This window comes from Micromonospora sp. LA-10 (genome assembly GCF_051853095.1).
In the GTDB taxonomy this organism is placed as follows: Bacteria; Actinomycetota; Actinomycetes; order Mycobacteriales; family Micromonosporaceae; genus Micromonospora; species Micromonospora echinospora_A.
Genome location: NZ_CP195710.1, coordinates 4668430 through 4723848, shown reverse-complemented (window position 1 = coordinate 4723848; position 55419 = coordinate 4668430). Strand labels below are relative to the sequence as shown.

Sequence of the window (55419 nt, the reverse complement as noted above, 5' to 3'; positions counted from 1 at the left end):
GGGCACCTCGACCCGCGCTCCACGCAGGGCTCGGGCGACGTGAAGTACCACCTCGGGCAGAACGGCAAGTTCACCACCCCGGACGGCGAGCACGCGGTCAAGGTGTCGGTGGTGGCGAACCCGTCGCACCTGGAGGCCGTCGACCCGGTGCTGGAGGGCATAGTCCGGGCCAAGCAGGACCGGATCGACCTCAAGCTGGAGGGCTACACCGTGCTGCCGCTGGCGGTGCACGGTGACGCCGCCTTCGCCGGCCAGGGCGTGGTCGCCGAGACGCTCAACCTGTCCCAGCTGCGCGGCTACCGCACCGGCGGCACCGTGCACGTGGTGGTCAACAACCAGGTCGGCTTCACCACCGCCCCGGAGTACAGCCGGTCCAGCCTCTACAGCACCGACGTGGCCCGGATGATCCAGGCGCCGATCTTCCACGTGAACGGCGACGACCCGGAGGCAGTGGTCCGGGTGGCCCGGCTCGCGTTCGAGTACCGGCAGGCGTTCAACAAGGACGTCGTGATCGACATGGTCTGCTACCGCCGGCGCGGGCACAACGAGGGCGACGACCCGTCGATGTCCAACCCGGAGATGTACAAGATCATCGACTCGAAGCGGTCGGTCCGGAAGCTCTACACCGAGGAGCTGATCGGCCGCGGCGACATCACCGTGGAGGACGCGGAGGAGCTGCTGCGCGACTACCAGGGGCAGCTGGAGCGGGTCTTCAAGGCCACCCGGGACGCCGCGACCACGCCGCGCCAGCTCAGCCGCCCGGCGCGGGAGGACGAGCCGGAGCCGCAGGTCGACACCGCCACCGACGCCGCGGTGGTCAAGGCCATCGGCGAGGCGCACGTCAACCTGCCGGAGGGCTTCACCCCGCACAAGCGGATCCAGCAGCTGCTGGAGCGGCGCCGCAAGATGTCCGTCGAGGGCGGCATCGACTGGGGCTTCGCCGAGATCATCGCGTTCGGCACGCTGCTGCACGACGGGGTCACGGTCCGGCTCGCCGGGCAGGACTCGCGCCGCGGCACGTTCGTCCAGCGGCACGCCTCGGTGGTCGACGCCAAGACCGGCGAGGACTACCTGCCGCTGATGTCGCTCACCGCCGACGGCGAGCGGTCGCGCTTCTTCGTCCACGACTCGCTGCTCTCCGAGTACGCGGCCATGGGCTTCGAGTACGGCTACTCGGTGGAGAACATCAACGCGCTGGTGGCCTGGGAGGCCCAGTTCGGTGACTTCGTCAACGGCGCCCAGTCGGTGATCGACGAGTTCATCTCCTCCGGCGAGGTGAAGTGGGGTCAGCGCTCCGCGGTGACGCTGCTGCTGCCGCACGGCCACGAGGGCCAGGGCCCGGACCACACCTCCGGCCGCCCGGAGCGGTTCCTGCAGCTCTGCGCCGAGGACAACATGCGGGTGGCCATCCCGACCACCCCGGCGAACTACTTCCACCTGCTGCGCCGCCAGGCCCTGTCGCCCAAGCGCAAGCCGCTCGTGGTGTTCACGCCGAAGTCGCTGCTGCGGCACAAGCTCTGCGTGTCGCCGGTGGAGGACTTCACCACCGGGACGTTCCAGCCGGTGCTGGCCGACACCGCGGCTCCGGCGCCGGAGCAGGTCAAGCGGGTGCTGCTCTGCTCGGGCAAGGTCTACTACGACCTGTTCCAGGCCCGGCAGGAGCGGGGCGTGACCGACACCGCGATCATCCGGATGGAGCAGCTCTACCCGCTGCCCGTCGAGGAGGTCCGGGCCGCGCTGGCGCAGTACCCGAACGCCGAGGACTTCGCCTGGGTCCAGGAGGAGCCGGCCAACCAGGGCGCCTGGTCGTTCGTCGCGCTCAACCTGCTGGAGCACCTGCCCGAGGTCCGGCTGCGCCGCATCTCCCGGCCCGCCGCCGCCGCTCCGGCGGTCGGCTCGGCGAAGATGCACGAGGTCGAGCAGAACGCGCTGATCGAGGCGGCTCTCCCCCGCCCGTGACACCACCGGCAGCGGCCCGTCCCGACCCGGGGCGGGCCGTTGCCGTACGACGACGAGAGGAACACCGTGTACTTCACCGACCGTGGCATCGAGGAGCTGGTCGAGCGCCGGGGCGACGAGCAGGTGAGCCTGGAGTGGCTGGGCGAGCGGCTGCGTGACTTCGTCGACCTGAACCCGGAGTTCGAGACCCCGATCGAGCGGTTCGCCACCTGGCTGGCCCGCCTCGACGACCCGGACGACGACTGACCGGCGCGGCCGGGCGCGACCTCAGCCGGTCGCGCCCCGCCCGGCGACCTGGAGATTCCCGGTACGGCGCAGCTTCTGCCAGCCCAGCCGGCCCCCGGTCAGCGCGGTGCCGACGGCCTGGAGCAGCACCAGGTACATGACCTGCCGGTAGACGAACTGCTGCAACGGCAGCACCCAGAGCACGCCGAGCTTCTCCCGGTCCAGCCGGAAGGCCAGCACCGCGGTGACGAACTGGAGCGCGAGCATCGCCAGCCAGGCCACCACCGTGTCGCTGCGGTCCAGGAAGATCAGCCCGTAGATCGCGAGCAGGTCGATCACCGGGGCGGCCAGCGGCAGCAGCACGCCGAACAGCGTCAGGAACGACAGGCACCGGCGGCCGAACCGGCCGGACGGACCGCTCTCGATCACCGAGCGCCGGTGCTTCCACATCGCCTGCAGGGTGCCGTAGCTCCACCGGTAGCGCTGCTTCCACAACTGGCCGATGGTGGTCGGCGCCTCGGTCCAGGCGCGTGCGCTCTCCTCGTACACGATGTGCCAGCCGGCCCGGCCGACGGCGATGGTGACGTCGGTGTCCTCGGCCAGCGTGTCGTCGGTCATGCCGCCCACCTGCTCCAGCGCCTGCCGCCGGAACGCGCCGATCGCGCCGGGGACGGTGGGCATGCAGCGCAGCGTCTCGTAGAGGCGGCGGTCGAGGTTGAAGCCGATGACGTACTCGATGTGCTGCCACTTGGCGATCAGGCCGCGGCGGTTGCCGACCTTGACGTTGCCGGCGACGACGCCGACCCGGGGGTCGGCGAAGGGCTGGACCAGCCGGCGGACCGAGTCCGGCTCGAAGATCGTGTCGCCGTCGACCATGACGATCAGGTCGTGCCGGGCCAGCGCGACGCCGGTGTTGAGCGCGCTCGGCTTGCCGCCGTTGGGCTTGCGGACGACCCGCACGTTCGGCAGGCCCAGCGCCGCGACGATGTCGGCGGTGCCGTCGGTCGAGCCGTCGTCGACCACCACCACCTCGATGCCGCCGGGGTGGTCGCCGCAGGCCAGCGAGCGGACGGCCGCGGCGATGCCCTCCCGCTCGTTGTACGCCGGCACGATCACCGAGACCGGTTCGGTGACCGGCGGACCCCACGACCAGTCGCGGCGACGGCGGCGGCGAGCGTGCCGTGTGGCGAGGACGAACAGCAGCAGCGACCGGCCGACGGTGAGCACCCCGACGAGCACGAAGAAGGCGCCGAGCACCCCGAACATGCCGTCGGCCACCCGTACCGCGCCGACCAGCACGTGCCCCCGCCACCGCTCGTCGAGCGGAGCGGCCGCCTGACCGCCCACCGGGCCTGATACGCCGGCCGCCGCGAGCGTCTGGTTCAGGCCCTCGCTGACGGTGGTGAAGCGGTACCCGCGTTCCAGCATCATCGGGATGTAGCGGTCCAGCGCGGCCACCGTGCCGGACCGGTCGCCGCCCGCGTCGTGCCAGAGCGCGATGGTGCCGGCCGTACCGTCCGGCGTGGCGTTCGCCACCATCTCCTCGACCGGGGGCAGCTCCCAGTCCCGGCTGTCGACGTCGTTGACCACAGTGAGGTAGCCCAGCTCGCCGGCGTGCCGCAGCATCGGCCAGTCGCGGTCGGTGTACGCGTCCGCCCGGGACGAGTACGGGAAGCGCAGCAGTGACGGGCGGACGCCTGTGGTGCTGGCGATGGCGAGCTGCGTCTGCGCGTACTCCAGCTCCCGCCGCCATTCCGGCAACGTGGCCAGGTCGGGGTGGGTGAACGTGTGCACGCCCAGCTCGTGTCCGTCGGCCACCAGCCGGCGGGTCACCTCCGGGTTGCGGACGACCTGCGAGCCGATGACGAAGAAGGTGCCCTTCACCTGGTACTTGTCCAGGACGCGCAGCACCTCCGGCGTCCACCGCGGGTCGGGTCCGTCGTCGAAGGTGAGCGCGATGGTGCGCGGCGGCAGGCGGTGCGACTGGGTGCGGCCCTCCGCGCCGACGTTGACGATCGGGCCGCCCCCGATCACCGAGCTGGGGACCTCCCGCTGGCTACCGTGCGTCACCCGGTTGTCGGGGACGAACGCGGCGTTCGTGTACGCCTCGACGACCAGCAGGCCGCCCAGGACGACCACGACCATGGCGACCAGGGCCCAGCTCGGCCGGGGCAGGAGACGCCGGCCACGGGACCGGCGCGAGCCGGGGATCTGCGGCGCTGCGGGGATCTGCCGGACGTCCAGCACGACTGTGGGTGCGTCGTCCGGCTGCCGCCCGGCGCGGTGCCGGCGGGCGGCCTGCACCCGGCGGGGGTCCAGCGCGACTGTGGGCGGCTCACTCGTGGGCGGGTTCGGACGGGCGGGTGCCTGGTCACTCATCGGCGGGAGCGGCGGGCGCAGCGGGTTCGGCGGGCGGGTCGACGGCGGGCGGCGGGTCGACCACGGGCGGCGGCACCTCGGCGGTGGGCGCGGTGGGCGGCGCGGTGGTGGCCGGCGTCTGGACGGGCCGGGGCGCGGTCGGGGCGGTCCGGGTCGGCCGTTGATGCCGAGGGCTCGGCGGGACCGTGGCGGCAGGGGTGACGGCGGTGGCCGGCGCCCGGGCCGGAGCGGTACGGATGTCGGTTGGTGTGTCCGCCGCGGGACGGGTGACTGCCGGCGCGGGCGTGTCCGCCGGGTTCGGCGACGGCAGCCGCTGCTCGGTGGTCGGCTCGACGAACGGGATGACGCTGTCCGGGGTGATCGGCCCGCCGGCGAAGCTGACTCCGACCATGACCGTGTAGATCACCCCCGCCGCGCCAGCGCAGTAGGCGAGACGACGCAGCCGCCGGCGTCGCCGCCCGCTCGGGTCGACGAAGACGGGGGGCGATTCCGGTACGACAGGAATCAGTGCGGTCGGGCCTTCCACAAACCAAGTGTAGATGCGAGAAAATCCCACCTTCTCCCCCGGCTAGCCGTCCTGACCAGGCAGAACGGGCAGCACCGACCTCGATCTTGTAGGTTGGGTGCCGTGGCGCGCAGCGTGTACCTCACCGGCGTTGGTTCGGGCGGCGGAAAATCGACAGTGGCGCTCGGGCTGGCCGAGTTGTTGTCCCGGCAGGTGGAACGGATCGGCGCGTTCCGGCCGCTCGTCGCCGGTGACGGCACCGACCCGATCCTGGCCCTGCTCACCGAGCGCTACCGGATGGAACTGCCGGTCGGCGAGCTGCACGGCGCCACCTACGCCGAGGCGAGCGCGCTCGTCGCGGACGGCCGCCGGGAAGAGCTGATCTCCCGCATCGTCACCCGCTACCGGGAGGTCGAACGCCGCTGCCCGGCGATAGTGGTGGTCGGCAGCGACTTCGCCTACGGCGACGGCACCGGCCCCCGTGAGCTGGCCTTCAACGCCCGGCTCGCGACCGAGTTCGGCAGCGTCGTGGTGCCCGTGGTGGACGGGTTCGCGCAGGAGCCGGAGGCGATCGCGGCGGCGCTGCGCGGCGCGTACCACGATCTGGTCGACCTCGGCGCGACCGTGATCGCGGCGCTGGCCAACCGCGTGCCGGAGCCGATGACGCTGCCCGAGCTGCCGGTGCCCGCGTACGCGATCCCGGAGGTGCCGACCGTGTCGGCGCCGACGGTGGCCGAGGTGGCCGCGGCGCTGCGCGGCACGGTGCTCACCGGCGACGAGACCGCGCTCGACCGCGACGTGCTCGACTACGTGGTCGGCGCAGCGCACGTGCCGACGCTGCTGGACCACCTCACCGACGGGGCGCTGGTGATCACCCCGGGCGACCGCGCCGACCTGCTGGTGGCCGCCGGCGCCGCACACGTCGCCGGGCAGGTGTCGCTGGCCGGGCTGGTGCTCACGCTCGGCGAACAGCCCGACCCACGCGCCATGCGCCTGGTCGAACGGATGAACACCGGGCTCCCGGTGCTGTCGGTGCCCAGCGACAGCTACGACACGGTGTCCGCGTCCAGCCGCATCGAGGGCCGCCCCAGCACCGCCAACCCGCGCAAGGTCGAGGCCGCGCTCGGCGCGTTCGAACGCTGCGTGGACACCGACGACCTGGCCCGCCGGCTGCGCGTCAGCCGCTCCGCACGCGTCACCCCGCTGATGTTCGAGAACGACCTGATCGACCGGGCCCGCGCCCAGCGCCGCCGGCTCGTGCTGCCCGAAGGCGCCGACGAGCGGATCCTGCGCGCGACCGAGGTGCTGCTGCGCCGGAGCGTCGCCGAGATCACCCTCCTCGGCCGCCCGGACGAGATCGCCCGCCGCACCCGGGAACTCGGCGTGGACCTCGGCGACGCCCAGGTGGTCGACCCGGCGACCAGCCCGTTGCGGGACGAGTTCGCGCAGGCGTACGCGCAGTTGCGCGCCCACCGCGGCGTCACCGTGGAGCTGGCGCACGACATCGTCGCGCAGCCCAACTACTTCGGCACGATGATGGTGCAGACCGGCCACGCCGACGGCATGGTCTCCGGCGCCACCCACACCACAGCCGCCACCATCCGGCCCGCGTTCGAGATCATCCGGACCGTGCCCGGCGTCTCCGTCGCCTCCAGCGTCTTCTTCATGCTGCTCGCCGACCGGGTGCTTGTGTACGGCGACTGCGCCGTCAACCCCGACCCGGACGCCGACCAACTCGCCGACATCGCCATCTCGTCGGCCGACACCGCGGCCCGGTTCGGCATCGAACCGCGGGTGGCGATGCTGTCGTACTCCACCGGCAGCTCCGGCGCCGGCGCCGACGTGGAGAAGGTCGCCGCGGCCACCAAGCTGGTCCGGGAACGCCGGCCCGACCTGCTGGTCGAGGGCCCCATCCAGTACGACGCGGCGATCGACCCGCAGGTGGCGGCCACCAAGCTGCCGGACAGCCCGGTCGCCGGGCAGGCCACCGTGTTCATCTTCCCGGACCTGAACACCGGCAACAACACGTACAAGGCGGTGCAGCGCTCGGCCGGAGCGGTGGCGGTCGGGCCGGTCATGCAGGGCCTGCGGCGGCCGGTCAACGACCTGTCCCGGGGCGCCACCGTGCCGGACATCGTCAACACGGTGGCGATCACCGCCATCCAGGCCGCCGCGGAGGCTTCGGAATGAGCCGCATCCTGGTCCTCAACAGCGGGTCCTCGTCCGTCAAGTACCGGCTGTACGACGGCGACGACGTCCTGGACAAGGGCACCGTCGAACGGATCGGCGAACCCGGCGGCGGCCCGGCCGACCACGAGAGCGCGGTCCGGGAGATCATCGGCCGCCTCGACCTGACCGGCCTGGCCGGCGTCGGCCACCGGGTGGTGCACGGCGGGCGGAAGTTCAGCGAGCCGGTACGCATCGACGACGCGGTCGTCGCCGCCATCGAGGACCTGGTGCCGCTCGCCCCGCTGCACAACCCGGCCAACCTCGCCGGCATCCGGGTCGCGCTGGAGGCGCTGCCGGACACCCCGCAGGTGGCGGTCTTCGACACCGCGTTCCACCACACGCTGCCCGAGGCCGCCGCCACGTACGCGATCGACAAGACCACAGCCGAGCGCTACGGCGTCCGGCGGTACGGCTTCCACGGCACCTCGCACGCGTACGTCTCGCGTCGCGTCGCCGACCTGCTCGACCGCCCGTACGACCGGCTCAACACCATCACGCTGCACCTGGGCAACGGGGCGAGCGCCTGCGCGGTCCAGGGCGGGCGCAGCGTGGCCACCTCGATGGGCATGTCACCGCTGGAGGGCCTGGTGATGGGCACCCGCAGCGGCGACCTCGACCCGACAGTCATCTTCCACCTGCGCCGCGAGGGCGGCATGGGCGTCGACGACATCGACGACCTGCTCAACCACCGCAGCGGCCTGCTCGGGCTGACCGGCGCCAACGACATGCGCGAGGTGCTGGCCCGGCGCGCCGCCGGTGACCCGGACGCGACGCTGGCGTTCGACGTCTACTGCCGGCGGATCACCGGCTATGTGGGCGCGTACTACGCGCTGCTCGGCCGGGTCGACGCGATCGCGTTCACCGCCGGGGTCGGCGAGCACGCCGCGCCGGTACGTTCCGCGTCGCTTGCCGGGCTGGACCGGCTCGGCATCGCCGTCGACCCGGCGCGCAACGACGGCCACGGCGACCGGATCGTCTCCCCGGACGGCGCGGAGGTGGCGGTGCTTGTGGTCGGCACCGACGAGGAGCGGGAGATCGCCCGCGAGACCCGCGAGGTGCTCGGCGTCTGACCGCGGTCTGGGGGACAGTGCCGCCGGTGCCACCACTTCGGGGAGGTGGCGTGGTCCGGTGCGCCCGATACCGCTACCTCGGCGAACTGGCGTGACCCGGTGCTTGAGGTGCCACCACTTCGGGGAAGTGGCGCGGTCCCGGTGCCTCCGATACCGCCACCACGGCGAACTGGCGTGACCGCGGTGCCTCCGATGTAGCTCCTACCGCTGCCGGTGACCGGCGTGCGGGTCAGCCCAGGGCGATCCAGGCGACCAGGGCGACCACCACGACGACGGCGACGGCCACACCGGCGATCAGCGGTACCCGGGACGGCGCCGCCGCCGACGCGGCCGGCTCGGGCGAATCGACGAACGCGCGGAACTGCGCTGTGTTGCCACTCGGGTCGGTGTAGTTCTCAGCCATGCGGGTGACCCTAGCGAAGCCGGCCGGCCCCGGCCGCCCCGCCAGGCCGTAGGCCGGCATCCGGCTCATCCGGCCCGCGCAAACCCGCCCGGCCGGTTGAGGTGTCGCCCGGCCGGGTGGTGGTGGCAGCCGATCCGGACGGCGGGCGCGGGCCGACCGCTCGGCTGCCTACCGTGCAGGTGTGAGGGGGCAGCGGCTGGTGGCCGCGCTGATGACGGCGCTGCTGGCCGGCTGCGGCCCGGCCGTCGCCACGACCGATCCCGTCCCGGCCGGTGTGCGGCCCGCGCCCGAACGCCAGTACGCGGTGGGGATGCGGCAGTTCACGCTCGATCCGGACGGCGCCCGGCCGCTGCCGGTCACCGTCTGGTACCCGGCCGACCTGCCCACTCCAGCCGCTCCGTCCGCGTCCACGGGTCCCGCCGGACCGGCTCGCGTCAACACACGGCCCGTCACCACGGATCCCGTCGGGCCCGCACGCGCCACCGCACGGCCCCTCCCCACCACGGACCTCGCCGGACCCGCACACGCCACCGCACAGAAGCTCGCCTCCCCGCCCGACCGGACCACCGCGCCCGGCTCCCCCGCGCCACTCGGCTCCGCCACCGCACGTGACGCTGCTCCCGGACGTGACGCCGCCACCTCGCCAGGCCACACCGCCAGGCCGGCCGGCGCAGGCACCGCGACGCCGGACGGGCCGCGCGTCCGGCCGGGCGCGCCGTTCGCGGCGGGCCGGTTCCCGGTGGTCCTCTACAGCCACGGGCTGCGCAGCCTGCCCGCGCTGCACGCCGCGCTGACCAGCCGCTGGGCGGCCGCCGGGTTCGTGGTGGTCGCACCCACCTACCCGCGTACGAACCTGCGCGCCCGCCACTACACCCGCGACGACGTACGCAACCAGCCGGCCGACGCCTGGCGGCTGGTCCGTCACCTGGTCCGCCTGGGCGCCCGCCCCGGCGACCCGCTCGGCGCGCACCTGGCAGTGGACCGGTTCGCCGCCGCCGGGCACTCGGCCGGCGGTCACACCAGCCTCGGGATGTTCGCCTCCGGGCAACCGTCACCGTTACGGGCCGGAATTGTGATCGCCGGTGGCCGGATGGTCGCCGGCTTCTCCCGTCCGCTCGCGCCGATGCTGTTCGTGCACGGCAGCGCTGACCGGATCGTGCCGGAGTCGATCGGCCGGGCCGCGTACGCCCGCTGTCTCGGCCCGGCCGCCTTCCTGAGCCTGCGTGGTCAGGGTCACGGCGAGTACCTGACGCCGGGTCGGTCCGGTTTCGCCCAGGTGCTCGCCGCCACCACCGACTTCCTGCGCTGGACGCTCTACGCCGACCGGGCGGCGCTGCGCCGCCTCCCCGCCGACGCGACAGCCCCCGGCACCACCTTCACGACCCGTTCCCTCCCCGCCTGACCGTCGGAGGACCGGCCGCCGGAGATCTTGGAGGATTTCGGCTCCTATGAGGGCCATTTCGTTCCAAGATCTCTCCGAGCGGACACGGCGGGCGCGGCCGGGCCGCCACGATCGCGAGGCACAATCGAGTTCATGCGCCGTCGTCCCGTCGCCCTCGTCACCGCCGCCGTACTCGGCGCCGCCCTCGCCGGCTGCTCGGAGCAGCCTGCCGCCCCGGCCGGGCGGCCCGCTCCCGACACCTCACCGACCAGCGCCACGCCGACCCCGCGCGTACCCGCCGGCAAGGCCCCCACGGAGAGCTTCGCGGTCGGCGTACGCCAGGTGAAGCTGAACCGCGACGGCAACCGGCCGTTGCCGGTGACGCTCTGGTACCCGGCGGCCGGCGCGGCCGGTGGCGCGGTCGAGCGCTCCGCCCCGGCGGCGGCCGGGCGGTTCCCGGTGGTGATGTTCAGCCACGGGCTGACCGCCCGGCCGGAGGACTACCAGGTGCTGCTCACGCGCTGGGCGGCGGCCGGTTTCGTGGTCGCCGCGCCACGTTTCCCGCACACCTCGCGGGGCACCGACGGCAACGCGTTGGACGTGCTCAACCAGCCGGCCGACGTGTCGTACGTGCTGACCCGGGTGCTCGCGCTCGGTGAGAAGGCGGGCGATCCGCTGCGCGGCCGGCTGGACCCGGAGCGGGTGGCCGCGACTGGGCACAGCGCCGGTGGCGTGACCACGATCGGCCTGTTCACCGCGGGCCGGGACGCGCGGCTGGACGCGGGCATCGTCTTCGCCGGCACCGCGCTCGGCGTGGGTACCGCGTTCGCCGGCACCGTCGCGCCGCAGTTGTTCGTGCACGGCGAAGCCGACGAGGTGGTGTCGTACGCCGCCGGCAAGGCCGTCTTCGACGCGGTGCCGTGGCCGAAGGCGATGCTCAGCCTGCCGAAGGGCGACCACGGCCGGGCCCTGCTCGGCGACGGCAAGGCGCTGGGCGTGGTCGCGGACACGACTGTGGAGTTCCTCCGCTGGACGCTCTACGGCGACCCGGCGGCGAAGGAGCGCCTCCCCGCCGACGCCGCCAAGGGCGGCGTGGCCACGCTCGACGACCGGCTGTAAGGAAGGGCCCCTTCTTAACGCCTCCGGTAGAGAAGGGGCCCCTTCTTAACACGCCACCCACGCCGCACGCCGCACGCGCCGCCAGCGCCGCACGCGCGATCCAATCCGCCCGCGCCGTAAGCCTCAGGCGGTGTGGTCGACGACCACCTTGCCGAAGACGTCGCCGGAGTGCAGCCGCGCGAACGCCTCGGTGATCTCGCTGAACGGCACCACCCGGTCGATGACCGGCCGCACCTCGTGCTCGGCGCAGAACGCGAGCAGCTCGGTCAGCTCGTCCGGGGTGCCCATCGAGGTGCCGAGGATCTCCAGCTGCATGGCGAAGACGCGGCGCAGGTTGACCTTCGGCTCGTGGCCGGAGGTGGCGCCGGAGACCACGATCCGGGCCATCGGGGCGGCCGACTTCAGCGAGTGGTCGAAGGTGGCAGCGCCGACCGTCTCGATCACCACGTCGACCCGTTCCGGCAGCCGGGCGCCGGGCTCCAGCGCGGTCGCGCCCAGCTCGGCGATCCGTTCCCGCTTGGCGGCGTCGCGGCTGGTCGCGTACACCCGCTTGCCGAGCGCGACGCCGAGCGCGACGGCCGCGGTGGCCACGCCCCCGCCGGCGCCCTGGACCAGCACCGACTCGCCGTCGGCGACCCGGCCCTTGGTCGTCAGCATCCGCCAGGCGGTGAGCCAGGCCGTGGGCAGGCACGCCGCGTCGGTGGCCGACAGGCCGTCGGGCAGCGGCAGCAGATTCACCCGGGGTACGGCGACCAGCTCGGCGAACGTGCCCTGGTAGTGCTCGGAGAGGATGGAGACCCCGCGGGGGTCGCCCGGAGTGGGCACCACCGGGTAGATGACGACCTCGTTGCCGTCCGGGTCGGTGCCGACCGCGTCACAGCCGAGGATCATCGGGAGCTGGTCGGCGGTCAGGCCCACGCCACGCAGCGACCAGAGGTCGTGGTGGTTGAGCGAGCTGGCCCGGACCCGCACGGTGACCCAGTCGTCCTGTGGGTGGGTCGGCTCGGGACGGTCGCCGACGGCGAGCGCGGCAAGCGGGTTGTCGGTGTCGAAGGCCGAGGCGAAGGCAGCACGCATGATCGGCACGGTAACAAGCTGAGCAGCAGTTAAGAAGGGGCCCTTCCTCTACCGGAGGCGTTAAGAAGGGCCCCTTCCTTACATCTCAGCGGCGGGCGACGCCGTCGCGGCGAGCGGCCTCGGCGACCGCTTCGGCCACCGCCGGCGCGACCCGCGGGTCCAGCGGCGACGGCACGATCGCGTCGGCGGTCAGCGACTCGGCCACCACGCCGGCGATGGCGTCGGCGGCGGCCACCTTCATCGAGTCGGTGATCCGGGTGGCGCCGGCGTCCAGCGCGCCCCGGAACACGCCCGGGAACGCGAGCACGTTGTTGATCTGGTTCGGGTAGTCGCTGCGTCCGGTCGCGACGACCGCCACGTGCCGGGCGGCCACCTCGGGGTGCACCTCCGGGGTGGGGTTTGCGAGCGCGAACACGATGCCGCCGGACGCCATGCCGGCCACCGCCGCCTCGGGGATCTGGCCGCCGGAGACGCCGATGAGCACGTCCGCGCCGCGCAGCGCCTCGGTGATGTCGCCCTGCCGGCCCTCGGCGTTTGTGAGTTCGGCCAGCTCGGCCTTGGTGCCGGTCAGCTCGCGGTGCCGGCCGATGATGCCGCGCGAGTCGCACACCACCACCCGGGCCGGGTCGACGCCGCCAGCGATCAGCATCTTGGTCACCGCGACGCCGGCCGCGCCCGCGCCGCTGACGGCCACCCGCAGGTCACCGAGCTTGCGGTTGAGCAGCGTCGCGGCGTTGCGCAGCGCGGCGAGCACCACGATCGCGGTGCCGTGCTGGTCGTCGTGGAAGACCGGGATGTCCAGCGCCTCGTCAAGCCGCCGCTCCACCTCGAAGCAGCGCGGCGCGCTGATGTCCTCCAGGTTGATCCCGCCGAACGAGGGCGCGAGCGCCTTGACCGTCGCAACGATCTCGTCCACGTCCTGCGTGTCCAGGCAGACCGGTACCGCGTCGACGCCGGCGAACTGCTTGAACAGCACCGCCTTGCCCTCCATCACGGGCAGCGCGGCGCGCGGGCCGATGTTGCCCAGACCGAGTACGGCGGAGCCGTCGGTGACGACCGCGACGGTGTGCGACACCCAGGTGTAGGTGTCGACGAGCGCGGGGTCGGCGGCGATCGCCTCACACACCCGGGCAACCCCCGGGGTGTACGCGAGGGAGAGGTCCTCGCGGCTGGTCAGCGGCACGGTGGAGGTAACTGCCATCTTGCCGCCGACGTGCAGGCGGAAGACGGGATCGGCGGGGTCCGGGGTGGACGAAGACATGGTGACTCCAGGATCTGTCGAGCAGACGGACCGGCCGGCGCGGTCAGCGGTGGTCAGCGACCGGCGGCGTGGCGGTGCGGGGGTCACCCGGGCACTTTCCGAGCATAGTCACGCTCCGGCTCGCAGGATGTGAGCGGGGTCATATCGGCCCCTCACCTACCTGCGCCTTACCCGTCCGGGTCGTGGCCACCAGCGGGCCACCACCCGGCCCCGGACGTCGGCCACGCCGTACGCCCGGGAGTCGTCGGTGACGAACTCGTTGTCGCCGCGCAACCACCAGCCGCCGTCGCGCGGCTCCACCGCCCGCTTGACGACGAGCAGGTCGGGGCGGCTGCGGAAGACCGCGACGACCACGTCCCCGGGGCGCACCGCCCGGCCGCCGGTGCGGACCAGCACCGCGTCGCCGTGACGCAGCGTCGGGGCCATGGACGGGCCGGTCACCAGCACCGGCGTCAGCGGACCGCGCAGGGCCGGAGGTTCGCCGGTGGGCGCCATGTCACCTCCCAGCCCCCGAGGGCGTCTCCAGGAGTAATGTCGTCTTGGATCATCGCAAACAACCCATGGAGGACCCTGATGCGCCTTCCCCGCATCCTCACGCCCCGGGTGACGGCCAGCGCTCACTGCGACCTGCCCTGCGGCGTATACGACCCGGCCCAGGCCCGGATCGAGGCCGAGTCGGTCAAAATGATCTGTGAGAAGTACCAGGCCAACACCGACCCGGAGTTCCGCACCCGCGCCATCCTGATCAAGGAGCAGCGGGCGGAGCTGGTCAAGCACCACCTGTGGGTGCTCTGGACCGACTACTTCAAGGCGCCGCACTTCGAGAAGTACCCGCACCTGCACCAGCTGTTCAACGAGGCCACCAAGCTGGCCGGCGCAGCCGGCGCGAAGGGCGGCACCGACCCGGCCAAGGCGGACGAGCTGCTGGCGAAGATCGACGAGATCTCGAAGATCTTCTGGGAGACCAAGCAGGCGTGACGTCGCCCGACGACACGTTGACGATCCGGCCGGTACGTCCTGGGGACGTACCGGCCGTCGTCGCCATGGTGCACGAACTCGCCGAGTACGAGCGCGCGCCGGAGCAGTGCCACCTCACCACCGAGCAACTCGACGCGGCCCTGTTCGGGGCGTCGCCGGCGCTCTTCGGTCACGTGGCCGTCGACGCGGCGGACCAGCCGGTCGGGTTCGCGCTCTGGTTCCTCAACTTCTCCACCTGGGCCGGCGTGCACGGCATCTACCTGGAGGACCTGTACGTCCGCCCGGCCGCCCGGGGCACCGGCGCGGGCCGGATGCTGCTCGCCACGCTGGCCGCGATCTGCGTCGAGCGCGGCTACCAGCGGCTGGAGTGGTGGATGATCAACTGGAACCCGGCGGCCCGCTTCTACGCCGCGATCGGCGCCACGCCGATGGACGAGTGGACCCCGTATCGCCTGGCCGGGCCGGCGTTGCACGAGCTCGCCGCGCGGGCGACGGCCGCGCCCACGCGGTCGGCCCCCTGACCGGGTAGAGTCCCGCACCGGGGGGAGGAGCCGTGACTCAACTGACCGGGCACCCGACGACCGACGACGACGTCGTCCATCTCACCGTGCCCGCCGACGGTGGTTACCTCGGCGTGCTCCGCACCGCCACGGCCGGCCTCGCGGCCCGGCTCCAGTTCGCCCTCGACGAGATCGAGGATCTGCGTATCGCTGTCGACGAGGCGTGCGCCATGCTGCTCGCCATCGCCACCCGCGACGCCGAGCTGGAGTGCCGCTTCGCGGTCACCGAGGACGCGCTCAGCGTCGAGGTGACGGTGCCGACGGTCCGGGGTGCGACGCTGCCGTCGGAGTCGTCGTTCGCCTGGAAGGTGCTCACCGCGCTGACCACCGGGGCCAACGCGCACGCGACGGACGGCCGGGCCACCATCTCGCTGCTGACCCGCCGCGCCGGCGGCTACTGACCGGTCGCGGTCACCGGTTCGCGGCGTCCGGCGCTCAGCGCTCCGGGTCGCCGAAGCCGAGCGCGCGGTTGGTCGGGCCGCTCACCAGCAACCCGACCATGCCGATGCCGAACGCCATGAGCGGCAGCCCGAGCCAGCCCATCCCTCCCTCGATCATGAACCAGCCGACCGGCAGCAGCATGAGCTGAAGCACGATCGCGGGCGCGCGCGCCCCGGCGCGACGGCGGGACAACGCGCCGCCGAGCGCCCAGAGCGCCACCGCGCCGCCGATGGCGAACGCGGTCACCCACAGCGCCGAGATCAGGTCCGTCGTTTCAGCGGTGAGGTCGGACCAGATGAGCCACACCGCGATCAGCCCGAGCGCCACCGCCTCCGCGCGTAGCAGGAGCACCGCGGCGCGCAGCGTGCCGGGGACCGGGTCGGAGTCGATCGTCACGGGCGCCACGATACCGGTGGGTAGTCGCGGTACAGTGCCGCCCATGCGGGCCGTCCTGGTGGTCAATCCGAAGGCCACCACCACCAGCGAGCGCAGCCGGGACGTGCTGGTCCGGGCGTTGCGCAGTGAAGTCGACCTGTCGGTGCGCTACACGCGCCGGCGGGGCCATGCCATGGACCTGGCCCGGGAGGCCGCCCAGGAGGGCGTCGACCTGGTCGTCACGCTCGGTGGCGACGGCACCGTCAACGAGGTGGTCAACGGCCTGATGGCGGCGGAGCCGCCGACGTTCCGGACCGGGCAGACCTCGGCCGAGCGGCTGCCCGCGCTGGCCACCGTGCCCGGCGGCTCGACGAACGTCTTCGCCCGCGCGCTCGGGCTGCCCCGGGAGTGGCCGGACGGCACCAGCATGATCCTGGAAGGACTGCGGCTGGGCCGGTCCCGCACGATCGGGCTGGGCCGGGCGGACGACCGCTACTTCACGTTCTGCGCCGGCTTCGGGCTGGACGCGGCGGTCATCCGCCGGGTGGAGCAGTCCCGCAAGAAGGGGCGCGTCTCCACTCCGGCGCTCTACTTCCGCTCCACCGCGAGCCAGTACTTCGTCGGCTCGGACCGCCGCCACCCGTCGATCACGCTGGAGCGTCCGGGTGAGGCGCCGGACACGGAGCTGGCCACGGCGATCATCCAGAACACCGCGCCGTGGACGTACCTGGGCGACCGGGAGATCAACCCGAACCCGGAGGCGTCGTTCGACCTCGGGCTCGACGTGCTGGCGCTGCGGCGGCTGCGGGTGGCCAGCACGGCCCGTACGGCGGCGCAGTTCTTCTCCCGGAAGCCGGATCCGCACGGCAAGCAGGTGCTGCGTCTGCACGACCTGGCGGAGTTCACCCTGCGCTCGGAGCGCCCACTGCCGTTCCAGATGGACGGGGACTACCTCGGCGAGCGGGAGAAAGTCCGATTCACCTCCGTGCCGGCGGCACTGAGAGTAATCTGCTAGGTCTCGGGTACTCCACTCGGTTGACGCGGATCCCCCCGCCGCGCGGGCGCGGTGGCCGCCACGCCGAGGAAGGGTGCCGGAAATGTCAGCAACGTCACGCAGACCGTACTACATTGATTATCGACTGTGGCACGCCGGGTAACCAGGACCCTGGTAAACCCGGACAAATGGGTGGTGAGCCCGCTCACTGTTCGGAGTTTTTCCGAGCGGCACCCTTGACATCGCTGTAGTTCGTGAAAGTATTCACAAGCGAACTCGTGTTGCCGGGACATTGCCTGGATATGCTCGTTCGGTTGAGCTGTTCCAGCAGGTCCAGGCACCCCACAGCCTGCTCACGCTGCGCCGAATTGATGGATGCTGACTGTCACCCTTCGGCAATGCGGACGCATATAGGAATAGCAACGAAGCGTTTACTGGCCACCCACTAAGAATGAGGAGTGTTGCCGCCATGGACTGGCGCCACGATTCGGTCTGCCGCGACGAGGACCCGGAGCTGTTCTTCCCGATCGGGACGTCCGGCCCGGCCCTCCTTCAGGTGGAGCAGGCGAAGGCCGTCTGCCGGCGCTGCCCCGTGACCGACCAGTGCCTGCAGTGGGCGCTGGAGTCCGGTCAGGACGCCGGCGTCTGGGGCGGGATGAGCGAGGAAGAGCGCCGCGCGGTGAAGCGCCGCGGCGGTCTCCGGGTGCTGCGCGCTCACTCCGCCTGACCCGTACCACTCGCGACGCCCCGGCCGGGATTCCGGCCGGGGCGTCGCGCTGTGCGCGGTCAGACCACCACCGTGTCCACGCGCCGCCGGACCAGGTCCGCCAACTCCGGCAGATCGGTCAGCGGCTCCGCCACCGCCACCGCGCCGGCCGACCGGGCCGCAGCGCGTACCCCGTCGTGGAACCGGCCCGGCGCCAGGAAATAGGCCGCCACCGCGACCCGGCGGGCCCCCGCCGCGCGCAGTCGCGCCACCGCGCCGCCGACCTCCGGCGGCGCCGCCGAGGCGTACGAGACGCGGCACGGCACGCCCAGCCCGGCGCCGAACGCCGCCGCGACCCGACCCACCGAGGCACGCGCCGCCGGATCCCGGGTACCCGCCGCCGCCAGCACCACCGCGTCCAGCCCGCCCGGCTCGTCGCCGGTCGCCTCCGCCAGGCGGCGGCGCAACCCGTCCAGCAGCCCGCCGTCCACGCCGGCGCCGGCCGGACCCAGCACGTCGGTCACCCGTACCTCGATGTCCGCGCCGGCCGCCGCGACCGCCGCCGGGATGTCGACCTTCCGGTGGTACGCGGCGGTCAGCAGCAGCGGCACCAGAACCGCCCGGGAGTGGCCGGCGGCGGCCAGCCCGCGCAGCACCTCCGCCGGACCGGGATCGGTGTGGTCGAGCCAGCTCGGCAGCACCGGACGACCCGGCCAGGTGTCCGCCACGGCCCGGGCCAGCGCCCGGGTCGCCTCGGCCGCCCGAGGGTCACGGCTCCCGTGCGCCACCAGCACCACTGGTGGCCCGGCCCTCAGGTGTGCAGGCCGCACTCGGTCTTCTCGAACATCGCCCAGCGACCGGACCGCGGGTCCTCCCCCGCCTTCGTCCGCCGGGTGCACGGCCAGCAGCCGATCGAGCCGTAGCCGCGGGCGAACAGCTCGTTGACCGGGATGTCGTACCGGGCCACGTACGCGTCCACCTCCCGCTGCGTCCAGGCCGCGATCGGGTTGACCTTGACCTTGCCGCGCCGCGCGTCGAAGCCCACCACCGGCGTGTTGGCCCGGGTCGGCGACTCGTCCCGGCGCAGCCCGGCAGCCCACGCGTCGTACCCGGACAGCGCCCGCTCCAGCGGCTCCACCTTGCGCAGCTGGCAGCAGTCGTCCGGGGACCTGTTGAACAGGCGCGGACCGTACTGGCCGTCCTGCTGACCGACTGTCATCCGGGGACGGATCGAGCGCACCCGCACCGGCATCCGGCGGGCCACCTCGTCGCGGACCTTCAGCGTCTCCGGGAAGTGCAGCCCGGTGTCCAGGAACACCACGTCGACGCCGGGGGCGACCCGGGAGACCAGGTGCGCCACCACCCCGTCGGCCATCGAGCTGGTCACGCAGAACCGTTCGCCGAACGTCTCCGCCGCCCACCGGGCGATCTCGATCGCGGGCGCGTCCGCCAACTCCCGGCCGGCCTCCTCGGCCAGCGCGCGCAGCTCCTCCGGGTCGCGGCGGGCCGGCTCGGCCGAGCCGATCAGGCCGAGGCCGGCGGCGGAGACGAGGCCGCTCACCGGGTCACCGCCCGGCTCAGCAGGCCGCTGAACTTCACCGAGAAGACCCGCGCGCAGGCGTGGCACTCCCAGGCGCCGTGCCCGGCCTCGTGCGGTCGCAGGTCCTCCTCACCGCAGTACGGGCAGTAGAGAGGCGCAGATCGGGCGTCGCTCATCGCGCCACCTCGCTTCGCTCGGCGGCGCGATGAGGCCCTGCCGCGCTGAGCCGGATGATTCGCTCGCTTCGCTCGCTCATCGGAGCTCCTCCTCGTCGACTCTGATCACCCAGTTGGCGAACGTCTCACCCTCGGTCCGGCCGGCCAGGTAGCGGCGGGCCAGCCGTTCCACGTACTCCGGAAGCTCCTCGGCGGTGGTCTTCAGGCCGCGCAGCTTGCGGCCGAAACCGGCGGTCTGGCCCTGGGCCATGCCGAGGCCGCCGCCGAGATGCACCTGGAAGCCCTCGACCTGACGGCCGTCCGGGCCGACCACGAGCTGGCCCTTGAGCCCGATGTCCGCGACCTGGGTGCGGGCGCAGGCGTTCGGGCAGCCGTTGAGGTGGATGGAGATGTCCGCGTCGAAGTCGCGCAGCCGCTCCTCCATGCGCGCGACCAGTTCCTCGCCGCGCCGCTTGGTCTCGACGATGGCGAGCTTGCAGAATTCGATGCCGGTGCAGGCCATCGTGCCGCGCCGCCACGCCGACGGCCGGGCCTCCAGGCCGATCCCGCGCAGCGCGGTGACCAGCGAGTCGGTCCGCTCCGGCGCCACGTCCAGCACGAGCAGCTTCTGGTACGGAGTGAGCCGCACCCGGCCGCTGCCGTGCGCCTCGACCACGTCGGCGAGCTGGGCGAGCTGGGTGCCGGAGACCCGGCCCACCACCGGGGCCGCGCCGACGTAGTTGGCGCCGTCACGCTGGGCGTGCACGCCGATGTGGTCCACCGGCTTCGCCGGCAGGTCCGCGGCCGGGCCGTCCAGCAGCGTGCGGCCCAGGTACTCCTTCTCCAGCACCTCCCGGAACCGCTCCACGCCCCAGTCGGCGACCAGGAACTTCAGCCGGGCCCGGTTGCGCAGGCGGCGGTAGCCGTAGTCGCGGAAGATGCCGACCACGCCGGCCCACACGTCCGGCACCTCGTTCAGCGGCACCCAGACGCCGAGCCGCTTGGCGAGCATCGGGTTGGTGGAGAGCCCGCCGCCCACCCAGACGTCGAAGCCGGGACCGTGCTCCGGGTGCTCCACGCCGAGGAACGAGATGTCGTTCGCCTCGTACGGGGTGTCGACCAGCCAGGAGATCGAGGTCTTGAACTTGCGGGGCAGGTTGGAGTACGCCTTGTCGCCGACGTACCGGCGGACGATCTCGTCGATCGCCGGGGTCGGGTCGAGCACCTCGTCCCGGGCCACCCCGGCCACCGGGCTGCCGAGCACGATCCGGGGGCAGTCGCCGCACGCCTCGGTGGTCTGCAGGCCGACCGCCTCCAGCCGGCGCCAGATCTCCGGCATGTCCTCGACCCGGATCCAGTGGTACTGGATGTTCTGCCGGTCGGTGATGTCGGCGGTGTCGCGGGCGAACTCGCGGGAGATGTCCGCGATCACGCGGAGCTGGGCCAGGTTGAGCTGGCCGCCGTCCACCCGGACCCGGAGCATGAAGAACTCGTCCTCCAGCTCGTGCGGCTCCAGCACGGCGGTGCGCCCGCCGTCGATGCCGGCCTTGCGCTGGGTGTAGAGGCCCCACCAGCGGAACCGGCCGCGCAGGTCCTGCGGGTCGATCGAGGCGAAACCGCGGTGGGCGTAGATGTTCTCGATCCGGTCCCGCACGTTCAGCGGGTCGTCGTCCTTCTTGATCCGCTCGTTGGGGTTGAGCGGCTCTCGGTGCCCGAGCGCCCACTGGCCCTCGCCGCGTGGCCGGCGGGGCGCACGGGCGGCGGGCGCCGGGGAGTCGGGACGGGTCGGGGTGCTGCTGACCGCCATCGCGGCGTCCTCCATTGCTTGCTGCGGTGCCTGCGAGCGCGGACGCGACGGCCGGCCCGAGAGTGGGCCGTGGACGGCGATGTCGATGACGGCCGGCGCGAGTGCGCGCCCGAGACGGATGGGTCGGGCGTCGTCAGTAGGCCGGACAGATCGCGCTGCGCACGCGGCCGTAATCGACGTGGCGGCGAGCCACGAAGCGGCGGACGACAGCGGCGGTCATGTGCCTCATGCTGCCACACCACGCCCTGCACGACCACAGCTCCGCACTGTGATCCCACATCACGGGCCCCGACCGAGATCGACTCCCATCCACGTCCCCGCCCACCGCCTCGTTGATCATGAGGTTAGCGGGGACAAAAGGGACGGTGGATGCCGTCAACTTCATGATCGACGGGCTCCGGGTGGGGTCGGGTGGGTGGGAATTGGTGGAGCGGGCGGGTGGGAGGGAGCGGACGTGTGACGCTGCGGGGGTGAGGAGGTTCGCGTCCGCGTCTGTTCGCGCCCTTCCCGGCTGGGTGGTGTGGGTGGCGCCGGGGCTGCTCACGCTCGTGGTGACGCTGGTGGGCATCGGGCACGCCCAGCCGTGGCGGGACGAGCTGGCCACCTGGAGCGCCGCCACCCGGCCGCTGTCCGACCTGGTCCGGATGACCCGCACCATCGACGCCGCCACCGGGCCGTACTACCTGCTCATGCACGGCTGGACCGCACTCGCCGGCACGTCGCCCACGGCGCTGCGGCTGCCCTCCGCGCTCGCCATGGCCGTCGCCGCCGCGCTCACCGCCCGGCTCGGGGCGCGCCTGGCCGGTGACCGGGCCGGCCTGCTGGCCGGGCTGCTGTTCGCGGTCCTGCCGGCCACCTCCCGGTACGGGCAGGAGGCCCGCCCGTACGCCCTCGCGACGCTGCTCGCCGTGCTGGCCACGCTGCTGCTGGTCGAGGCGCTGCGCTTGCCGGGACGATGGCGCTGGGCCGGGTACGCCGCAGCGGTCGCCGCGCTCGGCCTGGTCCACCTGCTCGCGCTAACGCTGCTCGCCGCGCACGCAGTGGTGGTGCTGCTGACCGCCGCACATGGCACTGCGGGGGCCGTCGATCCGCCCGGCCAGTCCCGAGCCCAGATGCCCGACGCGAGCCGGCGACGCCGCAGACACCTGTGGCGTTCCACCCAGCCACGAGATCGAGCGCGAGTGGAACACCACGGGTGTCACGGCGCCCCGCAGACACCCACGGCGTTCCACTCAGCCACGAGATCGAACGCCGGTGGAACGCCACGGGTGTCACCGCATCTCGGGAGCAGGGAGCACGGCACGGACGCGCCGGAAGCGGAACCGCAGGACGTGACCGGCGAGGCTCGGGAGGCGTCGGCGCCCGGCCGACGGGCGCTGGCCGGGTGGCTGCTGGCGCTGGTGCCGGCCGTCGTGCTCGTCACCCCACTGGCACTCGTCGCCCGGGGGCAGCGCGGTCGACAGCTCGACTGGGTCGACCCGGCGCGCCTGCCCGACCTGGCGGCGCTACCGGGTGCGCTGGCACAGAGCGGCGTCGTCGGCGGTTTCGTGCTCGCGCTCGCGGCGCTCGGCGTGGCCCGGCTGGGTCGCCGGGCGCTGCTGCCGGCCGCCGCCGTGCTGCTGCCGGTGCTGCTGGTGTTCGCCGCCGGAGCGATGGTGCCGCTCTGGGTGACCCGCTACCTGATCTTCACCGTGCCGTTCGCCTGCGTACTGGCCGGCGCCGCGCTGGCTGCCGCGCGGGTCACTCCCGCACCGGCCCGAACGCCGGCAACAGCAACGCCCGCTGAACCAGCGCGCACGGCGACACCCGCCGCAGCCGGCCGCACTGCCGCGCCCGTGGAAGCAGAGCAAGGGCCGACGTCGTCGCGCGGACGGGTCGCGGCGGGAATCGCGGTGGTGGTCCTGGCCGGGCTGCTCGGGCTGCCCGACCAGGCGGCGCTGCGCCGCACCCACGAGTGGCCGCGCAGCGCTCCTGTCGACTACGCGGGCGCGGCCCGGGTCATCGGCGCCGAACAGCGGCCGGGCGACGCGATCGTCTACGCGCCCCGGGACAGCTGGCTCTTTCCCGATCTGGGCGTGGCGTACCACCTGGGGTCGAGGCTGCCGCGCGACGTGCTGGTGGTCCGCGACCAGCGTCAGGACGCGAGCCTCTGGGCCGTGGAGTGCGACGACCCGGCGCGGTGCCTGGCCGGGGTGGACCGGGTGTGGCTGGTGGTCACCGGCCGGCGCACGGACCCGGTGGCGGCGGTGCCGGGCGCGAAGGGCGACGCGTTGCGCGCGGGCTACACGGTGCGGCAGGTGTGGCCGCGGCCGGGGATCACGGTGGCCCTGCTCGCCCGGTGAGGCGGTCGGTGGTGCCGCGGGCCAGCGGTACGACGATGGCCGCCTCGGTGCCGCCGTCGGCGCAGTTGCGCAGCTCGATGGTGCCGCGCAGCTCGCCGGTGACCAGCGCCCGGACGATCTGCAGGCCCAGGTTGCCGCCGCGCTCGGCGTCGAACTGCTCGGGCAGCCCTCGGCCGTTGTCGCTGACCGTGACGTGCAGCTGCTTGCGGGCCCGGTGCGCGGTGACCACCACCTCGGGCCGGGGCGCGGTGGCCGCCGCCTCCGGCCAGGGCACAGAAACCGCCGCCTCGGACCGGGGAGCGACGGCCTCCTCGTCGGCCGGCGGGAAACCGTGCTCGACGGCGTTGAGCAGCAGCTCGTTGAGGATCATCACGAGCGAGGTGGCGATCTCGGCGGGCAGTACGCCGAAGGTGCCGCGGCGGCGCATGCCGACAGTCACCTCGGTGGCGGCGACCTCGGTGGCGGCGCTGGCCACCCGGTCCACGATGCCGTCGAACTCGACCGCCTCGTCGCTGGACATGGAGAGCGTCTCGTGGACCAGCGCGATCGAGGCGACCCGGCGTACCGATTCCTCCAGCGCGACCCGGGCCTCGGGCATGGAGACCCGCCGGGCCTGCAGGCGCAGCAGCGCGGCGACGGTCTGGAGGTTGTTCTTCACCCGGTGGTGGATCTCCCGGATGGTCGCGTCCTTGGTGATCAGGGCGCGGTCGCGGCGGCGTACCTCGGTGATGTCGCGGACCAGGACCAGCGCGCCGATCGGCACTCCGGCGGGCATCAGCGGCAGCGCCCGGGTGAGCATGGTGGCGCCGCGGGCGTCGATCTCCCGCCGGGGCGGCGCCTCGCCGCGCAGCGCGGCGAGCACGGCGTTGCCCGCGTCGGTGCCTTCCAGCGGGTCGCCGGCCAGCCGGCGGTGCAGCTTGGCGAGGTCCTCGCCGACCAGGTGGGACGCGTAGCCGAGGCGGCGGTACGCGGACTGCGCGTTCGGGCTGGCGTAGGTGACCTTGCCGTTGGCATCGAGCCGCACCAGGCCGTCGCCGACCCGGGGCGCCGAGGTAGTCTCGCCCGGATGCCGGGGCGGCGGGAACGTGCCGTCGGCGATCATCTGGGCGAGGTCGTCGGCGGTGGTGAGGTAGTTCAGTTCCAGCTGGCTGGGGGTGCGCGCGGTGGACAGGTTGGTGTCCCGGCCCACCACGGCGATCACCTCGCCGGCTTCCCCGTCGCCGGTGCGCAGCCGGACCGGGATCGCCTCGTGGCGGGCCGGGACGTCGCCGTACCAGACCGGGTCGCCCTCGCGCCAGATCCGTCCCTGCCGGTAGGCCACCTCCAGGTGGGCCACCTCGGCTCCGCCGACGATCCGCCCGACCTGGTCGTCCAGGTAGGCGGTCGGGGCGGTGGTGGGACGGACCTGGGCTACGCAGAGGAACGTGCCGTCGCCGTCCACCGGCACCCAGAGCAGCAGGTCGGCGAAGGACAGGTCGGACAGCAACTGCCAGTCGCCGGCGATCCGGTGCAGATGGTCGATGTCGGCCGGCCGGAGCGCGGTGTGCTCCTCGGCGAGGTCACGGAGGGTGGACACGCCCCACAGCGTGCCACGCCGGACCTCACATCGTCGCCGTGACCTTCTTCAAGCCGCGCGGCGCGTCCGGGTCCTCGCCCCGGGCCAGCGCCAAGGCCAGCGCGAGTCGTTGCAGCGGCAGGATGTCGAGCAGCGGCGCGTACCGCTCGTCGACCTCGGGCACCGCCATCCGGGTCTCGCCGATCTCGGCGGAGCCGACCACCACCACGTCGGCGCGGCGCTCGCCGAGGCGGGGCAGCACCTCGCGCATCGACGTGCCGCCGGGGCCGGAGCCGACCACGGCGAGCACCGGCACGTCCGGGTCGGTCATGGCGAGCGGTCCGTGCAGCAGGTCGGCGCCGGAGAAGGCGAGCGCCGGCAGGTACGAGGTCTCCATCAGCTTCAGCGCCGCCTCCCGGGCCGTCGGGTACGCGTACCCCCGGCCGGTGGTGACGAGCTGGGCGGCGAACCGGTAGCGCGGCGCGAGCCGGGCCGGGGTGTCGTCGGCGAGCGTCTGCGCCGCCAGCTCGGGCAGGCGGCTCAGGGCGGCCCGCTCCTCGGCGGGCAGCACGCCGTCGCCGGCGCGTACCCCCTCGACGAGCATGAGCAGCGCGAGCAGCTCGGCGGTGTAGGTCTTGGTGGCGGCGACGGCCCGCTCGTGGCCGGCGGCGATGTCCACGCTCAGCTCGGCGGTCTCGACCAGCGGCGAGTCGGGGTTGTTGGTGACGGCGAGGGTGAGCGCGCCGGAGGCGCGGGCGACCCGCAGCACCTCGGCGAGGTCGGGCGAGCCGCCGCTCTGGCTGACGCCGACGACGAGCGCGTCGGAGAGGTCGGGCCGGGCGCCGAAGACGGTGATCGCGCTCGGTGAAGCCAGTCCGGCGGGCAGTCCGAGGCGGATCTCGGTCAGGTAGGCCGCGTAGAGCGCGGCGTGGTCGGAGGTGCCCCGGGCGGTGAACACCACGTGCCGGGGGCGCCGTTCGGCGACGACGGCCGCGACTTCGGCGATCGCCGCGGAGCGCTCGGCGGAGAGCAGACGCTCGTAACCGGCCGGCTGCTCGTCGATGTCGGCGGCCATACCGGCCCCTGCTCGCGTCACTCCAGACCTCCTTCTGCGCGTTTCTCGCGCGTTCGATGCTCAGTCTTGCACGTTTCAGCAGCTCCAATCAACGCAACGAGCAGGAGTGCGCAGTGGATCACTAATTGACGGAAGATCCCCTAGGCTTGCCCGGCTGACCGACCCGACCGGCGGAAGGACGACGTGCCCGAGGACGACGCCGCGCTCTCGGCGGAGGAGGAACTCGCGCTGGCCCGGCTGGCGCTGGGTGAGGGCGACCTGCGGCACGCCGCCGACCACATCGCCGCCGCGCTGGTCCGCTCCCCCACGCTGCCCGAGGCGCACGAAGCGCTCGCCCGGCTGAACGCGGCCAGCGGCGGGGACCTGGACCTCTTCCCGCTCGGTCAGCAGGCGTTCGTCGGCGCCGTGGTGGCCCGCGCGCACCTGCTCGCCGCCGCCGGCCGCCCCGCCGAAGGGCTCGACCTGCTGGCCGCCGCCACCGGCTACGCGCCCGCCGCGCCATGGGCCGCCGTGCCCTGGGTGACCGCCGCCGACCTGCCGGAACGCCTCGATCCCGAACGCACCGCCCGAATCCTCATGCAGGTCTGCGCGGCGGCGCCCGACCCCGCGCCGCGCCGGCTGCGCGAGCCGCTCGCGCCGTACCTCACGCTGGCCCGCAACGCGATCACCGTGCATCCGGCCCACCCGCTGCTGCTGGGCGCGGCGTCCGCGCTGGCCCGGCGCCTCGGCGAGATCCCCCTCGCCGTCACCTGGGCCACCCGGGGGGTACGCGCGGAGCCCACCAAACTCGGCGAGGTGTGGCTCGGGTACGCGTACCGCAGCGCCGGCCGGACCGCCGAGGCGCTGGCGGCACTGGAACGCGCTGTCGTACTCGACCCCGACGACCTCGCCGTCTACGCCGACATCGCCGGCACGCTCGCCGACCACGGCCGGCTCGACGCGGCGCTGGGCTGGATCGACCGGGCGCTGGCGAAGGACCCCGCCTTCGACTGCGCCGTGCACACTGCGCACCGGCTGCGCTTCCAGCGCGACGGCGACGTGGACCACCTGGTGGCGCTCGCCGACTTCGTCCGGGAACACCCGGACGACACGCACGAGCACGGCGACCTCGCCGAGTGCTGCCGAGGCCGCCCCTGGCTGGGCCAGGTCACACCGGCCGGTGACGATCCCCCGTCCCCCGACGGACCCGCCCCCTCGGCAGCCGCGGTACGACGGCTCCAGCACCTGGCGCACCCGGCGTGGGCGCACCCCCCGGCCGCGTACGACGCCGCCGTCGGACTGGCCACCGTGGACCTCACCGACCTGCTCGCGCTACTGGCGTACCCGCCCGAAGCGCCGGCAACCGCGCTGGGCCGGGTACTCGGCGGGCAGGACCCGGCACTGTGGAAACGCTGCGCGCAGGTCTGGGCCTGCCTCGGCCTGCTGCACCACCGCACCGACGAGCCGTGGGAATCCTCGACCCGCCGTCGGGTGCTGCGCGAACTGGCCACCGCCCCCGGCCCGGCCGCCGACGCGGCACTGTTCGCCCTGGTCACCGCCGCCTGGGTGGACCCGGCCACCCGTGCCGACGTGGCCGCAGTGGTGGCCGGGCGGCTCACCGAGGTGGCGTCCGGCGCCGCCCGGCGTACCCCGGTGGCGGTGTCGCTCGCGTATCTTGCGCGAGCCACCCCGGCCCTCGACCCGGCCGCGCGGGCCACCGCCGACTCGCTCATCGCCGGTGCGAGCGGCGGCCCGCTGCGCCGTCTCTGGCGACGCCTCACAGCCGTGTTCCGCCGAGGCTGACCGCAGACGCGTCCGTCCCTTGCGAGCCCTGTTTTCCTGCCGCCTCCCCGAGATGGCTCACCCCGGGCCCTCACCGCCTAGCCGAGCGCCGCCACTTCGCCGAGCTGGCGCGATCAACTCCCCTCTGACCCCGCCACCTCCCCGAACTGGCGGGCAGGGCACCGCGACGACGGCCCCGGCACCACCCGCACGCCGGCTCCCAAGGTCGGAGTCTCACCACCTCCCCGAGGTGGCGCGATCAACCCACCCCGGATCGCACCGCCACCCCGAACTGGCGGGCGACGGGCGGCCGGCACCGGAAACACCTCGCCGAGCACCCGAACACCAGCCAGCCCGCCACTTCGCCGAAGTAGCGCGATCAACTCGCCCCGGACCCCACCACTTCCCCGAACTGGCGAGCACCGCGCGGCGACCACAACCCCAGCCCCACCCGCACACCGGCTCCCAAGGCCGGAGCCTCGCCACCTCCCCGAAGCAGCGCGACCAACCCACCCCGGACCCCACCACTTCCCCGAACTGGCGAGCGCCGCGCGGCGGGCACCGGAACACCTCGCCGAGCACCCAGTCACCCGCAGCTCCGCCACCTCGCCGAAGTAGCGCGATCAACCCGCCCCGGACCCCACCACTTCCCCGAGCTGGCGGGAGGCGCACGGCGACCACGACCCCAGCCCCACCCACACACCGGCTCCCACGGCCGAAGCCTCGCCACCTCCCCGAAGTCGCGATCAACCCGCCCCGGACCCCACCACTTCCCCGAGCTGGCGGGAGGCGCACGGCGACCACGACACCAGGCCCACCCCGCGCACCGGCTCCCAGGGCTGGAGCGTCGCCACCTCCCCGAAATGGCGGGATCAACGCACCCCGGACCTGACCACTACCCCGAACTGGCGAGCACCCGGCAGCGGGCACCGGGCACCGGGCACCGGGCACCGGGCACCGGGCACCGGGCACCGGGCACCGGGCACCGATAACACCTCCCAGCCCCCGGACACCCACTGGCCCGCCACCTCGCCGAAGTGGCGCGATCAACTCGCCCCGGACCCCGCCACTACCCCGAACTGGCGAGCAGCGGGCGCAAGGGCACCCCCGGTACCAGGCAGGCACCGGGGCACCTCACGGATGTGGATACGCGGCGGCCCCGCGTACCCCTTGGTGGGGGCGCGGGGCCGCGGCGGGTGCGTCAGGCGACCGGGGCCTTGCCGAGCGCGGTCTCGGCCTCGTCCTCCGGGGTGGTACCAGCGGGGCGCACGTCGTTGGTCGCGCGCAGCGGCACCTCCTTGATGAACCAGGCGAGCACCGGCACGGCGACGGTGAAGAGGACCGCCCAGAAGAAGACGTGCGAGATGGCGTCGGCGAGGCCGCCGAGCACCGCCTCGCGCATCGGACCGGTGAGGTTCTTGAGGGCTTCCAGGTTCATCGCGCCGCCCTCGCCGCCACCCGAGCCGGCGAACGCGGGACCGGCCGCCGAGTCGGCGAGACGGTTGGCGAAGATCGCGCCGAAGAGGGAGACGCCGAACGAGCCGCCGATGGACCGGAAGAACGTGGCGGCGCCGCTGGCCGCGCCGAGGTCCTTCTGCTCGACGCTGTTCTGCGCGATGAGCATCGAGGTCTGCATGAGGAAGCCCATGCCGACGCCGAGCACGATCATGTAGAACGAGGACTGCGCCTTGCTGGTGTCCACGTCCAGCAGGCTGAGCAGGCCCATCCCGGCGGCCATCACCACGCCGCCGACGATCGGGAAGATGCGGTAGCGGCCGGTCCTGGTGATCGTCCGGCCGACCACGAGCGACACCACGAGCATGCCGAACATCAGCGGGAGCAGCAGCAGGCCGCTGTTCGTGGCCGAGGCGCCCTGGACGGTCTGCTGGTAGAGCGGCAGGAAGTTCATCGCGCCGAACATGGCGAAGCCGAGCAGGAACCCGATCACCGAGATGAGCGCGAAGTTGCGGTTGGCGAACAGGCTCAGCGGCAGGATCGGCTCGGGCGCGCGCCGTTCGACGAGCGCGAACGCGCCGAGCGCGACGACCGCCAGCACGGCGAGGCCGAGGATCTGCGGCGAGGCCCAGGCGTACTCGTTGCCGCCCCAGGTGGTGACCAGCACGATGGCGGTGATGCCCACCGACAGCAGCGCCGCGCCCAGCCAGTCGATCTTGTGCTCGGTGCGGTACTTCGGCAGGTGCATGGTGGTGGCCAGGAGCAGCAGCGCCACGCCACCCAGCGGCAGGTTGACGTAGAACGCCCAGCGCCAGGAGAGGTTGTCGGTGATGAAGCCGCCGACGAGCGGCCCGGCGACCATGGCGATGGCCATGATGCCGGCGATCATGCCCTGGTAGCGGCCCCGCTCGCGGGGCGGCACCAGGTCGCCGATGATCGCCATGACGCCGACCATCAGGCCGCCGGCGCCGAGGCCCTGCACGGCGCGGAACGCGATCAGCTCGATCATGCCATTGTCGGTGCCGCCGAAGACGCCGGAGCCGGCCATGCCGCACAGCGCCGAGCCGATCAGGAACACGACCACGGCGGTGAGGAAGACCGCCTTGCGTCCGTACAGGTCGCCGAGCTTGCCCCAGATGGGCGTGGAGACCGTCGTGCCCAGCACGTACGCGGTGACCACCCAGGTGAAGTGGTCGGCGCCCCCGAACTCGAAGACGATCCGCGGCAGCGCGGTGCTGACGATCATGTTGTCGAGCATCGCGAGCATCATCGCGATCATCAGGCCGAACAGGACGACGCGGATGTTGGGTCTCGCGGCGACCTGGGCTTGTTGACTCATCGGTAGGCTCCCCCGCAGATCATGTGATCAACTTACTTGCCGCCCGGCTAGTTTGCTTACTAGCCGGACGGTAAGCTGAGGACGGTCGGACGTCAAGCGGATTGGAAGGAAGTCGGTTGGTGAGGGAGACCACAGGAGGCACGCGGCAGCGCATCCAGGCCGTCGCCTTGGAACTCTTCACCGAGCATGGCTACGAGAAGACCTCGCTGCGGGAGATCGCCGAGCGGCTCGGCGTCACCAAGGCGGCGCTCTACTACCACTTCAAGAGCAAGGACGAGATCGTCACCAGCCTGGTCGACGACCGGCTGCGCCGGATGGACGAGCTGATCGCCTGGGCCGCCGACCAGCCGCCCACCCTCGCGACCCGCCGGACCCTGCTCGGCCGGTACGCCGACAGCATGTTCGCCGGCGACCTGCCCCAGGTGATGCGCTTCTTCGAGCAGAACCAGACGGTGCTCAAGAGCCTGGTCGCCGGCCAGCAGATGCGGGACCGGATGATGCGGCTGGCCCACGAGCTGTGCCGGGGCGACGACTCGCCGGCCGCCCAGCTCCGCGCCGCGCTGACGCTGTTCGCGGTGCACAGCAGCTGGTTCGCGGTCCGCGCGCCGGGCATCACCGACGACGAGCGGAAGCAGATCGCGCTGGAGGTGGCCGACGAGCTGCTCGCGAAGATCGGCGAGACCGGACCGGACGGCGGGGACGGGGCCGGGCCGGCGGCCTGAGCCGCGCCCGGCTCAGCGCGCCGACGCCGCCGGCCGGCTCGGCCCGCTCACCAGCCTGGTCAACAAGCGGTCAGGTCCAGCCGCAGACCGAGCAGGTCGATGCCGGGCATCGGTGACCAGTCCTTCTCCGGCAGCCGGACGAAACCGAGCCGGTCGTAGAGGCGGTGCGCGTTCGCCGCCATCCCGGCGCGTACGCAGATCACCACCGCCGTGCAGCCCAGCTCCGCCGCGCGCGCCACGCACGCGGTCGCGAGCGCGGCGCCCGCGCCCCGGCCCTGCGCGGCCGGATCGACAGCGAGCATCCGGAACTCGGCCTCCCCGGGGCCGGCGAGTTCCGCGTACGGGGTCCCGGGCAGCACGAACGTCACCGCGCCGAGCACCTGGCCGGTGGTGTCGTCGACGGCCACCAGCACCTCGCCGGTCTGCGCGCGGGTGGCCACGTCGGCGAGCACCGGCGCGTACGCGCTCTCGTCCTTGAGCTGGCCGTCCGCCTCGTACGCGGCGACCGTCAGCCGCGCCACGGCGGGGAAGTCCGCCGGTTCGGCGCGGCGCACCAGCAGGGCGGTCAACCGATCTCCGCGATCAGGTCGCCGTCCTGCACCACGTCACCCTCGTTGACGGCGAGCTTCTGCACCACGCCGTCGGACTCGGCGACCACCGGGATCTCCATCTTCATCGACTCCAGGATGACGAGTGTGTCGCCCTCGGAGACGGTGTCGCCGGCCGACACCACGACCTTCCAGACGTTCGCCACCATCTCGGCGCGGATCTCCTCGGCCATGTCCCGGCCCTCCCTCTCCCCGACAGCTCCCCGACAGTCCTGCGAACGGTATCCAATCATGACGCCGGTCACGCCGGGCCGCGCACCACCGGCACCCGATCCGCCCCACCGCGCTCCGGCGGGCGGCGGCGGCACTAGCATCGTGCGGGTCGGCCACCGGCGAGCCGGGGAGCCACACCGCGACCGCCGCCGCGCTCAGCCGCGGACGGAACCGTGACCAGCACAAGGAGGCACAGCATGGCGAAGAAGGCCCGTAAGAAGAAGGCCCGTAAGAAGAGCGCCGCCAACCACGGCAAGCGCCCCAACTCCTGATCATCGGGATCAGCGCGGCACCTGCCGGAAACGCGGAACGGCCCGGGTCCGATCGGACCCGGGCCGTTCTGTCGCTTGTCAGTCGGCCAGTTCGCGGGACTCGGTGGTCTCGAAGACCACCAGCTCGGTCAGCCGCAGTCGCAGCCGCTCGCGCAGCTTGTCCGGCGCCGCCTCGTTGCCGCAGCACCGGGCCACGAGCGCCTTGACCTCCTGCTCGATGCCGTACTCGCGCAGGCACGGCCCGCACTCGTCCAGGTGGTGCCGGATCAGCACCCGGCGCTCCTCGCCGCACTCCAGGTCGAGGTAGAGGTAGACCTCGGCGAGCACCTCGCGGCAGTCCGTCTCGTGCGGTTGTCCACAGCTCACGGTCACACCTCCCGGCTGGCGGCGGCGGTCGAACCCTTCTTCGACGAGGCGGCGCTGAAACCGCGCTCCGCCGCGTACTGCTCGAGCAGCTTCCGCAGATTACGTCGACCGCGGTGCAGACGGGACATCACGGTGCCGATCGGCGTGCCCATGATGTCGGCGACCTCCTTGTAGGAGAAGCCCTCGACGTCGGTCAGGTAGACGGCCAGGCGGAACTCCTCCGGCAACTGCTGGAGGGCCTCCTTGACGTCGCTGTCCGGCAGCCGGTCGAGCGCCTCCGTCTCGGCCGAGCGCAGGCCGCTGGACGTGTGCGACTCGGCCTCGGCGAGCTGCCAGTCGGTGATCTCCTCGGTCGGCGCCTGGATGGGCTGCCGCTGCCGCTTGCGGTAGGTGTTGATGTAGGTGTTGGTCAGGATCCGGTAGAGCCAGGCCTTCAGGTTCGTGCCCTGCTCGAACTGGTGGAAGGCGGCGTACGCCTTCAGGTACGTCTCCTGAACCAGGTCCTCCGCGTCGGCCGGGTTGCGGGTCATCCGCAGACCGGCGGCGTAGAGCTGGTCGACGAAGGGCATCGCGTCCCGCTCGAAGCGGGCCCTGCGCTCGTCCGTCTTTTCGGTGGTCAACCGCACATCCCCTCGCGTCGGATGCTTTCCCGCCGAGGATACGCGTACCCACATTCCGGCAGATTCACTTCCGGAGTCTGTGCCGGTGCTCACGACCGACGCCGCCGCGGGCCACTCCGGCGCGTCGAGCAGCCGCTTGATCTGCCGCTCGTCCCGTTCGTCCCGTTCCCGGCTCCGTGTCTGTATCGGCACCGGTCACCCCCCTCGCGCTGGCACTGTCGTCGTCCACAGGGAGGTAACGCGAGGTACGGGGTGCGGCATTCCACAGGTCCCACCCGATCCTGGCCCCGGCGGCGGCCGCGACCGCCGCTGGGACCAGGAAGGGCCTGGGAGGGTGGCCCCGGCGCGCCCGAACCGGGCGGCCGGCACCAACCGGTGCAACGACCCGCCGCGGGCGACGGTCACGGCGCGCGCCGCCGGTCAGGACAACCATCCGTTTACGCGCAGCCAGTCCCGGACCACGACGGCCGTGCCGGCCGGGTCGCCCCGCAGGTCGTGCCGCTGGCCCGGCCGGACCACCACCTCGATGCCGGGGCCGGGTTCGGGCACGCCGAACGGGTCCCGGTCGCCGTTGACCACGAGCGTGGGCAGCCCGGTGAGCAGTTCTCCGGCCCGGGAGCGTTCCGGCCGGCCCGGCGGGTGCAGCGGGAACGCCAGCGCCACCACACCTGCCGCTCCGGTGGCGACGGCGGTGCGGCAGGCCACCCGGGCGCCGCTGGACCGGCCGCCGACCACCCAGTCGCGCACCTGCGGGGCGCGGCGGCGAAGCTCGGCCAGCAGGGTGGTCCACGCCTCGTCGAGGTGCCCGGCGGGTGCGGGCGCGCGCCGCCCGGCGACCCGGTACGGCTGGGTCACCAGGGCCACCCCGGCTCCGGCGTCGCGTACCGCGTCCCGGACCGCCGTGAGGTCCGGCGCGTCCACGTCGCCACCCGCCCCGTGACCCAGCACCAGCACTGTCGCGCCGCCGGTGGGCGGGTGGAAGCGGAACCGGGCCCGTCCCCGGGGTGTGTCGATCTCGTCGTCGTGCCGCACCGGCCCATTCTGCGCGGGCCGGCGGGCCCGCCGGTGGCTGGGCGCGGAAACCGGACGTCGCCCGCGGCCCACGGAGCGGGCCACGGGCGACGTCGGGATCAGCTCAGCGGCACCAGTGTGAGCAGGCGGTCACGCACCGGCGGGCCGGCGTCGTCGATCGCGTCCGGGTCGGGTTGCACCTCGCTGCGCCAGGCCACGAGCATGGCTCGCCGCTCGCGCGGCGTGGTGCCGCCCCAGACGCCGTGGCAGTCGCCCACCTCCAGCGCCCAGGCCAGGCAGGAGCCTTGGACGTCACACGTGCGGCAGAGCGCCACCGCCGCGTCGGCCGGCTCGTTCGGCGCCGGGAAGAACGTCTCCGGATCGACGTTCTGACAGGTGCCTCTGGTGCGCCATGCCTCGTCCTGGCGTCGTTCGTGCAGAGCCCGCAGCAGTCGTGGGTCGCGCCGTGCCGCGGCGACCTCGTGCGGGCGGGGCATGCGTGCCCGTGTCAATACACCCACCTCCCCCGTGGGACCGGCGAAGATCTTTCGCAAGATCGATGAGTGTCGTCGCCCCGTGCGAACTGACGCCCATCACCGGCGCTGTGTTCTATCGCATTCGCATACGTAAGGACAAGAGTCTTCAATGAAACTGACTGAACGTCCGGGCGACTTTTCCGGAGAAACCCCGGCAAACGGGGTGCGTCGATGTGGCGGAGCGTGATCAGAACAGGGTCGGCCCGGAGACCGCCTGAACGCCCTCCGGGGACACCCGCGCGATCAGCTCGGGACCGTCGTTGCGGACGTCGCCGACCGCCCGGGAGACCGGGCGGATCTCCAGGCCGGCGAGCAAGGCGGCGTCGGGCGGCGTGAGCAACCCGGCCGGGTCGTCGGCGGGGCCGAGCCAGTCCGCCCAGCGGTCCGGCGCCAGCAGCAGCGGCATCCGGTCGTGCACCTCGGCCAGCTCGCCGACCGCGGCGGTGGTGAGCACGCTGAACGTGAGCCGGGCCTGCCCGGCCGACTCCCACACCGACCAGATGCCGGCGAAGGCGAGCACCGAGCCGTCCCGGGGCGTCATGAAGTAGGGCTGCCGCCCGCCACCGGCGAGCCGGACCCACTCGTACCACCCGTCGGCCGGGACCAGGCAGCGGCGCCGGGCGAAGGACGGCGCGTACGCCCGGCTGGTGGCGACCGTCTCGGCCCGCGCGTTGATCATGCGGGCGGCGCCGGCGGCGCTGCGCGACCACTGCGGCAGCAGCCCCCAGCGGCCGAGGGAGAGCAGGCGGTGCCCCTCCGGGGCGAGCCGGACCAGCGGCACCGGATCGGTCGGGGCGACATTGAAGTCCGGCCCCACCCCGCCGGTCTCGTTGGCCGAGGAGAAGATCGCGCTCAGGTCACCGGCGCTCCGGGTCGTGGCGTACCTCCCGCACATGGCGCCCACGCTAGCTCCATCCGGACACTTCGGCTGTCCCGCCCAACGGGAGCAGCGGCCGCGGACGGTTCCACCGGGCCGGGAACTTGGCAGAATGTGACCGTGGGGAATCCGACCGCGACACGTCAGCCGCAACCGTGGACCGCGCCGACCGCGAGCGACCCGGTCGCCGCGACGCTGCGCCTGCCCGGCTCCAAGTCGATGACCGCCCGGGCCCTGGTGCTCTGCGCGCTGGCCAGCGGGCCGTCGACACTGGCCCGGCCGCTGCGCGCCCGGGACACCGAGCTGATGGCCGGCGGCCTGCGTGAGCTGGGCGCGCACATGTCCATCTCCGACGACGACCGCTGGCTGGTCCGCCCGCATCCGCTCGCCGGGCCGGCACACGTCGACGTCGGCCTGGCCGGCACGGTGATGCGCTTCCTGCCCCCGGTGGCGGGGCTGGCCGCCGGCCGGGTCACGTTCGACGGCGACCCGCACGCCCGCACCCGCCCGCTCGGCCCGCTGATCGGCGCGCTGCGGGCGCTCGGCGTCCGCATCGACGCACCGCCGACGGGCAGCCTGCCGCTCGTCGTGCTCGGCGCCGGCCGGGTGGCCGGCGGCGAGGTGGTCATCGACGCCTCCGCGTCCAGCCAGCTCGTCTCCGGGCTGCTGCTGGCCGCGCCCCGGTTCGACAGGGGCGTGGTGGTCCGGCACCAGGGTCCGCCGGTCCCGTCCGCGCCGCACGTACGGATGACGGTGCAGATGCTGCGCGCCGCCGGCGCCGCGGTGGACGACACCACGCCGGACGTCTGGGCCGTCGAGCCGGGCCCGCTGTCCGGGCGGGGCTGGGAGATCGAGCCCGACCTCTCCGGCGCCGCGCCGTTCTTCGCCGCCGCGCTCGTCACCGGCGGCGAGGTGACGCTCCAGGACTGGCCGCGCAGCAGCCTCCAGCCGGTCGAGCAGCTGCGGGACCTGCTGCACCGGATGGGCGGCGAGGTGACGCTCGGCACCGGCGGCCTGACCGTGCGGGGCACCGGCACGGTACGCGGGCTGGACGCCGACCTCTCCGACGTCGGCGAGCTGACCCCGGTGCTGACCGCGCTCACGCTCCTGGCCGACGGCCCGTCCCGGCTCACCGGCATCGGCCACATCCGGGGCCACGAGTCCGACCGGGTCACCGCGCTGGCGAAGGAGTTCACCGCGCTCGGCGCGGACATCACCGAGACCCACGACGGCCTGGAGATCCGGCCCCGTCCGCTGCGCGGCGGGACGTTCCGCACGTACGCCGACCACCGGATGGCGCACGCCGCCGCGGTGGCCGGGCTGGCCGTCCCCGGCATCGAGGTCGACGACGTGGCATGCACCTCCAAGACCATGCCGGAGTTCCCGGCACTATGGTCGGGGATGGTGACCGGCAAGAACTGAAAGCGGGGGACGTCCTGGCGACGAAGCGGCGGGAGTACGACGAGGACGACGTCCGGGTCCGACCGGGCCGGTCGTCGCGGCCGCGTACCCGCACCCGCCCTCAGCACGCCGACGCCGTCGACGGGTTCGTCATCGCCGTCGACCGGGGCCGCTACACCTGCGTGCTCCCCGGCGCCGGGCCGGACACCCCGCTCGTCACCGCCATGCGCGCCCGCGAGCTGGGACGCAAGTCGGTGGTGGTGGGCGACCGGGTGGGGCTGGTCGGCGACACCTCCGGGGCACCGGGCGCGCTGGCCCGCATCGTGCGCATCGCCGAGCGGACCTCGGTGCTGCGGCGTACCGCCGACGACGACGAGACCACCGCCGAGGGGCGGCTGGAACGGGTGGTCGTGGCGAACGCCGACCAGTTGGTGATCGTCAGCGCGCTCGCCGACCCGCCGCCGCGTACCGGGTTCATCGACCGTTGCCTGGTGGCCGCGTACGACGCCGACATCGAGCCGCTGCTCTGCCTCACCAAGGCCGACCTGGCCGGGCCGGAGGCGGTGCTCGGCTACTACACCGAGCTGGAGCTGCCGTACGTGCTGATCCGCCCGGACTCCGACCTGGCCGCGCTCCGCGCGTTGCTCGCCGGCCGGGTGTCGGTCATGGTGGGCCACTCCGGGGTGGGCAAGTCGACGCTGGTCAACCGCCTGGTCCCGGACGCCGAGCGGGCCGTCGGCACGGTCAGCGCGATCGGCCGGGGCCGGCACACGTCGACGAGCGCGGTGGCGCTGCTCCTGCCGCCGGAGCCGGGCAGCGACGGCGACCCCGGCTGGATCGTCGACACCCCGGGGGTACGCAGCTTCGGGCTGGCCCACGTGTCCGCCGAGAGCCTGCTGCACGGCTTCCCGGACCTGGTCGAGGCGACGGTGGACTGCCCGGCCAACTGCCCGCACACCGCCGACGAGGCGGACTGCGCGCTGGACGCCTGGGTGGCCGCCGGGAAGGCGGACGCGCGCCGGCTCGCCTCGTACCGCCGGTTGCTGGCCTCGCGCAGCGGCGAGGGCGACCCGCGCGAGCCCGAGCGCAACCCCGGCGATCCGCTCGCCGGGTCCTGACCGGCGGACCGGCGGCGACCCGCCGTCGCGGGCCGGGCCGCCGCCACTAGCGTGTCGGACATGACCGGGTACGCCGACGACCTTGCCCTCGCCCACCTGCTCGCCGACGCCGCGGACGCGGTCTCCTCGGCCCGGTTCCGCGCGCTGGACCTGCGCGTCGAGTCGAAGCCGGACCTGACCCCGGTGTCCGACGCGGACACCGCCGTGGAGCGGGAGATCCGCGCCCTGCTGGCCGCCCACCGCCCCGGCGACGGACTGCTCGGCGAGGAGTACGGCGAGCAGCCGCCGGCCGGGCCGGACGGCCGGCGCTGGGTGATCGACCCGATCGACGGCACGAAGAACTTCGTCCGGGGCGTACCGGTCTGGGCCACGCTCATCGCGCTGCTGGAGCACGACCGGCCGGTGCTCGGCCTGGTCTCCGCCCCGGCCCTGGGCCGCCGCTGGTGGGGCGCGCTCGGCGCGGGCGCGTTCGCCGGCACCGGCCCGGCGGACGGTACGCCGATCCGGGTCTCCGGCGTCACCGCGCTCGGCGACGCGAGCTTCTGCTACTCGTCGCTGACCGGGTGGGAGCAGGCCGGCCGGCTCGACGCGGTGCTCCAGCTGATGCGGGACACCTGGCGCAGCCGCGCGTACGGCGACTTCTACGGTTACATGCTGCTGGCCGAGGGTGCGCTGGACGTGATGGTGGAGCCGGAGCTGTCGCTGTGGGACATCGCCGCGCTGGTGCCGATCGTCACGGAGGCGGGTGGCGTGATCACCGATCTGGCCGGTCGGCCCGCCCCGGCCGGCGTGGACTCCGCCGACATCAGCGCCGTGGCCAGCAACGGAGCGCTGCACGACGACATCCTGGCCCGGCTCGGCCGTCCAGCCGAGCGCTGAACCGGGAAGAGCCTCTATCCTCGCCAGGTGGTTTCCTCCGGTTGGTGCTTCCTGGCAGCGATGATCATCGCGTATGGCTTCGCCAACCTTCTCCAGTCGGTCGCCGCGGCGCGGACAACCGTGCACCACACGTTCGACCCGGGGCTGCTGCTGCGCCTCGCCGGGCACCGGACGTACCTGATCGGCCTGGGCTGCCAGGTCGTCGGCTTCGTGCTGGCGTTCCTGGCCCGCCGCGACCTGCCGCTGTTCCTGGTGCAGGCGAGCGTGGCGGCCGGGCTCGGAGTGACCGCCGTGCTCGGCGTGCTGGTGCTCAAGTGGCGGTTGCCGGCCGCCGAGGTGGTGCTGCTGGTGTTGCTGTTCGCCGGCATCACCGCGCTGGTGCTGTCGGCCCAGCCGGCCCCGTCGCGGCAGCTCGGCACCGCCGGGCTGGTCGGCCTGGCGGTGGCGGTGGCCGCGATCGCCGGGTCCGGCTTCTTCGCGGCCCGGCTGCACGGCGCGCTCGGGTCGGTGGTGCTCGGCTCGCTGGCCGGGATGGCGTTCTCCGCCGCTGCGGTGGCGGCCCGCCCACTCGCCTCGGCCGGCTCCGCGGAGGCGTTCGTCCGCGACCCGCTGCTCTACCTGCTGATCGTCCACTCGGTGATCGGTCAGCTGCTGCTCGGCCTGGCCATGCAGCGGGGATCGACGACGGCGGCGGTGGCCGCGATGGACGCCGCCGGCGCGGTGCCCGCGGCGATCGTCGGCCTGCTGCTGCTGAACGACAAGATCTGGCCCGGCCGGGAGTGGCTGGCCGGTCTCGGCTTCCTGGTCACGCTCGCGGCGGTGGTCGGCCTGACCCGGTACGCCGAACCGCAGCACCACCACGCCAGCGCCCGCGACCGCCAGAAGGCGATCCTGGGCGCCGGGATGGTGCCCGTTCAGGCTGCCTCGACCGGTCCCCGTTCCGAGACGGCCACCTCGACCGGCGGCGTCACCTCGACCGGCGTCGGCTCGATCGGCGTGGCCGGCCGGCGACGCCCGATCACCCGCTCGTAAAGGCGTTCCAACGCGGCGGCGGTACGTTCCCAGGTGTAGCTGCACCGGACCCGGTCCACAGCGGCGTGCCCGTACGCGAACCGCCCGGCGTTGTCCGACAGCAGCCGGCGCAGCGTGACCCCGAGCGTGCGCACGTCACCCGGCGGCACCAGCTTGCCGGTCACCTCGTCCACCACCGCGTCGGCGATGCCGCCCATCGCGTACCCGACCACCGGCACGCCACAGGCCATCGCCTCCAGCGACACCCGCCCGGCCGACGCGTAGTGCGGCGTGCAGGCCACCACGTCGGCGGAGCGGTACCAGGTCGCCATCTGGTCGTGCGGCACCGCGCCGACCAGCTTCACCTGCTCCGCCACGCCGGCCCGCTCGGCCAGCTCACGCAGCCGGCGCGCCTCGGCGTGCCCGTCCAGCCGCTCGGCCGGCGGGCCACCGGCGATCACCAGTTCCGCGTCGCCCACCAGCCGCATCGCGCGGATCAGGTCGTCGTGCCCGTGCCCGGGCGCCAGCCCGCCGACGGAGAGGATCCGGGGCCGCTGGTCGCGGGGCGCGGCCTCGCCGTCCGGGTGGAACTGGCCGGTGTCCACCCCGGTCGGCACCATCGCCACGGCGGTGCGTTGCAGGCCCATCCGGGTCAGCTCGTCGACCTCGTCGTTGCACTGGGCGACCGCCACGTCCACCGCCCGGGTCAGCGCCCGTTCCAGCGGGATGCGTTCGCCCGGCCCGCCGTAACGGGGCCCGAGGTGCCGCAGCTGCTCGACGCCGAGCGAGTGGAACGTCTGCACCACCGGGATGTCGGTGGCGCGTACCGCGTGGGCGGCGGCCAGCCCGCCGACCCAGTAGTGGCCGTGCACCACGTCGGGGGTCCAGTCGCCGGCCCACTGCCCGGCCAGCCAGCGGCCGTACTCGGCGACGAACGGCACCAGCTCGGCGGTGGAGAGCACGTCGGGCGGCCCGACCGGCACGCGTTCCACCCGGTAGCCGTCGAGTTCGGTCAGGGCCGGCTGGGCGGCGGCGGCACGGCGCTCGTACACGCGGACGTCATGGCCCCGGGCGGCGAGCTCCGCCGCCACGCGCGCAATGTGCTCCTGCGTCCCGACGGTGGGACCGTCGGTGGACGAGCCGGCGTGCGCGCATACAAGGCCGACGCGCATGGTGCACCTCCATGCGTTTCTCGCGTAGCGGGGTCTCCGGTCAGAGCGTCCCATTAACCCAGGTCCGGCGCGCCCAAACCTGGCAGATCGGCGTCTCCGGGGCCCCGCCGTCCCGCGAGCGGGACGGCCGACCGAACCCGATCACCGTCGAAACCGGTCGGCATGACCGGGCTGCCCGGGGGTACCGCCGAAGAATGCCGCTCACCCGCAGCCTCTCCGACGCCACAGTCGTCATCACCGGCGCCTCCAGCGGGATCGGCGCGGCCACCGCGTACGCGCTGGCCCACCGGGGCGCCGACGTGGTGCTCGCCGCCCGGACCGAGTCCGCGCTGCGCCGGGTGGCGGCGAGCTGCCGGGAACTGGGCGGACGGGCCCTCGTGGTGCCCACCGACGTGACCGACCCGGAGGCGGTGGAGCAGCTGGCGGCGCGGGCGGTGGCCGAGTTCGGCCGGATCGACGCCTGGGTCAACAACGCCGCCGTGGGCACCGTGGGACTGTTCGACGAGATTCCGGTGGCCGAGTTCCGCCGGGTGGTGGACGTGAACCTGCTGGGGGCCGTGTACGGCACGCGCGCCGCGCTGCCCTGGCTGACCGCGGCCGGTGGCGGGGTGCTGGTGAACAACGCGTCGGTGCTGGCCGAGGTGGCGATGCCGTACCAGTCGGCGTACAACGCCACGAAGCACGCGATCCGCGGGCTGGCCGACACCGTCCGGCAGGAGCTGCGGGTGACCGGCCGGGGGAACATCTCGATCTGCACAGTGCTGCCGGCCACCATCGACACGCCGTTCTTCCGGCACGCGGCCAACCACACCGGCCGGGAGCTGACCCCGCCGCCGCCGGTGTACCCGCCGGAGATGGTCGCCGAGACGATCGTGAAGCTGCTGCGCCGGCCCCGGCGGGAGGCGTACGCGGGCGGCGCGGCCCGGCTGATCGGGCTCCAGTGGCGGCTCGCCCCGGCGCTGGCCGAGCGGGTGCTCGGCTGGTACACCGCGCGCACCCAGTTCGGCCCCGGCGTACGCGCCGACTCCACCGGCGCCGTCTTCACCCCCGGCGGGGAGGCCGAGCGGACCGACGGCTGGTCCGGGCGGCGTGGTCAGTTGCTGCGGCTCACCGCGGCCGTCGGTCTGGCGGCCGGCACCGCCGTGGGCACGGCGGCGGCGATCAGCCGCCGGTCCCGGGCAGGTCGGCCGTGAGTCCCGCCGACCGGACCGATGCGCGGGCGGCGGCCGAGGTGCACAATGGGGCGATCATGCCGACGGATGCGCGTTGCCTGGTGGAGACCGACGATTCCTCCGCGAGAGTCCGGCTGACCGGCGTGCTCGACCGGGCCGAGGTGGAGGCCGTGCGGGAGGCACTGCTGGCCCGGTTGTGGCAGCGGCCCGGCCTGCTGCTGGTCGACCTGTCCGGGGTGCGGATCCCCGACCCGCTGGCCCGCGACGCGCTGGACGAGGTCTGCCGGGCGGTGTCCGACTGGCCCGCCAGCGAGATGCTGCTCGACCCGGACGCCGCCCCGCCGGCCCCGCCGCCGGACCCGCTCGGCGTCGAACTGCCCCCGGTGGTCGAGGCCGCGCGCGAGGCGCGGTCGCTGGTCTCCGCCGGGTGCCGCCGGTGGGGCCTGCCGGAGCTGGTCGAGCCGGCCTGCATCGCGGTCACCGAGATGGTCAACAACGTGGTGGCGCACGCGCTGACCCCGATGACGCTCCGGCTGGCGCCGCGCGGCAACGCGCTGCACGTGGCCGTCCGCGACCACTCGGCCGGGCAGCCCGCGTACGTGGGGCCGGCGGCGGCGGACGCGCTGGGCGGGCGCGGGCTGCTGCTCATCGACACGGTGGCCCGGCGCTGGGGCAGCACGCCGCTGCCCGACGGCAAGGTGGTGTGGTGCGTGCTGTACGTCGAGGACGAGGCGGCGGTCCGCAACTGAGGTACCCTTTCGCACCGTTGCTCCCGATCCACCCGGCCGGTTGCGGTTAGGGCGGGGAGCCCAGTGGGTAGTTCCCGAGCATGCGCGACGACGAGTACCCCACCCCCGTGTCCGATCCCGAGGCGGCGGGCCTGCCCGACACCGCCGACGACGACTCCACCGCCAACGACGACGTGCTCACCGGGCGCGAGGCGGACGGCCCCGAGCCGGCGCAGCTCCCCGGCGACCGCACGCCGGTCGCGGTGGACCAGTTCGGCACCACGGCGGAGGAGCAGCTCGACGGCGAGTCGCTGGACTACAAGCTCCAGCGCGAGCAGTACGAGCGTCCCGCCGACGACCCGCTCGCCGGCCCGGTCGACCCGGACATCGCCGCCGAGGCGGACAGCGAGGAGGCCGCCGCGCAGGCCCAGCTCGACGCCGACGTGATCGACCCGGGCCCGGTCTCCGACCCGAACTCCCCCGTGTCCGTGTACGACCACGGCCAGCTCGGCACCGTCGCCGACCACCAGGTGGGCCGGCTGGTCGAGCCGGACGAGGGCGCGCACACCGACCAGGAGACCGACAACGTCGCCTACGACGCGGGAGCGGCCGGCGGCGGCGCCAGCGCCGAGGAGCTTGCGGTGCACGAGACCCGGGCGCCGGAGGCGCACTAGCCGTCCAGGCCCCGCTCGATGGCGTACCGGGTCAGCTCGACCCGGTTGTGCAACTGGAGCTTGCCCAGGGTGTTCTGCACGTGGTTCTGCACGGTCCGGTGGGACAGGCCCAGCCGGTCGGCGATCTGCTTGTAGGACAGCCCCTTGGCGACCAGACGCAGCACCTCGGTCTCCCGCTCGGTGAGCCGGGGCGCGTCGTCGTTCGGGGCGGGCGGCGTCGCGGCCAGCCGCCGGTACTCCCCCAGCACCAGCCCGGCCAGGCCGGGCGTGAACACCGGCTCACCGGCCGCCGTACGGCGCACCGCGTCCAGGAACTCCGCCGGGGCGGCCGACTTGACCAGGTAGCCGGTGGCGCCGGCCTTGACCGCGTCCAGCACGCCCTGCGGCTCGCCGCTGGCCGAGAGCATGAGCACCCGCACCTCGGGCAGCGCCGCGCGCAGCCCGAGGATCACCTCGACGCCGGAGATGTCCGGCAGCTGGAGGTCGAGCACGACCAGGTCGGGGCGGGCCGCCGCGGCCACCCGTACCGCCTGCCGGCCCTCGCCGCTGGTCGCCACCACCTGGTGACCCGCCTCGGTGAGGTCGCGGGCCACGCCCTCGCGCCACATCGGGTGGTCGTCGACCACCATCACCCGGATGCTCACCCGCGGCTCCTCGGCACGATCAGCTCGATCTCGGTGCCCGCGCCCGGCGCGGACACGATCCGCACCTCGCCGCCCAGGTCGGCCACCCGGCCCTGGATGGACTGCGCCACCCCGAGCCGCCCCTGCGCGGCGGCCTCGACCAGCCGCCCGTCCGGGATGCCCGGCCCCTCGTCGCGTACCGAGACGGTCACCGTCTCCTCCTCGTCCTCGATCAGCACCCAGGCCCGCCCACCGGCGTGCCGGGCCACGTTGTCCAGCGCCGCGCCGACCGCCGCGCCCAGCTCACCGGCGGCCCGCGCCGGCAGCGGCACCGGCGTGGCGGGCGCGGACACCACGACTGTGGCCGAGGCGTACCTGTCGATCAGGTCGCGCAGGTCCTGCTCGGCCCCGGCCGGGTCCGGTGGCGCGCCCGCCCGGCCGATGAGCGCCCGCAACGCGGCCTCCTGCTCGCCGGCCAGCCGGGCCAGCTCGGCCGCCTCGCCGTCCAGGTCCGCGCCGCGCCGCCGCACCAGCGCGAGCACCTGGAGCACGGAGTCGTGGATGTCGCGGGCCAGCCGCTCCCGTTCCCGGGTCGCGGCCTCCAGCTCCACCGCCCGCTGCAACCGCTCCTCCGCCTGTACCGCCAGCCGGGCCACGTGCCCGACCACCACACCGGCGAGCAGCATCAGGATCGCCCCGGTCAGCGCGGACGGGCTGATCCGGTCGCGGGTGGCGAGGTCGGCGCCGCCGAGCACCAGCGCGGCCACCGCGCCGCGCCGCCGTCCGCCGGAGACCGCCCAGGCCAGCACCGGCCCGGCCAGCCAGGCGGCGGTCAGCATCGGCACACCGGCGGCGAGCGCCGCGCGGCCGACCACCCAGGGCGTGACCAGGATGATCGCCAGCACCACACCGAGGTCGGCCAGCAGCAGCGGCCAGCGCCGCCCGGCCGGGCGGCCGTAGCCGGCCGCCGTCACGCCGCTCCAGGCCAGCATCGCCAGCAGGACGCCGCCCGCGGCGACCGGGTGCGCGTAGCTGCCCGCGTCGCGCAACACGACCAGTCCGACGTACGCGAGCGCGGCGAAACGGAACACCGCGATGGATCGCCAGAACGGGCCCTCGAGGCCGGAGGACGACGGCATGTGCGCCACCATGTCACAGCCGGTCGAGGGGACCCCGGCCGGTGCGGCCTGAGAAACCCTGACGTACGGTTGAAATGCCGCGAAAGTCGTCGAGAACCATCGTCGGGACGGGGTCATGACAGACGCAGAACTCCCCGCACCGCGTACGGTTGTGCCCATCGAACCTTCCCTCCTTCTCGCCACGGCCTTCGGCCAGGCGCAGGTGACCGAGCTGCGGCACTCGGTGACCTCCTGCGCGCGCGACTCGGGCCTGTCCGGCCAACGGCTGGACGACTTCGTGCTGGCGGTCAACGAGCTGATCACCAACGCGGTGCGGCACGGCGGTGGGCAGGGCTGGTTGCGGCTCTGGGAGCGCGACGCCGAACTGGTCTGCGAGGTCGCCGACCACGGGCACGGGATCAGCGAGCGGCGGCTGCGCGACCGTGACCGGCCGGCGCCGGACACCGCCGGCGGCTGGGGCCTGTGGCTGGCCCGCGAGCTGAGCGACACGATGGAGGTGGAGACCGGCGACGCCGGCACGGTCGTCCGGATCACCGCCGCGCTCGTCACCCGGCAGTCCGCCACCGGCCCGCGCGACGGCTGACCGGCCGGACAGGCCGCCCGGCCGCCCGGCCGCCGACGGTTAGGCGAAGAGGGCGCTGACCGACTCCCCGTTGTGGATCCGCCGCATCGCCTCGGCCAGGGCCGGCGCCACCGACAGCACCTCCAGCTTCGGCACCCGCTTCTGCGCCGGGATCGGCACCGTGTTGGTGCAGACGATCTCCAGTACGCCCTCCTGCGCGCTCAGCCGCTCCAGCGCCCCGCTGGAGAACAGGCCGTGCGTACAGGCCAGCCGGATCGAGCGGACCCGCCGCTCGCGCAGGTGCGAGATCAGCTCGATCACCGTGCTGCCCTTGGCGATCTCGTCGTCCAGCACGATCACGTCCCGGTCCGTCACGTCACCGATGACGGTGCTGATCTGCACCCGGTCGTCGCTGAAGCGCTGCTTCGCGCCGGCCGCCACCGGCGTACCGAGCATCCGCGCGAACGCGGCGGCCTCCTTGGCGTTGCCCAGGTCCGGCGAGACCACCACCGCGTTGCTCAGGTCGTGCCCCTTGAAGTGCGCGGCCAGCTCGCGCAGCGCGTGCAGGTGGTCCACCGGGACGCTGAAGAAGCCGTGCACCTGCGGCGAGTGCAGCGTCATGGCCAGCACCCGGTGCGCGCCGGCGGAGGTGAGCAGGTCGGCGACGAGCCGGCCACCGATGGAGATGCGCGGCGCGTCCTTCTTGTCCGACCGGGCGTACGCGTAGTGCGGCAGCACCACTGTGATGCGGGCGGCCGACGCGCCCCGGGCCGCGTCGATCATGAGCAGCAGCTCGACCAGGTGCTCCTGCACCGGCGGCACCAGCGGCTGGATGAGGAAGACGTCGCGCTCCCGGCAGTTCGCCTGCAACTGCACCTCCAGGCAGTCGTTGGCGAACCGGGACACCCGCACCGGATGCAACGGGACGTGGAGGTGGGCGCAGATCTCGGCGGCGAGGTCCGGATGGGCCGACCCGCTGAACACGGCAATGTCACGCACGTCTGTTGATCGTACGGGTCGGCGGGAGGAGGCGGTGGACGCTCACGGCGGGTACGGTGCTGCCGTGACCGCAGAGTTCGTCGCCGCCATCGACCAGGGCACCACGTCCTCGCGCTGCATCGTCTTCGACCGGGCCGGCGAGATCGTCGCCGTGGCCCAGCGCGAGCACCGGCAGATCTTCCCCCGGCCCGGCTGGGTGGAGCACGACGCCGAGGAGATCTGGACGAACGTCGAGCACGTGGTGCGCGAGGCGCTGGCGAGCGCCGACATCGGCACCGAGATGCTGGCCGCGGTGGGCATCACCAACCAGCGGGAGACCACTGTGGTGTGGGACCGGGCGACCGGCCGCCCGGTGGCGAACGCGATCGTCTGGCAGGACACCCGCACCGGCCCGCTGCTGCGTGAGCTGGCCGGGACGTACGACCAGGAGCTGCTGCGGTCCCGCACCGGCCTGACCCCGGCCACCTACTTCGCCGGGCCGAAGCTGCGCTGGCTGCTCGACCACGTCGACGGGCTGCGCGAGCGGGCCGAACGCGGCGAGGTGCTGTTCGGCACCATGGACAGCTGGCTGATCTGGAAGCTGACCGGCCGGCACGTCACCGACGTGACGAACGCCAGCCGCACCATGCTGATGGACCTGGAGACGCTCGACTGGGCCCCGGAGCTGCTCGACGCGCTGCGGATCCCGGCCGCCGTGCTGCCCGAGATCCGCAGCTCGGCCGAGGTGTACGGCACCGCGCAGGGGGTGCTGGCCGGAGTGCCGGTGGCCAGCGCGCTCGGCGACCAGCAGGCCGCGCTGTTCGGGCAGACGTGCTTCCAGCCCGGCGAGGCCAAGTGCACCTACGGCACCGGCAGCTTCCTGCTGCTCAACACCGGCGCCAGCCCGGTGCCGTCGCGGCACGGCCTGCTCACCACCGTGGCGTACCGCATCGAGGGCCAGCCCGCCGTGTACGCGCTGGAGGGCGCCATCGCGGTCACCGGCTCGCTGGTGCAGTGGCTGCGCGACAACCTCGGCCTGATCTCCAGCGCCCCGCAGGTCGAGGAGCTGGCCCGCACCGTCGACGACAACGGCGGCTGCTACGTGGTGCCGGCCTTCTCCGGCCTGTTCGCCCCGCACTGGCGCAGCGACGCCCGGGGCGTGATCGCCGGGCTGACCGGCTACATCACCAAGGGGCACCTGGCCCGCGCGGTGCTGGAGGCGTCCGCCTTCCAGACGCGCGAGGTGGTCGACGCCATGAACGCCGACTCCGACGTGGCGCTGCGCCGGTTGCGGGTCGACGGCGGGATGACCGGCAACGAGCTGCTCATGCAGTTCCTCGCCGACGTGCTGGACGTGCCGGTCGTGCGGTCCCGGATCACCGAGACGACGTGCCTCGGCGCCGCGTACGCCGCCGGCCTGGCCGTGGGGTTCTGGCCCGACCTGGCCACGCTGCGCGAGAAGTGGCGTTCGGACGCGCAGTGGGAGTCGACCATGGCCCCGGCGCACCGGGAGCGTGAGCTGCGACAGTGGCACAAGGCGGTGCAGCGCACGCTCGACTGGGCCGAGTGAGCGTCAGTCCCAGCGGTTGCCGGTGAGCTTCTCGTACACCTCGACGTAGCGGGCCCGGGTCGCCTCGATCACCTCGGCCGGCACCTCCGGCGCGGGCGGCTGCTTGTCCCACCCGGCGGCGGTGGCCCAGTCCCGCACGTACTGCTTGTCGTAGGAGAACTGGGCGCGGCCCGGCTGGTACGACTCGGCCGGCCAGAACCGGGACGAGTCGGAGGTGAGCACCTCGTCGCCGAGGACCAGCGTGCCGTCCGCCGCCCAGCCCAGCTCCAGCTTCGTGTCGGCGATCAGGATGCCCCGCTCGGCGGCGATCTCCGCGCCGCGCCGGTAGACGTCGATGGTGATCTGCCGCAGCCGCTCCGCGAGTTCCGGCCCGACCTTGTCGACCACCTGCTCGTACGTGATCGGCTCGTCGTGTTCGCCCTTCGGGGCCTTCGTCGTCGGCGTGAAGATCGGCTCGGGCAGGATCGTCGCCTCCACCAGGCCACGGGGCAGCGGCACCCCGCAGACCGAGCCGGAGCGCTGGTACTCGGCGAAGCCGCTGCCGGTCAGGTAGCCCCGGGCCACGCACTCGACCGGCACCATCTCCAGCCGGCGGCAGCGGATCGCCCGGCCGGCGAACTCCGCCGGCACGTCCGTCGCGGAGATCACGTGGTTCGGCACCAGGTCGGACAGCTGCTCGAACCACCACAGCGACAGCGCGGTGAGCAGGCGGCCCTTGTCCGGGATCGGGGTCGGCAGCACCACGTCGTAGATGGAGACGCGGTCGGTGGCGACCAGGATCAGGTCCTCGCCGTCGGCGTAGACGTCCCGGACCTTGCCCGAGTGCAGAAGTTCCACGGCGCTAGTACACCATGACCGGCGGGGCCGCCCGGCGCGCCCACCGGCGGTCCCGCCCGGCGTTGACACCCCGCCGGGGGCCGGTGAAATGATCCGTCCACCGACGTTCGGAGAGAGATCCGTGCCCGCTGCGCAGTCCGTACCCCGTCCCGGCCTCGACCGGCGACGGCTTCTCGGCGCGCTCGCCGGGCTGCCGCTGCTCGGCGGCGGGCTGCCGGCGCTGGCCGGGTGCAGCCCGGAGGAGACGGCCGCCGACGACGGCCCGGTCGAGCTGTCGGTGTTCTGGTGGGGCGGCGACCGGCGGGCGGCGGCCACCGAGCAGGCGCTGCGCCTGTATTCGCAGCAGAACCCCCGGGTCAGCTTCCGGGTCACCTGGCAGGGGCTGAGCGGCTACTACGACCGGCTGGCCACCCAGGCCACCGGCGGCAACCCGCCGGACCTGTTCCAGATCGACGACACGCTGCTCGCCGAGTACGCCGGCCGGGACATCCTGCTCGACCTCAGCCCGTACGCCGCCGACGGGCGGATCGACCTGCGCGAGGTGCCGGCGCAGCTGGCCCGCTACGGCCAGGTGGACGAGCGGACCGTGGGCGTGCCGGCCGCGCAGACCAGCGCGGCGCTGGTGTTCAACCGCGCGCTGCTGCGCCGGCTGGACCAGCCCGAGCCGCGCACCGGCATGTCCTGGAAGGAGTACGTCGCCTGGGCCGCCCGCGTGACCCGGGCCTCCGGCAACCGGGTGGCCGGCACCATGGACGCGTCCGGCGACTACCGGGCGCTCTGGCTCTGGCTGCGCGGCCAGGGCAGCGAGATGTACCGGGGGCGGCAGCTCGGTTTCAGCTCGGCCGAGCTGCTCGCCTGGTTCGAGTTCTGGGAGGTGGCCCGCTTCAGCCGGGCCACCCCGAGCGCCGCGCTGGTCGAGCAGGCGGACAGCGGCGAGCTGGCCCGCCAGCTCGTGGTCACCGGGCACACCGCGGCCTCCTTCGCCTGGTCGCACCAGTTGCCGGAGCTGCAACGCCTGACCGACGACGAGCTGGCGGCGGTGGCCTTCCCGGGCACGCCCGCCGCCCAGTGGCCCCGGGCGTCGATGTACTGGGCCGGTTTCCAGGGCACCCGCCACCCGGAGGTGGTGGCGAACGTGATCGACTTCCTGACCACGAACGTGGCCGCCGGCCGGCTCCTCGGCGTGGAACGCGGCCTCAACGCCAGCAAGCAGGTGCGCTCGTTCGTCGTCGCGGACGTGACCGACCGGTCCGAGAAGCGGATGGCCGCGCTCGGCGCCGAGCTGGACGAGCTGGCCGGTCCGTCGCCCACGCCGCCGCCGAAGGGTCACGCCAGGGTGCGCACCCTGCTGATCGACGCGGCCGAGAGCATCCGCGGCAAGCAGTCCGGCGCCCGCACCGCGACCTCGCGCTTCATGGCCCAGGCCAACGCCGCGCTGGCGAGCTGACCCGCCCCCACCCCCACCTGCCGGAGGGGGTGCGGCGGGGCGCGTCAGCGCGGGGGGCGGTTGCGGCGGCCGCGGGTGAGCAGCACCACCAGCAGCACGATGCCGCCGACCACCACGAGGCAGCAGAGCAGGCCGAGGAAGCCGAACCCGCCGCGGGAGCGCCGGCGTGCGGCCTCCACCACGATCTCGCCGGTGCCCGACGAGGCCCAGGCCGCGACCGGCACGAACACCGAGAGCACGACCGTACCGAGGACCGCGCCCAGGCGGCCCCACCACTTGTTCCATGCAGACATGCCCCCATCCTCGCTGAGACCCGCAACCGGGGCGCGGCGGAGGGCAGATCTCCCCGGACACGACGATTAGCCGTCCATTTGGACTGTTAAGGTTGGCTGATGACATCCTCCCTGCCTACGAGCCCCGTACAGGCACGCGCCGGAAAGCGGGAGTGGGCAGCCCTCGTGGTGCTCGTCCTCGTGGTCCTGCTCCTGGCCATCGACGGGACGGTCCTCTACCTCGCCGTCCCGTCGCTGACCGAGGACATCGGGCCCACCGCCACCCAGATCCTGTGGATCGGGGACATCTACGCCTTCGTGCTCGCCGGGCTCCTGATCACCATGGGCAACCTCGCCGACCGGATCGGCCGCAAACGGCTGCTGATGATCGGCACTGTGGGGTTCGGCGCGGCGTCCGTGCTGGCGGCGTTCGCCTCCACCCCGGAGGTGCTGATCGCGGCCCGCGCCCTGCTCGGCCTGGCCGGCGCCACGTTGATGCCGTCGACGCTGTCCATCGTCCGGTCGATGTTCGCCGACCGCGCCCAGCGGGCCCGGGCCATCGCGATCTGGTCGGCCGGGGCCACGGCGGGAGCAGCGCTCGGCCCCCTGGTGGGCGGCGCGCTGCTGGAACGCTTCTGGTGGGGCTCGGTCTTCCTGATCAACGTGCCGGTGATGGTGCTGGCTCTCGTCGCGGGCCGGCTGCTGCTGCCCGAGTCGAAGGGGGAGGCGCCGGCCCGGATCGACGTGGGTTCCTCCGCGCTGTCCATCCTCACGGTCGTCCCGCTGGTCTTCGCCCTCAAGCGTCTGTTCAGCAACGGGGTGGACGCCCCCACCGTGGCGGCCGCCGCGACGGGGCTGCTGGCCGGATGGTGGTTCGTACGCCGGCAGAACCGGCTCGCGGTGCCGCTGCTGGACGTCTCGCTGTTCAAGGTGCCGGCGTTCTCCGGGGCGCTGGCCGCCAACGTGCTGGCCATCTTCGGGTTCCTCGGGCTGCTGTTCTTCTTCTCCCAGTACCTGCAACTGGTTCGCGGCTTCGGCCCGCTGAAGGCCGGCGCCGCCGAACTTCCCGGGACACTCGCCGCGGTGCTCGTCGTCGCGCTGGTCGGCGTCCTGCTGTCGCGGCTGGGGGCGGGCCGCGCGATCGGGCTGGGACTGATGGTCGCCGCCGCCGGGCTCACCGTCATGGGGCTGAGCGTCGACCTGCGCGCCTACTGGGGCCTGGGCATCGGCCTGGCCGTCATCGGGCTCGGTATCGGTGTCGCCATGACGCTCTCCACCGACGCCGTCGTCGGCGCCGTCCCGGAACGGCGCGCGGGCGCCGCGTCGGCGGTGGCCGAGACGGCGTACGAGCTGGGCGGCGCGCTCGGCATCGCCGTGCTCGGCTCGCTGCACGGACTGCTCTACCGCTCGTCGCTGGCCCTGCCCGCCGGGACCACCGCCGCCGACCGAGCGCTGGCGGAGGACTCCCTGGCCGCGGCCGTCTACGGGTCGCCGGCGCCCGGCGTGGTGGCCGCGGCGCAGGACGCTTTCGCCCAGGCCATGCAGTCGGCTACCTTCGTCGCTGCCGTGATCCTGGTCGCCGCCTCGGTCGTGGCGTGGAAGGTCATCCCCTCCGAGCCCGTGCCCACTGGAGGTGCCCGTGCCGGACACTGAACGCCGCCTGATCCGCGACCGCGCCCGTACCCGGCGAGCGGTGCTGGACGCCGCCGAACGGGTCATCACCCGCCACGGCGCCAACGTCAGCCTCGCCGCCATCGCCCAGGAGGCAGGTGTCACCAAGAGCGGCCTCATGCACCACTTCCCCTCCCGGGAGGACCTGCTCGCCGCCCTGGTCGCGCACGTGATCAGCCGTTTCTGGGAAGAGGTGAACGCCCACGTCGACCCCGGGGACGACCGGCCCGGCGCCTTCACGCGCGGCTACGTGCGCGCCCTCACCGGAGACAGCGCGTACCTGGCGGAACTGGGCAGCGCCACCGGTCTGCTCGCGCAACTCGGGGTCGACAGCATGGAGCACGTGCTCGCCGTGGATCCGGAGGACCCGGCACGCTGGAACCGCGCCTTCGAGGCCGACGGCCTGCCGCCGGGCCGCGTCTGGGCCGTCCGGTACGCCGCCGAAGGGCTGGCCATCGGCATCGGCACCGCCTACGTCACCGAAGAGCAGCTCCGGCTGGCCCGCGAGGAACTGCTCGCCCTCACCGAGACGGCCCCGGAATGAGTTCAGGCCCGGAATCCGTGGATTCCGGGCCTGACCGTTGGTAGCGGGGACAGGATTTGAACCTGCGACCTCTGGGTTATGAGCCCAGCGAGCTACCGAGCTGCTCCACCCCGCGTCGGCTCGTAAAGCTTATCGCACTCCGATCCTGGAGATCAGCCGGGTCCCCGATCCCGGCCGCGTTCCGTTAGGGGCGCCCCCGACGGTCGGCGGCCTCATCCCGACAACTCCGGTGAAATCGGGACGGAGTACGTCACCCTCCGCACGGGAGCGCGCCCTTCACCTTGCCGGGCGCGATCTTGAAGGTGGCGAGGATCGTGATCCCCGGAGGCAGCCTGGTGATCCCTTCCTGCCGCCACTCCTCCCGCCGGTCGTAGAGGCCCTGCACAACGTCCTTGGATCCGGTGGCGAACTGGAAGGTCCTGCCAAGCGTCACAGACTGCGGGAATCCACCGAGATCGTCGAAGTACTCCCATTCCCCGCCGCCCGTCTCGAAATCGACCGGTTGATTGAGCAGGAACCGGCCCGGCGCCGGCGGCTTTCCCTCCGTGGTGCAGGTGTTCCGGGCGGCCTGGACCATGAGGAAGAGCTTTCTACGTTCCTCAACCGGGCCGATGACCTGGCCCTCCAGAGTGAACGGGCCGGCAATCGGGACGTCGCCGTTGTTTATCCGCGTCGGGCAGAAGACCAGATTGCCAACCTTCTCCGGATTTGCCCTGGCCAGGCCGGACAACACGGTCCACTTGCATGCCGCTGTCGGCTCGGCACTGCTCGACGGACTGGGCTCAGCGCTGCTCGACGCGGCGAGTGCGGGGCTACTCGACGGACTGGGATTGGGCGACGCCTGGATCGGAAAGACGACCATCGCCACTTGAGCGAAGGCCGCAACCGTGGCAAGGAGGCCGGTGACCAACGCCAAGATCGCAACCCGCTCCCGATGATGGCGAGTCCGGATCCAGACCCCGATCAAGACCGCACCCGCCGCTGCCGTCCCGATAACGAACGAGACCTCAAGCATGCCCATATTTCAATTATCCACTCACGTACCACCACAGCCGTCTCCGCGAATGGCGCGCAGACTCTTCACACGGCCGTTCCACCTGAATGGCTGTTCTTCCCCGGCTGAAGTGCGGCGCCGAATACGCGGAGGTTCCGTCGGGGAAGGCCACGATGACGGCGGTGCGAGCCGAACAGCGGGTGAACCCGAGCCAGGGGTCGGGAACGGCGAAGGGCCCCGGAGAGAACTCCGGGACCCTTCGTCACGAGTAGCGGGGACAGGATTTGAACCTGCGACCTCTGGGTTATGAGCCCAGCGAGCTACCGAGCTGCTCCACCCCGCGTCGGCTCGACAACCGTAGCGCACCGACCCGCGGCGGCGCAAAACGGGTACTCAGTCCAGCCACCGCCGGATCGCCTCGACCGCCCGGCGGCTGTCCGCGTCGAACTGGGCGCGCTCGGTCGAGGTGCTCTCCCAGCCCTGTTCCCACAGCACCGTCACCACGTCACCGGAGCGGATCGCGCGGATCAGGTGCACCTCGTCGCCGCCGCTCGGATCGCCGTTCGCGTCCCGGTACGGCGTCCGCGTCTCGAACAGCACCGACTCGTCGCCGTACCCGGTGTCGGGCAGCAGCCGCTGCCGTACCGTCACCGCCGGCCTGCCCCGGGCGGGCTGCTCGGGGCAGGCCCGGACCGCCGCACGCAGCTCGGC

General features: G+C 73.4%; 56 protein-coding genes and 2 tRNA genes (2 of these 58 cut by a window edge). 27 read left to right on the top strand and 31 right to left on the bottom strand.

Going from position 1 to position 55419, the window contains the following annotated elements:
• Positions 1 to 1959: the 3' portion of a multifunctional oxoglutarate decarboxylase/oxoglutarate dehydrogenase thiamine pyrophosphate-binding subunit/dihydrolipoyllysine-residue succinyltransferase subunit gene (locus ACSDG8_RS22385; protein ID WP_210900164.1), read on the top strand. The gene continues 1809 nt to the left of window position 1, outside the view; 1959 of the gene's 3768 nt are visible here — the last part of the coding sequence; the start codon falls outside the window, past its left edge; the stop codon is at positions 1957 to 1959.
• A 66-nt stretch (positions 1960 to 2025) separates the two neighbouring features.
• Complete coding sequence (locus ACSDG8_RS22380; RefSeq protein ID WP_030503218.1) at positions 2026 to 2205, top strand: DUF6104 family protein; 180 nt, start codon at positions 2026 to 2028, stop codon at positions 2203 to 2205.
• 21 nt (positions 2206 to 2226) lie between these two features.
• On the opposite strand, the gene ACSDG8_RS22375 is transcribed toward ACSDG8_RS22380, so the two are convergent.
• Complete coding sequence (locus ACSDG8_RS22375; RefSeq protein ID WP_439427214.1) at positions 2227 to 4563, bottom strand: bifunctional polysaccharide deacetylase/glycosyltransferase family 2 protein; 2337 nt, start codon at positions 4561 to 4563, stop codon at positions 2227 to 2229.
• Positions 4556 to 5089: a hypothetical protein gene (locus ACSDG8_RS22370; RefSeq protein WP_210900170.1), complete on the bottom strand. Its 534-nt coding sequence runs from the start codon at positions 5087 to 5089 to the stop codon at positions 4556 to 4558. Before ACSDG8_RS22370 ends, ACSDG8_RS22375 begins: the two co-directional genes overlap by 8 nt.
• 93 nt (positions 5090 to 5182) lie before the next feature.
• On the opposite strand from ACSDG8_RS22370, the gene pta reads away from it, so the two are divergent.
• Both pta and ACSDG8_RS22360 read left to right on the top strand, forming a co-directional pair.
• Positions 5183 to 7258, top strand: coding sequence for a phosphate acetyltransferase (gene pta / locus ACSDG8_RS22365; protein WP_210900173.1), 2076 nt, complete (start codon positions 5183 to 5185; stop codon positions 7256 to 7258).
• Positions 7255 to 8367 (top strand): acetate/propionate family kinase, encoded by a 1113-nt coding sequence (locus ACSDG8_RS22360; RefSeq protein ID WP_439427213.1) that lies wholly within the window; start codon positions 7255 to 7257, stop codon positions 8365 to 8367. Before pta ends, ACSDG8_RS22360 begins: the two co-directional genes overlap by 4 nt.
• A gap of 229 nt (positions 8368 to 8596) precedes the next feature.
• Here ACSDG8_RS22360 and ACSDG8_RS22355 read toward each other — a convergent pair whose 3' ends face one another.
• Positions 8597 to 8770 carry a hypothetical protein gene (locus tag ACSDG8_RS22355; protein ID WP_210900180.1) on the bottom strand — a complete coding sequence of 58 codons (174 nt, stop codon included), beginning with the start codon at positions 8768 to 8770 and terminating at the stop codon, positions 8597 to 8599.
• Between the two features lie 181 nt (positions 8771 to 8951).
• Here ACSDG8_RS22355 and ACSDG8_RS22350 point away from each other — a divergent pair, with 181 nt between their 5' ends.
• Positions 8952 to 10172: an alpha/beta hydrolase family protein gene (locus ACSDG8_RS22350; protein ID WP_439427212.1), complete on the top strand. Its 1221-nt coding sequence runs from the start codon at positions 8952 to 8954 to the stop codon at positions 10170 to 10172.
• A 132-nt stretch (positions 10173 to 10304) separates the two neighbouring features.
• Positions 10305 to 11270, top strand: coding sequence for an alpha/beta hydrolase family protein (locus ACSDG8_RS22345; RefSeq protein ID WP_210900183.1), 966 nt, complete (start codon positions 10305 to 10307; stop codon positions 11268 to 11270).
• Positions 11271 to 11393: 123 nt separating this feature from the next.
• On the opposite strand, the gene ACSDG8_RS22340 is transcribed toward ACSDG8_RS22345, so the two are convergent.
• The 3 genes from ACSDG8_RS22340 to ACSDG8_RS22330 all read right to left on the bottom strand — a co-directional run bounded on the left by ACSDG8_RS22340 (position 11394) and on the right by ACSDG8_RS22330 (position 14103).
• The gene (locus ACSDG8_RS22340) at positions 11394 to 12347 is read right to left on the bottom strand and encodes a zinc-binding dehydrogenase (RefSeq protein ID WP_210900186.1); all 954 of its coding nucleotides are present in this window, start codon (positions 12345 to 12347) and stop codon (positions 11394 to 11396) included.
• An 85-nt stretch (positions 12348 to 12432) separates the two neighbouring features.
• The gene (locus ACSDG8_RS22335; protein WP_210900188.1) at positions 12433 to 13608 is read right to left on the bottom strand and encodes an NAD(P)-dependent malic enzyme; all 1176 of its coding nucleotides are present in this window, start codon (positions 13606 to 13608) and stop codon (positions 12433 to 12435) included.
• Positions 13609 to 13764: 156 nt separating this feature from the next.
• Positions 13765 to 14103 carry a S24/S26 family peptidase gene (locus ACSDG8_RS22330; protein WP_210900191.1) on the bottom strand — a complete coding sequence of 113 codons (339 nt, stop codon included), beginning with the start codon at positions 14101 to 14103 and terminating at the stop codon, positions 13765 to 13767.
• 78 nt (positions 14104 to 14181) lie between these two features.
• Between ACSDG8_RS22330 and sodN the strand changes: the two genes are divergently transcribed.
• The 3 genes from sodN to ACSDG8_RS22315 are packed head-to-tail and all read left to right on the top strand — an operon-like array spanning position 14182 to position 15547.
• Positions 14182 to 14586, top strand: coding sequence for a superoxide dismutase, Ni (gene sodN, locus ACSDG8_RS22325; protein ID WP_013288353.1), 405 nt, complete (start codon positions 14182 to 14184; stop codon positions 14584 to 14586).
• On the top strand, positions 14583 to 15107 hold the full coding sequence (locus ACSDG8_RS22320; protein ID WP_210900194.1) for a GNAT family N-acetyltransferase: 525 nt from the start codon (positions 14583 to 14585) through the stop codon (positions 15105 to 15107). Before sodN ends, ACSDG8_RS22320 begins: the two co-directional genes overlap by 4 nt.
• A 32-nt stretch (positions 15108 to 15139) precedes the next feature.
• Positions 15140 to 15547 (top strand): ATP-binding protein, encoded by a 408-nt coding sequence (locus ACSDG8_RS22315; RefSeq protein ID WP_210900197.1) that lies wholly within the window; start codon positions 15140 to 15142, stop codon positions 15545 to 15547.
• Between the two features lie 34 nt (positions 15548 to 15581).
• On the opposite strand, the gene ACSDG8_RS22310 is transcribed toward ACSDG8_RS22315, so the two are convergent.
• On the bottom strand, positions 15582 to 15983 hold the full coding sequence (locus ACSDG8_RS22310; protein ID WP_210900200.1) for a hypothetical protein: 402 nt from the start codon (positions 15981 to 15983) through the stop codon (positions 15582 to 15584).
• Positions 15984 to 16026: 43 nt separating this feature from the next.
• Here ACSDG8_RS22310 and ACSDG8_RS22305 point away from each other — a divergent pair, with 43 nt between their 5' ends.
• Complete coding sequence (locus tag ACSDG8_RS22305; RefSeq protein WP_030503232.1) at positions 16027 to 16977, top strand: diacylglycerol/lipid kinase family protein; 951 nt, start codon at positions 16027 to 16029, stop codon at positions 16975 to 16977.
• Positions 16978 to 17425: 448 nt separating this feature from the next.
• Complete coding sequence (locus ACSDG8_RS22300; RefSeq protein WP_013288358.1) at positions 17426 to 17683, top strand: WhiB family transcriptional regulator; 258 nt, start codon at positions 17426 to 17428, stop codon at positions 17681 to 17683.
• A gap of 59 nt (positions 17684 to 17742) precedes the next feature.
• Here the strand turns inward: ACSDG8_RS22300 and ACSDG8_RS22295 are convergent, their stop codons facing one another.
• From ACSDG8_RS22295 to ACSDG8_RS22280, 4 genes are all read right to left on the bottom strand, one after another.
• Positions 17743 to 18492: a sirohydrochlorin chelatase gene (locus ACSDG8_RS22295; RefSeq protein WP_210900203.1), complete on the bottom strand. Its 750-nt coding sequence runs from the start codon at positions 18490 to 18492 to the stop codon at positions 17743 to 17745.
• Positions 18474 to 19223, bottom strand: a complete 750-nt coding sequence (locus ACSDG8_RS22290) for a phosphoadenylyl-sulfate reductase (protein ID WP_210900206.1) — start codon at positions 19221 to 19223, stop codon at positions 18474 to 18476. The genes ACSDG8_RS22295 and ACSDG8_RS22290 overlap by 19 nt, the downstream gene beginning before the upstream one ends.
• Positions 19220 to 19378 (bottom strand): hypothetical protein, encoded by a 159-nt coding sequence (locus ACSDG8_RS22285; RefSeq protein WP_210900209.1) that lies wholly within the window; start codon positions 19376 to 19378, stop codon positions 19220 to 19222. Before ACSDG8_RS22285 ends, ACSDG8_RS22290 begins: the two co-directional genes overlap by 4 nt.
• Positions 19379 to 19454: 76 nt before the next feature.
• A complete protein-coding gene (locus ACSDG8_RS22280) occupies positions 19455 to 21164 on the bottom strand; it encodes a nitrite/sulfite reductase (RefSeq protein WP_439427211.1) in 1710 nt (569 codons plus the stop codon).
• Positions 21165 to 21502: 338 nt separating this feature from the next.
• Here ACSDG8_RS22280 and ACSDG8_RS22275 point away from each other — a divergent pair, with 338 nt between their 5' ends.
• Positions 21503 to 23506 (top strand): glycosyltransferase family 39 protein, encoded by a 2004-nt coding sequence (locus tag ACSDG8_RS22275; protein ID WP_439427210.1) that lies wholly within the window; start codon positions 21503 to 21505, stop codon positions 23504 to 23506.
• Here ACSDG8_RS22275 and ACSDG8_RS22270 read toward each other — a convergent pair.
• Positions 23481 to 25082 (bottom strand): histidine kinase N-terminal domain-containing protein, encoded by a 1602-nt coding sequence (locus tag ACSDG8_RS22270; protein ID WP_439427209.1) that lies wholly within the window; start codon positions 25080 to 25082, stop codon positions 23481 to 23483. The genes ACSDG8_RS22275 and ACSDG8_RS22270 overlap by 26 nt on opposite strands.
• A gap of 25 nt (positions 25083 to 25107) precedes the next feature.
• Positions 25108 to 26136, bottom strand: coding sequence for an SIS domain-containing protein (locus ACSDG8_RS22265; RefSeq protein ID WP_439428070.1), 1029 nt, complete (start codon positions 26134 to 26136; stop codon positions 25108 to 25110).
• 183 nt (positions 26137 to 26319) lie between these two features.
• Between ACSDG8_RS22265 and ACSDG8_RS22260 the strand changes: the two genes are divergently transcribed.
• Positions 26320 to 27918, top strand: coding sequence for a tetratricopeptide repeat protein (locus tag ACSDG8_RS22260; protein ID WP_439427208.1), 1599 nt, complete (start codon positions 26320 to 26322; stop codon positions 27916 to 27918).
• Between the two features lie 1180 nt (positions 27919 to 29098).
• Here the strand turns inward: ACSDG8_RS22260 and ACSDG8_RS22255 are convergent.
• On the bottom strand, positions 29099 to 30691 hold the full coding sequence (locus tag ACSDG8_RS22255; protein WP_210900055.1) for an MDR family MFS transporter: 1593 nt from the start codon (positions 30689 to 30691) through the stop codon (positions 29099 to 29101).
• Between the two features lie 119 nt (positions 30692 to 30810).
• Between ACSDG8_RS22255 and ACSDG8_RS22250 the strand changes: the two genes are divergently transcribed.
• Positions 30811 to 31413, top strand: a complete 603-nt coding sequence (locus ACSDG8_RS22250; protein ID WP_210900058.1) for a TetR/AcrR family transcriptional regulator — start codon at positions 30811 to 30813, stop codon at positions 31411 to 31413.
• 59 nt (positions 31414 to 31472) lie between these two features.
• On the opposite strand, the gene ACSDG8_RS22245 is transcribed toward ACSDG8_RS22250, so the two are convergent.
• The gene (locus ACSDG8_RS22245; RefSeq protein WP_210900061.1) at positions 31473 to 31982 is read right to left on the bottom strand and encodes a GNAT family N-acetyltransferase; all 510 of its coding nucleotides are present in this window, start codon (positions 31980 to 31982) and stop codon (positions 31473 to 31475) included.
• Complete coding sequence (locus ACSDG8_RS22240) at positions 31979 to 32194, bottom strand: biotin/lipoyl-binding carrier protein (RefSeq protein WP_013288370.1); 216 nt, start codon at positions 32192 to 32194, stop codon at positions 31979 to 31981. Before ACSDG8_RS22240 ends, ACSDG8_RS22245 begins: the two co-directional genes overlap by 4 nt.
• Before the next feature lie 237 nt (positions 32195 to 32431).
• On the opposite strand from ACSDG8_RS22240, the gene ACSDG8_RS22235 reads away from it, so the two are divergent.
• Positions 32432 to 32506 carry a 50S ribosomal protein bL37 gene (locus tag ACSDG8_RS22235; RefSeq protein WP_370461611.1) on the top strand — a complete coding sequence of 25 codons (75 nt, stop codon included), beginning with the start codon at positions 32432 to 32434 and terminating at the stop codon, positions 32504 to 32506.
• A gap of 78 nt (positions 32507 to 32584) precedes the next feature.
• Here ACSDG8_RS22235 and rsrA read toward each other — a convergent pair whose 3' ends face one another.
• The 5 genes from rsrA to ACSDG8_RS22210 all read right to left on the bottom strand — a co-directional run bounded on the left by rsrA (position 32585) and on the right by ACSDG8_RS22210 (position 35934).
• On the bottom strand, positions 32585 to 32872 hold the full coding sequence (gene rsrA, locus ACSDG8_RS22230; protein WP_210900064.1) for a mycothiol system anti-sigma-R factor: 288 nt from the start codon (positions 32870 to 32872) through the stop codon (positions 32585 to 32587).
• Between the two features lie 2 nt (positions 32873 to 32874).
• Positions 32875 to 33684, bottom strand: a complete 810-nt coding sequence (locus tag ACSDG8_RS22225; RefSeq protein WP_210900067.1) for a sigma-70 family RNA polymerase sigma factor — start codon at positions 33682 to 33684, stop codon at positions 32875 to 32877.
• 228 nt (positions 33685 to 33912) lie between these two features.
• A complete protein-coding gene (locus ACSDG8_RS22220; RefSeq protein WP_439427207.1) occupies positions 33913 to 34524 on the bottom strand; it encodes an alpha/beta hydrolase family protein in 612 nt (203 codons plus the stop codon).
• A 98-nt stretch (positions 34525 to 34622) separates the two neighbouring features.
• A complete protein-coding gene (locus tag ACSDG8_RS22215) occupies positions 34623 to 35015 on the bottom strand; it encodes a WhiB family transcriptional regulator (RefSeq protein WP_030503699.1) in 393 nt (130 codons plus the stop codon).
• Positions 35016 to 35226: 211 nt separating this feature from the next.
• The gene (locus tag ACSDG8_RS22210) at positions 35227 to 35934 is read right to left on the bottom strand and encodes an SOS response-associated peptidase (protein WP_439427206.1); all 708 of its coding nucleotides are present in this window, start codon (positions 35932 to 35934) and stop codon (positions 35227 to 35229) included.
• Positions 35935 to 36036: 102 nt separating this feature from the next.
• Here ACSDG8_RS22210 and aroA point away from each other — a divergent pair, with 102 nt between their 5' ends.
• Genes aroA through ACSDG8_RS22190 form a run of 4 tightly spaced genes read left to right on the top strand, consistent with a single transcriptional unit; the run spans position 36037 to position 40346 of the window.
• Positions 36037 to 37338 carry a 3-phosphoshikimate 1-carboxyvinyltransferase gene (gene aroA / locus ACSDG8_RS22205; protein ID WP_210900076.1) on the top strand — a complete coding sequence of 434 codons (1302 nt, stop codon included), beginning with the start codon at positions 36037 to 36039 and terminating at the stop codon, positions 37336 to 37338.
• Positions 37308 to 38435, top strand: a complete 1128-nt coding sequence (gene rsgA, locus ACSDG8_RS22200) for a ribosome small subunit-dependent GTPase A (protein ID WP_210900079.1) — start codon at positions 37308 to 37310, stop codon at positions 38433 to 38435. The genes aroA and rsgA overlap by 31 nt, the downstream gene beginning before the upstream one ends.
• A 60-nt stretch (positions 38436 to 38495) precedes the next feature.
• On the top strand, positions 38496 to 39314 hold the full coding sequence (gene hisN, locus ACSDG8_RS22195; RefSeq protein ID WP_210900082.1) for a histidinol-phosphatase: 819 nt from the start codon (positions 38496 to 38498) through the stop codon (positions 39312 to 39314).
• 60 nt (positions 39315 to 39374) lie between these two features.
• Positions 39375 to 40346, top strand: a complete 972-nt coding sequence (locus ACSDG8_RS22190) for a hypothetical protein (protein WP_210900142.1) — start codon at positions 39375 to 39377, stop codon at positions 40344 to 40346.
• Here ACSDG8_RS22190 and ACSDG8_RS22185 read toward each other — a convergent pair.
• A complete protein-coding gene (locus tag ACSDG8_RS22185) occupies positions 40229 to 41497 on the bottom strand; it encodes a glycosyltransferase (protein ID WP_210900085.1) in 1269 nt (422 codons plus the stop codon). The two genes, ACSDG8_RS22190 and ACSDG8_RS22185, sit on opposite strands and share 118 nt — an antisense overlap.
• A 194-nt stretch (positions 41498 to 41691) precedes the next feature.
• Between ACSDG8_RS22185 and ACSDG8_RS22180 the strand changes: the two genes are divergently transcribed.
• The 3 genes from ACSDG8_RS22180 to ACSDG8_RS22170 all read left to right on the top strand — a co-directional run bounded on the left by ACSDG8_RS22180 (position 41692) and on the right by ACSDG8_RS22170 (position 44071).
• Complete coding sequence (locus ACSDG8_RS22180) at positions 41692 to 42690, top strand: SDR family oxidoreductase (protein ID WP_210900088.1); 999 nt, start codon at positions 41692 to 41694, stop codon at positions 42688 to 42690.
• 56 nt (positions 42691 to 42746) lie between these two features.
• A complete protein-coding gene (locus tag ACSDG8_RS22175) occupies positions 42747 to 43418 on the top strand; it encodes an ATP-binding protein (RefSeq protein WP_210900091.1) in 672 nt (223 codons plus the stop codon).
• 80 nt (positions 43419 to 43498) lie between these two features.
• The gene (locus ACSDG8_RS22170; RefSeq protein ID WP_210900094.1) at positions 43499 to 44071 is read left to right on the top strand and encodes a DUF5709 domain-containing protein; all 573 of its coding nucleotides are present in this window, start codon (positions 43499 to 43501) and stop codon (positions 44069 to 44071) included.
• Here ACSDG8_RS22170 and ACSDG8_RS22165 read toward each other — a convergent pair.
• Together ACSDG8_RS22165 and macS are read right to left on the bottom strand one after the other, a co-directional pair.
• Positions 44068 to 44700: a response regulator gene (locus ACSDG8_RS22165; RefSeq protein WP_210900144.1), complete on the bottom strand. Its 633-nt coding sequence runs from the start codon at positions 44698 to 44700 to the stop codon at positions 44068 to 44070. The genes ACSDG8_RS22170 and ACSDG8_RS22165 overlap by 4 nt on opposite strands.
• Before the next feature lie 11 nt (positions 44701 to 44711).
• Positions 44712 to 45833, bottom strand: a complete 1122-nt coding sequence (gene macS, locus ACSDG8_RS22160; RefSeq protein WP_184688257.1) for a MacS family sensor histidine kinase — start codon at positions 45831 to 45833, stop codon at positions 44712 to 44714.
• 115 nt (positions 45834 to 45948) lie between these two features.
• Here macS and ACSDG8_RS22155 point away from each other — a divergent pair, with 115 nt between their 5' ends.
• On the top strand, positions 45949 to 46416 hold the full coding sequence (locus ACSDG8_RS22155) for an ATP-binding protein (RefSeq protein WP_210900097.1): 468 nt from the start codon (positions 45949 to 45951) through the stop codon (positions 46414 to 46416).
• Positions 46417 to 46455: 39 nt separating this feature from the next.
• Here the strand turns inward: ACSDG8_RS22155 and ACSDG8_RS22150 are convergent, their stop codons facing one another.
• Positions 46456 to 47394 carry a ribose-phosphate diphosphokinase gene (locus ACSDG8_RS22150; protein WP_210900100.1) on the bottom strand — a complete coding sequence of 313 codons (939 nt, stop codon included), beginning with the start codon at positions 47392 to 47394 and terminating at the stop codon, positions 46456 to 46458.
• Between the two features lie 64 nt (positions 47395 to 47458).
• Between ACSDG8_RS22150 and glpK the strand changes: the two genes are divergently transcribed.
• Positions 47459 to 48943, top strand: coding sequence for a glycerol kinase GlpK (gene glpK, locus ACSDG8_RS22145; RefSeq protein ID WP_210900103.1), 1485 nt, complete (start codon positions 47459 to 47461; stop codon positions 48941 to 48943).
• Positions 48944 to 48946: 3 nt separating this feature from the next.
• On the opposite strand, the gene ACSDG8_RS22140 is transcribed toward glpK, so the two are convergent.
• Positions 48947 to 49780, bottom strand: coding sequence for a phosphoribosylaminoimidazolesuccinocarboxamide synthase (locus ACSDG8_RS22140; RefSeq protein ID WP_210900106.1), 834 nt, complete (start codon positions 49778 to 49780; stop codon positions 48947 to 48949).
• Positions 49781 to 49901: 121 nt separating this feature from the next.
• On the opposite strand from ACSDG8_RS22140, the gene ACSDG8_RS22135 reads away from it, so the two are divergent.
• Positions 49902 to 51227: an ABC transporter substrate-binding protein gene (locus ACSDG8_RS22135; RefSeq protein WP_210900109.1), complete on the top strand. Its 1326-nt coding sequence runs from the start codon at positions 49902 to 49904 to the stop codon at positions 51225 to 51227.
• Positions 51228 to 51271: 44 nt separating this feature from the next.
• Here ACSDG8_RS22135 and ACSDG8_RS22130 read toward each other — a convergent pair whose 3' ends face one another.
• Positions 51272 to 51520 (bottom strand): hypothetical protein, encoded by a 249-nt coding sequence (locus ACSDG8_RS22130; RefSeq protein ID WP_210900112.1) that lies wholly within the window; start codon positions 51518 to 51520, stop codon positions 51272 to 51274.
• A gap of 99 nt (positions 51521 to 51619) precedes the next feature.
• On the opposite strand from ACSDG8_RS22130, the gene ACSDG8_RS22125 reads away from it, so the two are divergent.
• The gene (locus ACSDG8_RS22125; RefSeq protein WP_210900115.1) at positions 51620 to 53152 is read left to right on the top strand and encodes an MFS transporter; all 1533 of its coding nucleotides are present in this window, start codon (positions 51620 to 51622) and stop codon (positions 53150 to 53152) included.
• On the top strand, positions 53139 to 53714 hold the full coding sequence (locus ACSDG8_RS22120; RefSeq protein WP_210900118.1) for a TetR/AcrR family transcriptional regulator: 576 nt from the start codon (positions 53139 to 53141) through the stop codon (positions 53712 to 53714). The genes ACSDG8_RS22125 and ACSDG8_RS22120 overlap by 14 nt, the downstream gene beginning before the upstream one ends.
• 38 nt (positions 53715 to 53752) lie before the next feature.
• Here the strand turns inward: ACSDG8_RS22120 and ACSDG8_RS22115 are convergent.
• The 4 genes from ACSDG8_RS22115 to ACSDG8_RS22100 form a co-directional block, all read right to left on the bottom strand.
• Positions 53753 to 53829: transfer RNA gene (locus ACSDG8_RS22115), tRNA-Met, on the bottom strand.
• A gap of 135 nt (positions 53830 to 53964) precedes the next feature.
• Complete coding sequence (locus ACSDG8_RS22110; protein ID WP_210900121.1) at positions 53965 to 54735, bottom strand: hypothetical protein; 771 nt, start codon at positions 54733 to 54735, stop codon at positions 53965 to 53967.
• 242 nt (positions 54736 to 54977) lie between these two features.
• A tRNA-Met gene (locus ACSDG8_RS22105) sits at positions 54978 to 55051 on the bottom strand.
• Positions 55052 to 55101: 50 nt separating this feature from the next.
• A protein-coding gene (locus ACSDG8_RS22100; protein WP_439427205.1) for a hypothetical protein crosses the window boundary here: on the bottom strand, positions 55102 to 55419 show its end. 612 nt of this gene lie beyond the right edge of the window; the window shows 318 of its 930 coding nt (coding positions 613–930); its start codon lies off the right edge, out of view; it ends in the stop codon at positions 55102 to 55104.

Bases quoted from the DNA above. Each gene is read 5' to 3' on its own strand.
- ACSDG8_RS22265 (WP_439428070.1), bottom strand. From the start codon at position 26,136: ATGGCCGCCGACATCGACGAGCAGCCGGCCGGTTACGAGCGTCTGCTC.
- ACSDG8_RS22280 (WP_439427211.1), bottom strand. From the start codon at position 21,164: ATGGCGGTCAGCAGCACCCCGACCCGTCCCGACTCCCCGGCGCCCGCC.
- ACSDG8_RS22130 (WP_210900112.1), bottom strand. From the start codon at position 51,520: ATGTCTGCATGGAACAAGTGGTGGGGCCGCCTGGGCGCGGTCCTCGGT.
- ACSDG8_RS22180 (WP_210900088.1), top strand. From the start codon at position 41,692: ATGCCGCTCACCCGCAGCCTCTCCGACGCCACAGTCGTCATCACCGGC.
- macS (WP_184688257.1), bottom strand. From the start codon at position 45,833: ATGCCGTCGTCCTCCGGCCTCGAGGGCCCGTTCTGGCGATCCATCGCG.
- ACSDG8_RS22155 (WP_210900097.1), top strand. From the start codon at position 45,949: ATGACAGACGCAGAACTCCCCGCACCGCGTACGGTTGTGCCCATCGAA.
- ACSDG8_RS22305 (WP_030503232.1), top strand. From the start codon at position 16,027: ATGCGGGCCGTCCTGGTGGTCAATCCGAAGGCCACCACCACCAGCGAG.
- ACSDG8_RS22210 (WP_439427206.1), bottom strand. From the start codon at position 35,934: ATGTGCGGGAGGTACGCCACGACCCGGAGCGCCGGTGACCTGAGCGCG.
- ACSDG8_RS22355 (WP_210900180.1), bottom strand. From the start codon at position 8,770: ATGGCTGAGAACTACACCGACCCGAGTGGCAACACAGCGCAGTTCCGC.
- ACSDG8_RS22360 (WP_439427213.1), top strand. From the start codon at position 7,255: ATGAGCCGCATCCTGGTCCTCAACAGCGGGTCCTCGTCCGTCAAGTAC.
- ACSDG8_RS22240 (WP_013288370.1), bottom strand. From the start codon at position 32,194: ATGGCCGAGGAGATCCGCGCCGAGATGGTGGCGAACGTCTGGAAGGTC.
- ACSDG8_RS22255 (WP_210900055.1), bottom strand. From the start codon at position 30,691: ATGAGTCAACAAGCCCAGGTCGCCGCGAGACCCAACATCCGCGTCGTC.
- ACSDG8_RS22125 (WP_210900115.1), top strand. From the start codon at position 51,620: ATGACATCCTCCCTGCCTACGAGCCCCGTACAGGCACGCGCCGGAAAG.
- ACSDG8_RS22375 (WP_439427214.1), bottom strand. From the start codon at position 4,563: ATGAGTGACCAGGCACCCGCCCGTCCGAACCCGCCCACGAGTGAGCCG.
- hisN (WP_210900082.1), top strand. From the start codon at position 38,496: ATGACCGGGTACGCCGACGACCTTGCCCTCGCCCACCTGCTCGCCGAC.
- sodN (WP_013288353.1), top strand. From the start codon at position 14,182: ATGCGCCTTCCCCGCATCCTCACGCCCCGGGTGACGGCCAGCGCTCAC.
- ACSDG8_RS22165 (WP_210900144.1), bottom strand. From the start codon at position 44,700: ATGGTGGTCGACGACCACCCGATGTGGCGCGAGGGCGTGGCCCGCGAC.
- ACSDG8_RS22110 (WP_210900121.1), bottom strand. From the start codon at position 54,735: ATGGGCATGCTTGAGGTCTCGTTCGTTATCGGGACGGCAGCGGCGGGT.
- ACSDG8_RS22170 (WP_210900094.1), top strand. From the start codon at position 43,499: ATGCGCGACGACGAGTACCCCACCCCCGTGTCCGATCCCGAGGCGGCG.
- ACSDG8_RS22345 (WP_210900183.1), top strand. From the start codon at position 10,305: ATGCGCCGTCGTCCCGTCGCCCTCGTCACCGCCGCCGTACTCGGCGCC.
- ACSDG8_RS22275 (WP_439427210.1), top strand. From the start codon at position 21,503: ATGAGGTTAGCGGGGACAAAAGGGACGGTGGATGCCGTCAACTTCATG.
- ACSDG8_RS22190 (WP_210900142.1), top strand. From the start codon at position 39,375: ATGATCATCGCGTATGGCTTCGCCAACCTTCTCCAGTCGGTCGCCGCG.
- ACSDG8_RS22185 (WP_210900085.1), bottom strand. From the start codon at position 41,497: ATGCGCGTCGGCCTTGTATGCGCGCACGCCGGCTCGTCCACCGACGGT.
- ACSDG8_RS22175 (WP_210900091.1), top strand. From the start codon at position 42,747: ATGCCGACGGATGCGCGTTGCCTGGTGGAGACCGACGATTCCTCCGCG.
- ACSDG8_RS22330 (WP_210900191.1), bottom strand. From the start codon at position 14,103: ATGGCGCCCACCGGCGAACCTCCGGCCCTGCGCGGTCCGCTGACGCCG.
- ACSDG8_RS22300 (WP_013288358.1), top strand. From the start codon at position 17,426: ATGGACTGGCGCCACGATTCGGTCTGCCGCGACGAGGACCCGGAGCTG.
- ACSDG8_RS22335 (WP_210900188.1), bottom strand. From the start codon at position 13,608: ATGTCTTCGTCCACCCCGGACCCCGCCGATCCCGTCTTCCGCCTGCAC.
- rsgA (WP_210900079.1), top strand. From the start codon at position 37,308: ATGGTCGGGGATGGTGACCGGCAAGAACTGAAAGCGGGGGACGTCCTG.
- ACSDG8_RS22285 (WP_210900209.1), bottom strand. From the start codon at position 19,378: ATGAGCGACGCCCGATCTGCGCCTCTCTACTGCCCGTACTGCGGTGAG.
- ACSDG8_RS22340 (WP_210900186.1), bottom strand. From the start codon at position 12,347: ATGCGTGCTGCCTTCGCCTCGGCCTTCGACACCGACAACCCGCTTGCC.